Raw genomic sequence first — 55,578 nt, forward strand, 5'->3', positions numbered from 1 at the left:
GTTTGTGATCGTCGATGGCCATCCGATCCACAAGGCGAAGCTGGTCAGGGACTATGTGGAGAGCTTGGAAGGCAAGCTCAACCTGTTCTACTTGCCGCCTTACTCGCCGCAACTGAATCCGGACGAGCAGGTCTGGGCGCACGTGAAGCGCCAGGTATCAAAGCGTCTGGTGCAAAACCATGAGGAAATGAAGCGGCTAGCAATCGGCGCCTTGCGTCGAATCCAAAAGCTACCCGGGCTGGTGAAATCGTTCTTCCGCCAGCCTGAGTGCCAATATGCCTGCCAGTGACAATACTTTTGCAAAGCTTAGTAACAGACAACACCCAATAAAAACGAAATGGCTACCACAAACACGATAAAGCCGGTCGGATGCTGTGCAGGGCGAAATATCAAACAACCTACTATCAGCGCCACGAGATAGACACCGAGAACAAGCCAGCCTTGCCAAGTGCTAGGCAACCCCCAGCCCCAGCCATAACGTTTTGCTGGAAACCAGTATTTTGGAGCACTCATATTGAATCTCCCGAATGGCTCATTGCTGCATCAGTGCAGCACTGTCCCCTAACGCCGGACATAATCGGCTTCCCACATGCCTGATGAAAAGATCAGGACTCACGGGGCGAAGCAGGCTATGGCGATGTGCACTACTGAACCAACGAGCGCAGCTGGTTCGGCGTGTGCGCCACAGGCTGTGGGGACTGCTGAAACCGAAGCACGCCAAGCTTCGAGATCGCTGGTGGCCTCGGAAAGGTCGGCGACGGCCGGGGCGCGACACGGACGAAATAGCGCTCGCCCGCCTCGGTCAGGCCGACGCTGCGCGTGGTACGGTTGAACAGCCTCACTCCGAGACGCGTTTCCAACGCCCGCACCGCCTGACTCACTGTAGGTACCTTCACTTCGAGCTGGGCTGCGGCCACGGTGAAACTGCGCTTTTGCGCCACCGTCACGAACGCCACGATGCCATCGAGTTGATCGAGCTTCATTGCAAAGTTTTTGCTTAATAACCTGAAAAGGTTATCAGCATTTTTCTCTGCAAATGCACCGCCTATTATGCAGTTGTCTTTCCACCAGTCTGGAGCACGCCATGTCCCTCGATCACTACTACATCCTGGGCCGCAGCGGCCTGCGCGTCAGCCGGCTCTCGTTCGGCGCGATGACCTTCGGCACCGAATGGGGCTGGGGCTCGGACAAGACTGCCGCGCAGCTCTTGTTCGACACCTACCTCGATGCCGGCGGCAACTTCATCGACACCGCCGACGTGTACACCGGCGGCACCAGCGAGACTTGGCTGGGCGAATTCGTCGCTGCCCGTCAGGCGCGTGACAGGGTGGTGCTGGCGAGCAAGTTCACCTTCAACCTCGGTCCCGGCCAGAATGCGAACGGCGGCGGCAACGGCCGCAAGAACATCCTGCATGCCGTCGACGCATCGCTCAAACGCCTGAACACCGACTACCTCGACCTCTACTACCTGCACGCGTGGGACATGATCACGCCGGTCGAGGAAGTGATGCGCACGCTCGACGACCTAGTACGCGCCGGCAAGGTCCGTTACATCGGTTTCTCTGACGTGCCGGCCTGGTACGCGGCGCGGGCGCAAACGTTGGCCGAATGGCGCGGCTGGGAGCCGCTGACCGCGCTACAGCTGCAGTATTCGTTGGCCGAGCGCAATCTCGAACACGAGTTCACGCGCCTCGCCACCGAGCTTGGCATCGGCGTCACCGCCTGGAGCCCGCTCGCCAGCGGCCTGCTGTCCGGCAAGTACCGGGTCGATGGTGCAGGCACAGGACGGCTCGAGGCGCTGAAGGACAGCCCGAACCCGGCGTTCCGCAAGTTCACCGAACGCAACTGGGCGATCGTCGCCGAGCTGGAACGGGTGGCGAACGAGGCCGGCCAGACAATGTCGGCGGTGGCGCTCAACTGGGTTGCCAACCGGCCGGGCGTGGGCAGCGTGATCGTCGGCGCGACGCGGCCGGATCAGCTGGAGGCGAATCTGAAGGCGCTAGATTTCACGCTGCCGCTGGAGTTGACCGCGCGGCTCGATGCCGTCAGCGCGCCGGAGATCCCGTTCCCGTATTACTTCTTCAGCAACGAGATGCAGGGGATGATGTACGGCGGCGCAAACGTGGGCGACAAGCCGGCAGGCTATACCGCACCGGTACTGGTCACTGGCAATGGTGCCGGGGTGGACTGATCTGCCTTCAACGCCGCCGAGGACGACGCGGCCAAGGGGAGTTGTCAGCGAGCACTGTCCGAGTGCCCGTATCGCCGGCGCGAGCTGTGCAGCCTCCCGTTGGCCGTGGCGTCCGCAGGGCAGCCCGCGGAGCGGGCCGGCATCGTCGGGATCTCTTTTCTTTGGGGCTTTTCTTTGACGAGACCGACAAGGTCACTAACCCAACCTCCTGTTCCCTACAAATTCCACGAATTTTCTCAATGCCCGCAGCTTCCGACACCACGCGAACTCAGCGGCCGGCCTTTGCGGGCACCCGTGGCGGCGTCCGCATCCTCGCTAGCATCGTCTGACACGACGTGTCCGAGCCTGGGCTTATTGCTGTCAGCGGCAGCAGCGCGGCCAGTGGTGGGGCAAGCAGCACCAACCCCAGAGCCGAGCCGCCACGCAGCAGCAGCACGCCAGTGTTGACGCCGACATCGGGCTTGGAGAACGAGCCCTTCACATACAGCGGCGAGCGCAACGACAACACGCGCAGCCCCTTCGCCTGCGGGTGCACCGTCAGATCCATCCGCTCGGTCGCGAGGTTGATCTGGCCGCTTATCGTGATCAGCGCGTCTTCGGTGTCGATCGCGAACAGCCGCGAATCGAGCCGGCCCTGGGTCGCGACGAAATCAGCCGCCGCGCAGTGGATCTTCACCGTCTTGTCGCCGAACAGCTTATACAACACGATGTTCGCGACATTGAGCCCCGCTTCTTCGAGCAGCGTCCCACTGATCGCCCCATTGTTCATCAGCAGCTTCACCTCACCGTTCGACGACCCCAACAGCGCCGCGATCGAATTACCGGTCGCCGACAACACGGCATCGCCCTGCAGTTCGCCGAAACTGCTCTGCATCACCGCGATGGTCGGAAACAGCTGCTTCAGCTTCACATGCCGCACGCTGAGATTCATCCGCCCGGCCATCGGCGTGCGGCGGCCGTCGAGCCGCAGCGTTGAATCGAGCTCCCCGCCCGCGACGCCGAAGCGCAGCGGATCGAGCGACAGCACGCCGTCCTTCAGCGTCAAATGGGTGGAGAGGTTCTGGAGCGGCAGGCTGGCCTGCCGGATGATTCGCTGGCCGGTGAAGCGCACGTCCGCGTCGATAGACGCCCAGCGCTCGGTCCGGAATCGCTCGACCGGCAGCTTCTTGCCGGCCGGCTGCGCCGTCGTGTCGCCGCGCTGCAGCTTGCTCGCCTTGGTATCGGCGCCGATCAGCGGTGCCAGGTCGACGAAGCGCAGCTGTTTCGACACGACGTCTCCGGTCAGCAACGGGCGCGGTTGCCGCGCGGCATAGGTCAGCGAACCGCTCAGATCGCTGCCGCCGACCCTGCCGGTAAAATTTTCGTACTTGAAGACGCTGCCGGACGAGCGCAGCTGGCCGGACAGGTGTCCGTCGGTCGCGTATGGCGGGGTTGCGGGCAGCGTCAGGCCGGTGAGCGGGTAAAGATGCGCCATGCTGACGCCGGACAGCCACAGGCGCAGATCGAGCGCGGCCAGATGCATCGGATAAGTCAACGTGCCGACCGCCACGATGCGCGTATCGCCGTAACGCAGATTGGCGTGGATCGGGAACGGCCGACTCGCGTCCTGCAGTGCCAGCAAGCCGCCGAGCTTGCCGTCGCCGTCCACCGCCGTGTCTTTGTAGCTGCCCTTCACGACCAGCCCGAGTGCGTAAGGCTGTGCACCCGCCGGTGCCGGATTGGCTCGCACCGCAGCGCCGGACGGCGTCGACCGTCCCGCCTGTTGCTTCAGCACCTCGGCGAACGGGATCGGCTTGCCGAGCGTATCGACGGTTGCCTGTAGATTCGCCTGTGCCAATTCATCGGCGTAAGCGATGTGGCCCTTCGCGAATGCGATGTCGTGCAGAGCGAGCGTCCAGCCTGTCGGCTTGGCCGATGGCGGCTTGAACGTCCAGTTGTTGCGGCCGTCTCGCAGCCGTTCGAAGTCGAGCGAGGGGTTCACCAGATTGATGACCGGGATCACGATCCGCTGCTCGGTCAGCGGCCACGCTTCGACCTCGAAGTCGACCTGGTCGAGCGTCGCGAAGTCCTTGCGTTTCGCCCAGTCCGGGTTGCCGATGACAATGCGGCTGGCCGAGAAACGCGGCCACGGCACCCAGGCGCGCCAGCCCGTTTCGCCGCTAGGGCACCGCCAGCTTATCTTCAGGTCGCCGTTGATCGCAAACGGGCGAGCGATCGCCTGCGACACCTTGTCGTCGACCCAGGGGCGCACGCGGTTCCAATCGAACGTGGCGAGAACGACGACGGCTACCGCGATCAGCACGGCCAACAGCGCAATCAGCGCAACGACGGTTCGCGTAATGATTCTGCCCGTTCGGCTGTGCACCCGAGTTACTCCCTAGTACCGCCTCCCTTCGCCTTCGTGCTATCCGCCACCGGGGCGTTGCTGAAAAACTGGCCGCGCGTCGAGTAGGTGTAACGAGCCTCCGCCTGCATCATGCCGATCAGCACCATCAAGCACAGCGGCGGCAGCAGGATCGCGACCATCAGCGCCAGCCGCTCCCAACGCATGTGCATGAACACGCCGATGATCAGCCCGGCCTTCATCAACATGAACGCGACGATCAGGAACCAGCGCAAGAAGCCCTGGATGTTGAAGTAGTCGACCAGGTAGGAAAACGTGCTCAGCACGAATAGCATCCCCCATACCTTCAGGTACAGGCTAATCGGGTGCTGCTGACCGCTGGCGTGGCCGCCGGGATGGGTGTGTTGTGCCGACATCTCGCTCACCTCACCACAGATAGAACAACGCAAAAATAAACACCCACACCAGATCAACAAAGTGCCAGTACAGGCCGGCAATCTCGACGATCTGGTAGTTGCCGCTCTTCTCGTAGCGGCCCTTCAGCACCCGGTACGCGACGGTCAGGAGGTAGATCACTCCGGCGGTGACATGCAGGCCGTGAAAGCCGGTGATCATGAAGAAGCTCGCGCCGAACTGCGCCGCCCCCAGCGAGCTGCCCCAAGGCCGCACCCCTTCGCCGAGGATCAGATGGGTCCATTCGAACGCCTGCAAGCTGACGAAGGTCGCTCCAAACGCAGCGGTGGCAAGCATCAGCGCAGCGGCCTTGGCCCGATCGCGCAGGTAGGCGAAGTGCACCGCCATCGCCATCGTGCCGCTGCTGCTGATCAGGATGAAGGTCATGATGGCGATCAACAGCAGCGGCACCGACACGCCACCGATCGACAGCGCAAACACTTCGCGCGGCTTGGGCCAGACTACGGTGGTGGAGATCCGCACCGTCATGTAGCCGATCAGGAAGCAGCTGAACACGAAGGTGTCGCTGACGAGGAAGATCCACATCATCGCCTTGCCCCACGACACCTTGAACGCCCGTTGGTCCGATGACCAGTCGGCGACGAAGCCCCGCCAGCCGGAGGGCAGGCCAGAAAGGTCCTGAGCGGTGGGTTGGGAGTGCTGCTCCATGTCCGTTCACCTCTTCATGCACTGCGGGTGACGAGTCGGCCGACCTTAACTAAGCAAACCGCCGCAGATCGACCTCGCCAGCGCTGGCGTCACCGTCCCCATCACCGTGAACAGCACCAGCCATACCGCGAACAGAAAGTGCCAGTAGCGGGCGCACAGCTGCACGTACCCGCCGGCCTGCTCACTGCCGCGCCTCAGTCGGGCCATGGTCAGCGCGAGGCCGATCAGGCCACCGAGCACGTGCAGGCCGTGCAGGCCGGTGAGCAGGTAGAAGAAGCTGTTGGCCGGATTGCCCGCGACCAGATAATGCTGCTCGGCCAGCTGCTGCCATGCCCAGAGCTGGCCGGCGACGAAAGCGGCGGCACAGGCGCCGCCCGCCAGCACGAACGCGCGCACCTCGCGCCACCTCCCGCGCTGCACGCACCGGTGAGCGATGAACAACGCGGTGCTGCTCGCAGCAAGCAGCACCGTGCTCAACCACAGCTGCCACGGCAGCGGCAGCGCGCGCCAGTCGGCAAACTGCATGCGCATCAGGTAGGCGAACAGCAGCAGCGTGAACAACATCGTCACCACCGCCAGGAACACCCACAGGCCCACCTTGCCGGGACGCGAACGACCGCTCTGGCTTCGAACTCCATCCATCGGGATTACCGTGCCCATCATCCTCGCTCCTACTCGCCTTCGCCCTCACCTTCCGGCGCCAGGTTCTGCGGCACGAAGTCCCGGGCTTCCCCGGGAACGCTGTATTCATAGGCCCAGCGGTACACCACCGGCAGCGTCTCCCCCCAGTTGCCGTGCACCGGTGGGGTGTCGGGTGTTTGCCATTCCAGCGTGGTTCCTCCCCACGGGTTGCTGCTAGCCGCCCGGCCCTTGAACACGCTCCACGCCAGGTTGAACACGAACAAGAACTGGGCAACGCCGACGATCAGCGCGACAACGGTGATGAACTCGTTCAGCACCTGCGCCGAAGGCGGGATGAACTGGTAGTTCTCATAGGCGTAGTAGCGCCTCGGCATACCGAGAAAGCCCAGGTAGTGCATCGGAAAATAGATCAGGTAGGTGCCGATGAAGGTAATCCAGAAATGCAGCTGGCCGAGCGTGTCGTTCAGCATCCGCCCGGTCACCTTGGGGAACCAGTGGTAGATGCCGCCGAACACCACCAGGATCGGCGCCACCCCCATCACCATGTGGAAGTGCGCCACCACGAAATAGGTATTGGACAGCGGGATGTCGACACTGACGTTGCCGAGGAACAGCCCGGTAAGGCCGCCGATCGCGAACATGCTGATAAAGCCGATCGCGAACAGCATCGGCACCGTCAGGTGTATGTTGCCGCGCCACAGCGTCAGCACCCAGTTGTAGACCTTGATCGCGGTCGGGATCGCGATGATCAGCGTGGTCGTTGCGAAGAAGAAACCGAAGTACGGGTTCATGCCGCTGACGAACATATGGTGCGCCCACACCACCACGCTTAACACGCCGATCGCCACGATCGCCCACACCATCAACCGATAGCCGAAGATGTTCTTGCGCGCATGGGTGCTGATCAGGTCGGACACGATACCGAAAGCCGGCAACGCGACGATGTACACCTCGGGGTGGCCGAAGAACCAGAACAAGTGCTGGAACAGCAAGGGGCTGCCGCCCTTGTAACCGAGCGCCTGCCCCAGCGACATCAGCGCGGGCATGAAGAAGCTGGTGCCGAGCGTCTTGTCGAGCAGCATCATTACCCCACTGACGAACAACGCCGGAAACGCCAACAGCGCCAGAATGGTCGCCATGAAGATGCCCCACACCGTCAGCGGCAACCGCATCAGTGTCATCCCCTCGGTGCGTGCCTGCAGCACCGTGGTCACATAGTTGAGCCCGCCCATCGTCGCCGCGACGATGAAGATCAGCAGCGACACCAGCATCAGGATGATGCCGGCGCCGTCGCCGGGTGTGCCGGGCAGGATCGCCTGTGGCGGGTACAGCGTCCAGCCGGCACCGGTCGGCCCCCCGGGCGTGAAGAAACTGGCGACCAGCACCAGCACCGCGAGCAGGTAAACCCAGTAGCTGAGCATGTTCAGGAACGGGAACACCATGTCGCGCGCACCGACCATCAGCGGGATCAGGTAGTTGCCGAAGCCGCCGAGGAACAAGGCGGTGAGCAGATAGATCACCATGATCATGCCGTGCATGGTGACGAACTGGTAATAGTGAGCGGGATCGATAAAGGGAACGAGGCCCGGAAAGCCCAGCTGCAGCCGCATCAGGTTGGACAATACAAGGCCGACCAGCCCGATCACGATCGCGGTGATTGTGTACTGGATCGAGATGACCTTGTGATCCTGACTCCAGACGTAACGGGTCCAGAAGCTTTGCGGCGGGTGATGCCCGTCGCCGTGGGAGTAAGCCATGTGGCCTCCTTGGTTTGCCGCGAAGCGACGCCTTGCTTGCCTCCCCCTGATGTCCGAAAGCGGCCCTGCGCCGCGACTTGCTGTTATTTTTGAGCCACGGCGTCCTTGCCTTTGCCCAATGATTCAATATACGCAACCAGCGCCGCCAGCTGCTGATCGCTCAGGTCGAACTTGGGCATGATGGGCGGATAGCCCTTGGGCACCTTGGCGGTCGGGTTGCGGATGAAATGATGCAGATAGGCCTCGTCGACCTTGGCCGTCGTCTCGTCGCTGAAGGTTTCCGTCTTGCCGTACAGACCCTTCCAGGTCGGGCCGACCCGGGCGCTGCCATCGGTGCTGTGGCAGGCGAAGCAGCCCTGCGACTGAGCGAGCATAGCCCCCTGCTTGACCAAGGCTTCTCCCCCCATCGTCTTCGCCGACGTGGTCATCGTCTGATGGAACGTCGGCTGGCTGGCGAACCAGCGCTGGAACGCGGCCTCGTCCTCCACCACAACCATGCCGCGCATATTGTAGTGACCGACCCCACACAGCTGCGCGCACAGGATTTCGAAGCGCCCGACCTTGGTCGGGGTGAACCAGAAATGCGTGACCATGCCCGGCACCAGGTTCATCCGGGCACGGAACGGCTGCACGTAAAAGTCGTGCAGTACGTCCTTGGATCGCAGCAACACCTTGACCGGCCGCCCCAATGGCAAGTGCACTTCATTGCCCTGTACCAGCACATCGTCCTGACCGCGAGGGTCGAGCGGATTCAGGCCGAACGGATTGCCCGCGTTGATGTGCTCGACGCCGGAGCTGCCCAGTTGGCCGTCCTTGCCGGGAAAGCGGAAGCTCCACTGCCACTGCTGGCCTACCACCTCCAGGACCAGCGCATTGTCTGGCGGGTTGATCAGCTTGGCATACACGAGCAGCCCAGGTGCCAGCATGGCGACAATGCCCACCGTGGTGATCCCGATCAGCCAGCTCTCCAGTTTCTTGTTCTCGGGCTGGTATGCAGCCCGCTGGCCGCTGTGATGGCGGTAGCGGATCACCGCGTAGGCCACGAACAGATTGATGATGATGAAGACAACCCCGGTGATCACGATGGTGATGGCGAGCGTGAAATCGATCTGACCCCAGTTCGACGCCAATGGGGTCAGCCACCACGGACTCATGACGTGGAATAGGACGGCGGCAACAACGATGAGAACCAGTGCGATTGCGAGTGCCATTTGCTCGACCCTGCGTGGCCACCTACCCTCCCCACCCCATCAGGGCGGCGGGTTGACATCACCGGTCAGAGAACAGGCCGGATCACGTTGGCGAGCAAATCGGCCGCATCCGCCCCCTCAAGCGGAGCGAGGGAAAGCGCCCTGCAACGACTCGCCAAACTGGTTTCAACTTAGCACATCGCGTGTCGCGGCCGGACCGCAGGACGCGGACAATGGCAGCGTAGACCGAACGGCTTGCACCCTCGGTGACAAGCGGATTCAGCACAGCGATGGGAGGCGGTCGCGGCCGCGTTCCCAACCGCCCGGCAGCCGGTTCGGTATGCCGGGAGGCGAAGTATATAAATAGTAGAAGTACCTCGCGTGGTGGCTAACACTGTTTCAATGGAATCCGGGAGGTGCAGCATGCGCAAACGGATCTACTACCTCATCCCCGAGCTCCTCAGCGCGCAGCGGATCATGAACGACCTGTTGCTCGCCAAGATCGAAGAAAAGCACATCCACTTTCTCGCCAAGGACGGCCTGGACCTGTCCACCCTGCACCGGGCGAACCTGCTGCAAGAATCCGATATCGTGCACGGCGCCGAGTTGGGCGCGGTAGTCGGCGGGGCCACCGGTTTGTTCGCGGGTCTGGTCGGCGCCTTCGTCGTGCTGTCCGACACGGGGTTGCCATGGGGCAGCGTGGTGCTGGCCACCGGCGTGGCCGGTGTGCTGTTTGGCGCTTGGTCGTCGAGCATGATCGGCAGTTCGGCCCCCAATACCCGGCTGAAGCCGTTCCGGCGTGCGATTGAACGTGGTCAGATCCTGCTGATGGTCGACGTACCACGCTGGCGCGTCGTCGAGATCGAGAAGCTGCTACAGCGCACCCATCCCGAGGCAGTGTTGGGCGGGGTCGAACCGTCGATCCTTGCATGGCCGTAACGTGACATTGCGGACACACCCTGGCCTCTCGTGCGCCAGCCAGCAGGTCAGGGCGTATTTGTCCGGCTGCCAGCATCGCATTCAGCCTCTTCTCTCTCTAGATCACCTGTGCAGCATGCTGCCCGCAAACGACAGGGTTCTTTGCGAAATTTAGGGGAGGTCGGTTTGGACTGTAGCTTTGTCGGTCTCGCCCGACCGGCGACTTCCTTTCTTTGCTTTGCCAAAGAAAGGAAGCAAAGAAAGGCGACCCCCGATGCGCTGACCTTCGGCTTCCCTCGCGCCTGCCAAGCGTCCGGGCGCCGCCGAACTCGCACCGCGCCAACGTCGCGGCGCTCGAACATGCGGCGGCTTAAAACCCGGCCGCTTGACGATCGCTCGGCAGCGCAAAAGGGGATGGGCAGGATCATTGCAGCAAAAGTGAATTCGGACGGTTAAAAAGCCGGCAGCCAATCTATGAGCCGAATGACACGCAGCTTTTCAAACCGGGCAATGTCGTGGGCATCACCTACGGTCACCGATTTCCCTTCGACGCCGCCGAGGACGGCGCGGCCAACGGGGGTAGTCGGCGAGCACTGTTCGAGTGCCGACGTAGTCGGCTCGAGTTGCGCAGCCGCCCGTTGGCCGTGGCGCCCGCAGGGAAGCCCGCAAAGCGGGCCGGCGTCGTGGGGTCACCTTTTCTTTGGCTCCTTTCTTTTGGTGAAGCAAAAGAAAGGACCTCGCCGGTCGGGCAAGACCGACAAAACCCCAGTTCGCAGAAACGCGCCCTTTGGTCGCCCAGCCCCGAATTCCCTAGATTCCATGCAGAACCAACAATATGCACAGGAAATGCAATTCGGTAGCATGGCGCCTCTGCCATCACCAGGCCCGCCGATCGGGCTCGAGGATATGCTTGCCAACATCACCCGCCTTTTCCCGCTCTGGGCCATTCTGCTGTCGACCGTCGCCTACTTCACCCCGGCCAGCTTCACCCCCGTCCTGCCACATACCGGTCTGATGCTGGCGGTGATCATGTTCGCGATGGGGCTGACGCTGACCCCGGCCGACTTCAAGCGCGTGCTCACCCGCCCCGGCCCGGTCGCCGCCGGCATCGTGCTGCACTATCTGGTGATGCCGCTGGCCGCCTGGCTGATCGCCAAGGCCTTCCAGCTGCCGCCGGAACTCACCACCGGCATGGTGCTGGTCGGTAGCGTCGCCAGCGGTACCGCATCGAATGTGATCATCTATCTCGCCCGCGGCGACGTGGCGCTGTCAGTGACGATCTCCTCGCTGTCGACGCTGGTCGGCGTCATCGCTACCCCTCTGCTCACCCGACTGTATGTCGACGCGGCCATCGCCGTCGACATGGTCGGCATGCTCACCGGCATCCTGCAGATCGTCATCCTGCCTATCGGCCTGGGCCTGTTGGCGTTCCGGCTGTTCTCGGCCCAGGTACGCCGCATCGAGCCGTGGCTGCCGCTGGTCTCGATGATTGCGATCGTCACGCTGATCGCGGCTATCGTCGCCGGCAGCCAGGCCCACATCGCCAGTGTCGGCCTGACGGTGATCGCAGCGGTGATCCTGCACAATGGGTTGGGGCTGTTGGGAGGTTACTGGGGCGGGCGACTGCTGGGCTTCGACGAATCGGTGTGCCGCACGCTGGCGATCGAGGTCGGCATGCAGAACTCCGGCCTCGCCGCCCAGCTCGGCAAGACCTATTTCACCGTACTGACCGCCCTGCCCGGCGCGCTGTTCTCGGTGTGGCACAACATCTCGGGCTCGCTGCTGGCCGGCTACTGGCAGGGCAAGCCTGCTGGGATTGCCGACAAGGGCACGGCGCTGGCCGAACCGGCCGAGCACTGAGTCGGGCTTAGCGCCGCTAAGAGCCTGTTTACGATCTGCTGCACTCGGGTGATCCTGCGTTGAAATGACGCTCAACATGCTTATCTACTCGATAAGTACACTCCGCTTTTTCGCGCCATTTCGCCTTGGCTGACCCTTCCTTCGCGAGATCGTAAACAGGCTCTAACAAAACTCAGCGAAGCGGCCTTGGCTAGGCATGCGGCCGCAGACAGTACAAGTAGTACGGCAAGGTCGCATAACAACACCAAGGGGTTTTGTTAGCGGCGCTCGCCTTCGCCGCGATACCAGCGCGGATAGAAACGCGCCACTATCGGGCCGGTGGTATCAAGCGCATGGCAGCCGTCGAGCTGGAAAGGCTTTCGGTCCTCCGGCATCGGCAGCTGGCCCACCAGGGTCTGGTAAGCCCCGGTGGCCACCGTGCCGATCAGCTCGGTGATGTGGGTACAGCCGCGCACCCCGCCAAACAGCTCGCGCACCTTCTTGGTAAAGCCCGGCGCGATGCGCAGGCCGATCAACTGGCGATAGACCGCAGTGATAGTGTCGCAGCTGTCCTGATAAGGCATCGCATCGGTGGCGGCACAGGCATCGCGGATGGTCAGCGTGGCGTCGACGGTCAGGCGCAGCCACATCTCGTGGATGGGCAGGCCGGCAGCACGCGGCCCCGAAGCCAGCTGTACCTCATGGTCCTTCACGTCGGTGAGGTGGCCTTCGATATCCCAGAGGCCGTCGTCGCGGCGATAGCCCTGGATACGGATGTGGCGGGTGTGAAGGCGTTCACGCGGAGCGGCGGGAGCGGGCAAAGGCATGGGGCGATCCTGTTTCGGCAAAAATGATCAACCCCGTTAGTATGTCGGTTTCTGCCGTGCGGCACCAGCACGGGTGCGGCGCGGTTTCAGTTGCACTGCACCTCAGCACCGACGCCGAAATCGTAATTGCGCATCACTTTGAACACCGCAGCGCGGAAGTCCTGCACCAGTTCCGAGCGCAGTCCATTGCTCGGACAGGCCACCACATAGTCGAGGCGCAGCTCCGTCTGGAACGGCCTTAGCACTACCCCGTGCGCCTGCCAGATACTGGCCGCGAACGGCTCGACGATCGACACGCCCAGGCCGTTCGCCACCATCGCATAGCGGGTGTGCGAGGTTTGGGTCTTCACCATGAAGCGCGGGCTAACCCCGGCATCGTGCAGGCTGCCCTGCTCCGCCGCGTAGGTCTGCGCCTTGTTGGGCAGCCAGCCAATCATCATCTCGCCCTGCAGATCTTCCGGCGTCACCACATCAAGCTCGGCCAAGCGGTGGTCGGCCGGCATGGCGCACAACTGGCGCGCGCTCAGCAAGGGCTCGACCTCGATGCCGGCAATAGGCGGAAAGGCCAGGCTCAGCGCCACGTCGGCCTTCAGGTCTTGCAAGGACACCATGATCTCCGGTACGGTGTTCGAGTCGACCTTGATCGGCGCGTCCGGGTGATGTTGGAAAAACTCCTTCAGGATCAACGGCAGCACCGAGCTGGCGATCACAGGCAGACAGGCCACCGTCAGCCCCTCTGCGGCTGACTCGCGGATGTTGGCCGCTTCCTGTTTCAGCCGTTCCAGCCCCAGGAAGTTCTCCTCCACGGCATTGAAGAAGCGCACGCCGGCCACTGTCGGCTCAAGCCGCCCCTTGTTACGGTTGAACAGGCGAAAGCCCAGGTCTTCTTCCAGATCGGCAATCAGACGGCTGATGGCCGGTTGGGTCACATGCATACGCCGCGCTGCACCAACGCTGGTACCGGCGATCATCAGGCAGCGAAACGCTTCTAGCTGGCGAAATCGGATCATGTCGGACCCCTGTACGGTAGAACCTCAACATATAACACGCCTCAACAAAAAATTAAAATTCGATAAGCAAATATTATAGTAACAACATGCACTATCACGGCGGTTTAGTAAGTCGTTTGCACCACTTCGCCGAAAATGCCTCCAGCCATGCTGTCGACACTTACACGATCTGCCTGCCACAAGCCACCTTCCCACTCCCTCTCCCCTGCCGGTTTCAAGTAGGCCCGCCCCTATAACAAAACCGCATTCCACATAAAATTTTGTGAGTAGATCGGCCCAAATCCTTCTGAAATACTCGCAGCCTGATTGTCGGGCGGTCCGAATGCGTCGTTCATAAGCCGCCAGCACCGCTCCGCCAATCACGACGACGACCCGATCGCGTCGACACAAATCAGCACTGGCCAAGGGGCGGCAGACCCCGCTCCAACCGGTGACGAGAAATAGAGGGAGATTCGCTTAAATGCACAACAAGACCACGCTGCACCTGCTCGCCGCTTCGCTGACCCTGGCCTTCGCCGGCAGCGCCTTCGCCGCCAAGGTTCCGGCCGGCGTCCAGCTCGACGCCAAGCAGGAACTGATCCGCAATAACGCTTCCGAAACCGAGACGCTCGACCCGGCACTGGCCGAGTCGGTCGGCGCCAACAACATCACCCGCGACCTGTTCGAAGGCCTCACCGCCACCAACAGCGACGGCGTGGTGGTACCGGGCGTGGCCGAGAAGTGGGAACAGAAAGACCCGACTACCTGGGTGTTCCACCTGCGTAAGAACGCGGTGTGGTCGAACGGCGACCCGGTGGTCGCCGGCGACTTCGTCTACGGCTGGCAGCGCTTCGTCGATCCGAAGACCGCTTCGCCGTACGCCTCGACCTACGGCATCTTCATCCTGAACGGCCAGGAAATCACCGAGGGCAAGAAGCCGGTGACCGCACTGGGCGTGAAGGCGATCGACAAGTACACGCTGGAAGTGAAGACCCCGTACCCGGTGGCGTTCATGCCGGACCTGGTGTCCAACCTGAACCTCGGCCCGGTCAACAAGGCCGTGGTCGACAAGTTCGGCAAGGACTGGACCAAGCCGGGCAAGATGGTCAGCAACGGCGCCTTCGTGCTGAAAGACTGGCAGGTCAACAGCAAGCTGATCATGGAAAAGAACCCGAAGTACTGGGACGTCAAGAACGTGCAGCTGACCCGCGTGACCTACCTGCCGGTCGAGGATGAGAACACCGACGTGAAGCTGTTCCAGTCCGGCCAGAACGACTGGGTGTACCAGCTGCCGTCCGGCACCTACTCCAAGTACAAGCAGGAATTCCCGAAAGAGATCAAGAACGCACCGATGCTCGGCCTGCGCTACTACTCGTTCAACAACAAGGACCCGTTGCTGAAGGACGTGCGCGTGCGCAAGGCGCTGACCATGGTGATCGACCGTGACGTACTGGCGCAGAAGGTCACCGCCGACGGCCAAATGCCGTCCTACGGCGTGGTCGTGCGCGGCGTCAAGGGCGCCGATGTGACCACCTACGAGTGGTCGAAGTGGCCGATGGCCAAGCGCGTCGAAGAGGCCAAGAAGCTGCTGGCCGACGCAGGCGTGAAGCCGGGCACCAAGATCCGCTTCGCGTATAACACCAGCGAATACCATAAGAAGATGGCGATCTTCGCCGCCTCCGAGTGGAAGACCAAGCTCGGTCTAGACACCCAGATGGAGAGCATGGAATTCAAGGTGCTGCTGAAGAAGCGTCACGACGGCGACTACCAGATCGCCCGCAACGGCTGGGTGGCCGACTACAACGACGCTACCACCTTCCTGACCCTGGTGCAGTGCGGTTCGACCCAGAACGACAACTTCAACTGCAACCAAAAGGCCGAAGCGCTGATCAAGCAGGGCAACGAAACCCAAGACGTGGCCAAGCGCAAGGCACTGCTGACCCAAGCGGCCAAGCTGGTGATGGACGACTACCCGATGCTGCCGCTGTTGCAATACACGCTGCCGCGTCTGGTGAAGCCGTATGTCGGTGGCTACTCGCTGAAGAACCCGATGGACCGGTATCGCAGCAAGGACCTGTACATCGTCAAGCGCTAAGCGTATGACCGTGTAGGCAGCGTTCTCCACCGTCGCGAGCGGCGGGCAGGCAGGGCGGATAGTGCTGCGACACCGAAGTGGGCATCAGGTCCATGAGGATGTCGAGCACTGCCCGGCACTGCCTTCCCTTGCAGCAGGTGGATGACGGTGCCGGGTCGGGGGCTACCCGCCCCCACTGAGATCCAGGCGCCCGCCGGCCCAGCCGGCGGCGTGCCCGAGTTTGACGTATTGTCGGTCCGTCGTGGTGTTCGCCTGCCCTCACGAGGGGATGGGCGGTGTCGGTGCGCCTGCACCTGCGCCTGCGACCCATGCGCGAGGCCGACCGGAGTTACTCCCATGTGGTCCTATACTTTCCGCCGCGTGCTGATGACCATCCCGACGCTGTTGCTGGTCGTCACTGTCTGCTACCTGATGCTGCACGCCACCCCTGGCGGCCCGTTCGATGGTGAACGCAAGCTGTCCGCCGCGGTGCTGGCCAACCTGCAAGCCAAGTACCATCTCGACCTGCCCCTGTGGCAGCAATATCTCTACTACCTGAAGAGCCTGCTTGAAGGCGATCTGGGCGCCTCGTTCCGTTACGCCGACTGGAGCGTCAACGATCTGGTGGCCAAAGCCCTGCCGGTGTCGCTGGCGATCGGTGGCGGCTCGCTGCTGATCTCGGTCGTGATCGGCGTCGGCCTCGGCATCCTCTCCGCACTGCGCCAGAACAGCCTGGTCGACTACCTGGTGATGCTGATCGGCAACATCGGTAGCGCCTTCCCCTCCTTCGTGATCGGCCCGGTGCTGATCATGGTGTTCGCCATCTGGTTCAAGTGGCTGCCGGCCGGCGGCTGGGACGACTTCAAGTTCGCCTACATGGTGCTGCCGATGGCCTTGCTGACCTTCATCAACATCTCGACGATCGGCCGGGTAATGCGCGGCAGCCTGATCGAGGTGCTGAACAGCAACTTCATCCGCACCGCCCGCGCCAAGGGCCTGGGGCTGTCCACCATAGTGTTCCGCCACGCCCTCAAGCCGGCGCTGATGCCGGTGGTGTCGGTGATCGGCCCGCTGGCGATCTCGTCGATCACCGCCGCGGTGGTGACCGAATCGGTGTTCTCGCTGCCGGGCATCGGCAAGCTGATCGTCAACGGCGCCAGCAACCGCGACTACACGCTGGTGCTCGGCCTGGTGGTGCTGGTGACCGTGGTCGCCGTGCTGCTCAACCTGCTGGTCGACCTCGCCTACGCGCTGCTCGATCCGAAGATCCGCTACTGAGGTGAGGCCCGATTATGTTCAAAGCTAAACAAAGCACCCTGGCCGACACCCTGTCGGCCAACCTCGCGGCCGCGCCGGTCGAGGGCCGCAGCCCGTGGCGCGACGCGCGCGAGCGTTTCCTGCGCAACAAGGCCGCCGTCGCCAGCCTGGTCATCCTGGTGCTGATCACGCTCGCCTGTGTGTTCGGCCCGATGTTCCTGCCGCACACCTACTCCGACACCGACTGGGACGCGATGAGCATGGCGCCGACCGCCCAGAGCTGGCACCTGTTCGGCACCGACGAGCTCGGCCGCGACCTGCTGGTGCGCTGCCTGATCGGCGGCCGCATCTCGCTGATGGTCGGCTTCCTGGCCACCCTGTCCTCGGTCACCGTCGGCATCGTCTGGGGCGCCACCGCCGGCTTCCTTGGCGGCAAGGTCGACACGGTGATGATGCGCCTGGTGGACATGATGTACGCGGTACCGTACCTGTTGATCGCCATCCTGATGGTGACCCTGCTTGGCCGCGAGTTCTATCTGGTGGTGCTGACCATCACCGTGTTCTCGTGGATGGACATGGCGCGCGTGGTGCGCGGCCAGACGCTGTCGATCAAGTCCAAGGAGTACATCGAGGCGGCGCGCGCCATCGGCGTGTCGACCAGCAGCATCATCTTCCGCCACGTGGTACCCAACCTGCTGGGCATCGTGGTGATCTACACCACCGTCACCGTGCCGGGCGTGATTCTCACCGAATCGGTGCTGTCCTTCCTGGGCCTGGGCGTGCAAGAGCCAATGACCAGCTGGGGCGTACTGATCCAGGACGGCACCGGCGTGATGGAGAGCACTCCGTGGATCCTGCTGTTCCCGGCCGGCCTGCTGTCGGTCACCCTGTATTGCGCCAACTATATCGGCGACGGCATGCGCGACGCGCTCGACCCGAAAGATCGTTGAGGAGACCCCGATGAGTCTGTTGAAAGTACGCAACCTCGGGGTCCAGTTCCAGACCAACGACGGTATCGTCAGCGCCGTGAACGGCGTCAATTTCGAACTGGAACGCGGCCAGACCCTCGGCATCGTCGGCGAATCCGGCTCCGGCAAGAGCCAGACCGTGCTGGCACTGATGGGGCTCCTGGCCAAGAACGGCCAGACCAACGGTGAAGCGCTGTACAAGGGCCAGAACCTCTTGTCCATGTCGGCAAAGGAGCTCAACGGCATCCGCGGTGACCGCCTGTCGATGATCTTCCAGGATCCGATGACCTCGCTGAACCCCTACCTGACGGTGGAGCGGCAGATGACCGAGGTGCTGGAGCTGCACAAGGGCATGACCCGCCGCGAGGCGAAGAAGCGCGCGATCGAACTCTTGGAAGCGGTGCGCATCCCCGAAGCGGCACGGCGCATCGATATGTACCCGCACGAGTTCTCGGGCGGCATGCGCCAGCGCGTGATGATCGCGATGGCCTTGTTGTGCGAACCGGAAGTGCTGATCGCCGACGAGCCGACCACCGCACTGGACGTGACGGTGCAGGCGCAGATCCTGCAACTGTTGAAGGACCTGCAGCGCGACTTCGGCACCGCCATCGTGATGATCACCCATGACCTCGGCGTGGTCGCCGGGCTGTGCGAGAAGGTGCTGGTGATGTACGGCGGCCGCGTGATGGAACAGGGCGACGCCGACAGCCTGTTCTACCGGGCCAGCCACCCCTACACCATCGGCCTGTTGGGTGCGCTGCCGCGCCTTGACCACGATGGCAGCGAACTGGTCAGCATCCCGGGCAATCCGCCGAACATGGCGCAACCGCCCAAGGGCTGCCCATTCGCCGAACGCTGCAGCCACGTAAGCAACCGCTGCGCCACCGAGCTGCCGCCGCTGATGCCGGCCGAACACGATGGCCGCGTGCTGCGCGCCTGCCACAAGTCTGCCCACGAACTGATCGACATCCGCGAGGTGGCCCATGCCTGATCACGCCCAACAACCGCTGCTGTCGGTTCGCAACGTCAAGGTGCACTTCCAGGTGAAGAACAGCAACGCCTGGCCCTGGACCCCGAAAAAAACCCTGAAGGCCGTCGACGGCGTCAGCTTCGACCTGTATCCGGGCGAGACGCTCGGCGTGGTCGGCGAATCCGGCTGCGGCAAGTCGACACTGTCCCGCGCCATCCTCAACCTGATCCCCGCCACCGGTGGCGAGATCGTCTGGATGGGCCGGGACCTGCGCAGGGGCAGCGACCAGGATTGGCTGCACGTCCGTAAAGACATCCAGATGATCTTCCAAGACCCGCTGGCGTCGCTCAACCCGCGCATGACCGTCGCACAGATCATCGGCGAGCCGCTACGCGTGCACCGTCCCGAACTGTCGGCCGACGAAGTAATGAAGCGCGTCAAGGCGATGATGGCCAAGGTCGGCCTGCGCGAGCAGATGATCAACCGCTACCCGCACGAGTTCTCGGGTGGTCAGTGCCAACGCATCGGCATCGCCCGCGCGCTGATCCTGGAGCCGAAGCTGATCATCTGCGACGAGCCGGTGTCGGCGTTGGACGTGTCGATCCAGGCGCAGATCATCAACCTGCTGAAAGCTTTGCAGCGCGAGATGGGCCTGGCGTTGATCTTCATCGCCCACGACCTGGCGGTGGTGAAGCACATCTCCGACCGCATCCTGGTGATGTATCTGGGCCGCGAGATGGAGCTGGCAGAGAAGCAGGCGCTGTATGCCCGCCCGAGCCATCCGTACACCCGCGCGCTCTTGTCGGCAATCCCGATCCCCGACCCGCGCCTGGAAAAGAACAAGCAGATCCAGATCCTGCAAGGCGACCTGCCCAGCCCGATCAACCCGCCGTCCGGCTGCGTGTTCCGCACCCGCTGCCCGCAGGCGCAGGAACGGTGCGCGCAGGAGGTGCCGGTACTGAAGTCATTGGGAGGTGGCACGCACAGCTCGTGCCTGCTGGCCCAAGCGTAAGGAATGAACATGTTGAACAAGCCAACAACGGAATTTACCGTCACCAGTGGCCGACCGGACAAGCAGCGTACCGACTGCGTGATTGTCGGCGTGTATGAATCGGGCAAACTGAGCATCGCGGCCTGCGCACTGAACCGCGACGGCGACGGCGCGCTCTCCGAGGCGGTGAAGCGCGGCAGCTTCGACGCCAAGCTCGGCAGCACCCTGCTCTTGCCCTATGTGCCGAAACTGCCGTGCAGCCGGGTGTTGCTGGTGGGCCTCGGCAAGGAGAAGGATTTCCACGGTGCCGAGTACACGAAGGCCTGCCAAGCCGCCGGCACCGCCCTCGCCGGACTCAAGGCCACCGAGGTGGTCGCCTATCTGCCCGAGCTCTATGTGCGCGAGCGCAGCCTCGACTGGAAGGTCGAACAGGCGGTGGTGGCGTTTGCCGAAGCGCTGTACCGCTTCGAGCCGTTCAAGCGCCGCAGCGAACCTGCCCCCGGCGTGGTGAAGATCGCGCTGGGCGTGCCGGGTCGACGCGAGCTAAAGGACGGAGAGACCGGCCTGGTGCGTGGCCGCGCCACTGCCGATGGCCTGGTGCTGACCCGCGACCTCGCGAACCTGCCGGGTAATGTCTGCACCCCGTCCTATCTTGCCGACGTGGCGCAGCAGTTAGCCGAAGGCACTGCTAGCCGCGTGGAGGTGCTGGACGAGACGCAGATCGCCGAGCTCAAGATGGGCTCCTTCCTGGCGGTGGCCCAAGGTTCGGTAGAGCCGCCTCGGCTGATCGTGCTGGAGCATCGCGGCGCGGCCAACTCCGATGAAGCACCAGTGGTGCTGGTCGGCAAGGGCATCACCTTCGACGCCGGCGGCATCTCACTGAAGCCGGCCGCCGACATGGACGCGATGAAGTACGACATGGCCGGCGCCGCCGCGCTGCTCGGAGTGTTCCGCGCGGTGCAGGCGCTGATGCTACCGCTGAACCTGGTGGTGGTTATCCCGACCTGCGAAAACCTGCCCTCGGGCCAGGCACTGCGCCCGGGCGATATCGTCACCACGATGTCCGGTCAGACCATCGAGGTGCTCAACACCGACGCCGAAGGGCGGCTCTTGCTGTGCGACGCGCTGACCTACGCGTTGCGCTTCAAGCCGGCGGTGCTGATCGACGTGGCGACGCTGACCGGCGCCTGCGTGGTGGCACTCGGCCATGTGGCCAGCGGCCTGTTCTGCAACAAGCAGTCGCTGGCACGCGAGCTGATCGCCGCGGGGGACGACAGCGGCGACCGCGTCTGGCCGATGCCGCTGTTCGACGACTACCAGAAGCAGCTCGACAGCCCGTTTGCGGATCTCGCCAACATCGGCGGCAAGGCGGCCGGCAGCATCACCGCTGCCTGCTTCCTGTCGCGCTTCGTCGGCGAGACCGACTGGGCGCACCTGGACATCGCCGGCACCGCCAGCCGCAAGGAAGGCGCCACCGGCCGGCCGGTACGCATGCTGCTGCAGTATCTGCAGCACCGCGTCGAGCGTCGCAATGGTGGCACCCCCTCCCCTGCTCCGGCTCAGGACAGCGCCGCGCTGCTGTGGGAAAATGCCGACCGCTGACCGGGACGCGCCGCCTTCTGCCTGAGAAATCGCGCGGCACGACCGCTTGTCATCCGAACGAGGCCCGATCATGATCGGGCCTTTTTTTATTCCGGTGCCCCCGGTGCACTTAGCGGGGCCTTCGGCCAACGTTTCACAGACGAGCGCAACCATGACCGCCTCCCCCGACTATCAAGCCATCCTAGAGACCATCGCTGCCAAAGTGCGCCCGCTCGCCGCGCAGGGCCGGGTCGCCGACTACATTCCGGAGCTGGCCAAGGTGCCGGCCGACAAGTTCGCGATGGCGGTGCATACGCTGGATGGTCGGCGCTTTGCAGTGGGCGACGCCGACGAGCGCTTCTCCATCCAGAGTATCTCCAAGCTGTTCACGCTACTCATGGCGCTGCGGATGAAGAAGGAAACCCTGTGGCAGCGAGTGGGCCGCGAGCCGTCGGGCAACCCGTTCAACTCACTGGTACAGCTGGAGCATGAGCAAGGCATCCCGCGCAACCCGTTCATCAATGCCGGCGCCCTGGTGATCACCGACGTGCTGTGCCGCCACTTCGTGCAGGCCGACCGCGCCGTGCTGGAATTTCTGCGGCGCTTGAGCGGTGCCACCGATCTCAACTTCGACTCGGCGGTGGCCGAATCTGAGGCCGAGCACGGCTATCGCAACGCGGCGATGGCCAACTTCATCAAGAGCTTTGGTAATCTCGACAGCCCGGTCGACACGGTGCTGCAAAGCTACTTCCGCCAGTGCGCAGTGCGGATGAGCTGCCAGGAGCTCGCCACCGCCGGACTGTTACTAGCCAACCACGGTACCGTACCCGCCAGCGGCGAGGCGCTGTTGACCCCGAGCGAGGCCAAACGGATCAACGCCATCCTGTTGACCTGCGGCACCTACGACGCAGCCGGCGACTTCGCCTTCCGGGTAGGCCTGCCAGCCAAGAGTGGCGTTGGCGGCGGCATCCTGGCAATCCTGCCGGGCGAACTCGCCGTCGCGGTGTGGTCACCGGCCCTCGACGAGAACGGCAACTCGCTGGCTGGCGCGATGGCGCTGGAGCACTTCACCACGCTGACCGGCCGTTCGGTGTTCTGAATATGTAACATGTCAATAAAATAATTACACCAAAAACAACAATCCATATGATTTATTAACTGAATTATAGGAAAACCTTATAAAATTCAGGGCCTCATCCATTACCAAACTGACCCCCATGCAGGATGGCTTTACAGCGGCGCCGACTCGCTTGAGCCGGCTGACCGCAGGCTCGGTCGCCACGCTGATGACCATTGCCGCCGCAGCGATCTTTCCGTATGCCAGCGCCCAGGCACCCAAGGTGCCTGTCCTGTTCCCGGTATTCGCCACCGCCCTGGCCGTCAACAACAGCATCATCGCCTACCTGATCACGTTGCAGTTTTACCTCACCCGTCGGACCACGGTCGGCCTGTTGGGTAGCGCGTTCGGCTATTCCGCGCTGATGGCGGCAATGCAGGTTGCCACTTCGCCCGGGGTGTTCAGCGAGGTGGGCTATCTGGGCAGCCGCAGCCATGTCGGCGTATGGATGTGGATCACCCGGCTCTGCGGCTTTCCGTTGCTGATCGTGCTGGCGATGCTGCTGCTCAAACTGTCGCCCAATCACACTGTCCCCAAGCGCCACCTGAACTGGGCGCTGGGCGGCTTTGTCTTCGGACCGGCCGTCGTCACGCTGGCACTGGACCGGTTCCTCTTCATTGAAGGCACCCGGCTACCGCTGTTGATCAGCCCGTCGGGCAGCTACGCTACGCTTGCCTACGGCGGGGTCGGCTTCATGATGGTAATGGCCTGGGTCGCCGCCCTCACCAGCATTCTGTGGGTGACACGACTGCGTCACAGCTTCTATGGCTGGCTGGCCCTGGGCAGCTACTCCTACATCCTGTATCTGCTGGTGAACTTCGCTGGCGCGGCACGCTTCACCGTCGGCTGGTACACCTCGCGCTTCTTCGAGTTGTCCGCCGCGGCAATCATCCTGGGCGCCCTGCTCTACGAGGTGCTGAAGATGCAGCAGCGGCTGCGATCCTCCTACCTGCATGCCTACGAAGAATCGATCCGCGACGGGCTGACCGGCTTGTTCTCGCGTCGCTATTTCGACACCGCGCTGAGCCGCGAAGTCGCTTCGCAGCGACGCCATGGCCGCCCGTTTTCACTCTTAATGGTGGACATTGATTTCTTCAAGCAATACAACGACCGCCACGGCCACCTGGCCGGTGACCGGTGCATCCGCAAGATTGCCCGCTGCCTGGCCAGCCAGCTGCGCGAAGGCGATGTAGTGGCCCGTTTCGGCGGGGAGGAGTTTGTCGCGATCCTGCCGAATACCGACGAGGACACGGCACTCAAGATCGCCGAGCGCTTCCGTTGTGCCGTCATGGCGCTACAGTTGGCCCGGGACCGCAATGACAAGGGGAATGTGACGGTGAGTGCAGGGCTCTACACCTGCCGTAGCGAAGCGGCAATGACACCGGAACAGATGCTCGCCCAAGCAGATGCCGCGCTTTACCGGGCCAAACATGCCGGCCGCAACCGGGTCTTCACCAGCCGTGCCGACATGGTTGTTGCATAAAAATGGCTAAAATTTTCCACTCTGTCAGCCCCGATGCCATGCTATCCGACAGGTGGGGTGGAATTCGCTGCAAGTACGACTTGCCCCCGCATTTTCTTCGTCTTTACACTAACGGGGGAGGACGGCCTGACCGCCCCGGTTCCGCCATGGGCTTGCCCGGCGCTGACCGAATGACCGAAGCCCGTCCGGACCCGAAAATGGCTCGGCCACATAGTCAATCCCGACAGATCAACTAGGCTGAAGCTAGCCACTTCAGCAATATGAATCCCATGCCCATAGACACTTCTTCCGGCAGTACCCCAGAACAACCGGTATCGGAACGCATTCGCGCACGGATCCAGGCTGCGGGGGCCCGCTTTCACGCCAATGACAATATCTCCGCCTTCGTGAAAGAAGGCGAGCTCGACCTGCTTCAGGAAGAGGTTCGCAGCAAGCTGCAAGGGGTGCTGGAAAGCCTGGTCATCGATACCGATAGCGACCACAACACCCAGGACACCGCGCGCCGCGTCGCCAAAATGTACATCCAGGAAGTGTTCCGAGGCCGTTACAAGCAGATCCCGCCGGTGACCGAGTTTCCGAACATCGAGCAGCTGAATGAGCTGATGATCGTCGGCCCGATCCGGGTGCGTAGCGCCTGCTCGCATCACCTGTGCCCGATCATTGGCAAGGTGTGGGTCGGCGTAATGCCGAACGAGCACTCCAACCTGATCGGCCTGTCGAAGTATGCCCGCCTGATCGAGTGGGTGATGAGCCGCCCGCAGATTCAGGAAGAGGCCGTGTCGCAAGTGGCCGACCTCTTGATGGAGCGTCTGCAGCCGGACGGCCTCGCCATCGTGATGGAAGCCGACCACTTCTGCATGCACTGGCGCGGCGTGAAGGACACCGAATCGAAGATGATCAACAGCGTGATGCGCGGCTCGTTCCTGCGCGACGCCAACCTGCGGCGCGAGTTCCTGGCGCTGATGAAATGACCTGAAGCGGGAGGTAGCATGCTGGTACGCTTGATATACGCCAGTCGGGCCTGCAAGCCCATCGGCCACGAGCTCATCGAAGAGATCATCGCTGCCTCGTCCCGTCACAACCTCGCCAACGGCATCACCGGCATGCTCGGCTTCAGCGGGGATGTGTTCGTACAGGTATTGGAAGGTGGGCGTGAACAGGTAAACCGCCTGTTCGCCACCCTGCAGCACGACCCGCGTCACACCGGTCTGACCCTGTTGCAGTATCAGGAGATCGACTCCCGCCATTACGCCAACTGGACCATGGCCAAGGTGCGACTCGACAAGGTCAACCTGTCGCTGCTGCTGAAATATTCGACCACCCCGGCGCTTGATCCGTTCACGGTCAGCGGCAGCGCTACCGCCGCGCTGCTCGAGGAGCTGGCCGCAGCCGGCGCCTGCGCAGCCCGCGAATAAGCCCTCTCTAGCCACCCAGCGCCCTGCCTAGCTGCCTGAGCCTCAGACGGTAGGGCAGCAGCTGCGCCAGCTTCATCCACAGGGTGAAACGGCGCGGAAAGTGAATCTCGAAACGGCCGCGCTCGATGCCGTGCAAAATCGCGGTGGCCGCCTGTTCCGGCGTCTGCAGCGCCGGCATGGCGAAGGCGTTCTTGGCGGTAAGCGGCGTCTTCACGAAGCCAGGGTTGATCAAGTACACTGCCAGGCCCTTGCCGTGTAGGTCGCAGTAGAGCAGCTCAGCCAGGTTGATCAGCGCCGCCTTGGTCGGCCCGTATACGGTGGCGCCGGGCAGACCGAGATAGCCGGCCACGCTGGCGATCACCGCGATACCGCCGCGGCCTTCGGCCAGCATGGCAGGCAGCACTGTTTCCACCCCGTAATAGACGCTCGCCAGGTTCACCTCCAGCATGCGCTTCACCTCGGCCGCCTGTAGCTCCCAGCTGCGTTGCGGTCGGTATTCGGCGGCACAGAACAGTATCAGGTCCAGCCCGCCCCAGTGCTGATGCACTGTGGCATACGCGTCGGACCAGGCAGCAAGATCAGCGGCATCCAGCGGCAGCACCAGCGCCATGGCCGAACCGGCTGCCACCTCATCCAGACGCTCGGCATGGCGGGCTGACAGGGCCACGCGCGCACCCTGCGCCAGCAGCGACTGCGCCAGCGCCCGGCCGATGCCGCTGGAGGCGCCGATGATCCAGACCCGGCAGCCCCGCCAGTCGTGGCGCGGAGGGTTGTAGGGAAGCAGCATGATCAATCTTTCTGCCGCTTGCGGAAGAACAGCGTCACATTGCCGAGCTCGAAGCCGAGCTTGCTCATGCGGGTGCGGTTGACCAGCGTGTCGGCATCGATCAGGTACATCCAGTCGTCCATCGCCACCTCGTACTCGCTGCCGTCCACCGGCAGGCGCAGCGTGTACTGCCAGTGCAACGCATTGCCGGCGCCCTCGCCGCGCGCCACGCCGACCACGTCGCCGGCGGTGCCCTGCCAGCGCCCATCAGGCTGCTTCACCAGGATCCAGACGCGCCGCTGCGTGCTGCCGTCGCTGTAACGGAAGCTCTCGTCGAGAATCAGCCGTCCGTCGTCCAGCCGACCTTTCACCACCACCCGGAAGCGCTTCACCACCTCGCCGCTGCGCTTCTGGAACATCCCCCAGGCGTCGGTAGTGCCAACAAAGTAGCTGGCCGGATCGAAGGCCGGCTGCTCGTTACGGTAGTGACTGACGTCAGGCGATACACAGGCTCCAAGCAGCATACTCACCCCAAGCAACACAGCAGAACGCTTCATGATCTCCTCCTGAAGGCGGCGGCTAAGATGCGGCAGCCACAGGCCTCTCCAGCCAGCCGCCCCGCAGGGTCACGAGCGCCAGCAGTTTGATCAGACAGGGCAGACCTGCATACACCAGCGCCAGAGCCAGGCCGGCTTCCCCGGCATGGCCGGGCCGGTACCCCAGCTGAGCGAGCAACGGCAGCGCCAAGCCGGACAGGGCCAATGCCAGCTTGCCGAGCAAGCTCCACAGACCGAAATAGCCGGCCGGTGCCTGCTCTGCCGGAATCAGCCGTGCCAGCAGCACCGGCGGCAATGCCAGGTCCGCCCCCAGCGCCAAGCCAGCCAACACGCACACGGCGAGGTAGGCCCATGCCTCGCCCGGCCCCAGCGTGACGGCCGAGGCGAAGGCGACCACCGCCGCCAGCATGCCCCAGCGCCAGGCGCTAGCCACGCCGAGCCAGCCCGCCAAGCGGGTCCAGGCCGGCAAGCCGGCCGCACCGGCCAGGAAATAGGCGGCCAGGAAGCCGCCGGCCCACTGAGGGGCGCCGATGCGATCGTCGATGAAGAACAGCGCCAGCGTCGCCGGAATCGACACCGACAGCGCATTGAGAAAATACGGCAGCAGCAGACGGCGAAACGCCGGATTGGCCAGTGGCGCGCGCCAGTTGGAGCGGGCCGGCTCGCCGCGCTCGCACCACACCGGCGCGGCGGCAAACAGCGCGGCCAGCGCCACGCCCAGCAGCAGAGCAAAACCCAGCACGAATCCGCCCAGGCCGCGTTCGGCCAAGGCTGCCGGCTGATGTAGCAGCCAGGCCGGCACCACGCTGGCGACCACCACACCGACCAGCCCCGCGCCTTCGCGCCACGCGGCGGCGGCGACCCGCTGGCGTTCGGCCAACCTAGCCCCCCAGGCGAGATAGGCGATGTTGAGCACACTGTGCGCCAGATAGCAGCCCGCCAGCATTAGCGCGAACCAGACCGCCAGTGCGGTCGCGCCGCCTAGCGGAGGCCGCCACAGCCCGTAGAAGGCCAGCGCGAGCAGCAGCGCCGCACCCCACAGCAGGCGGCGTAGCTGACCCCGCTGGTACAGCGCATCTATCAGCCGGCCCAGCCACGGATCCTGCACCGTGTCGAACAGCCGCGCGGCAAACAGCACCATGCCGGTCAGCCCCAGCGGCAGGCCGAGCCGCGCGGCGTAGAAGGTCGGCGCCTGCACGTACACCGGCAGGGCCACCATCGCCAGCGGCAAGCCAAGCAGGCCGTAGGCAAACAGTGCTTTCACGGCGCACCCCCGGTCAATTGCGCACGCAATCCGGTGTCGCGGGTATTGGGTGCCAGCCAGATGGCGAAAAAAGCCCGCGCGAACTCGGTGTCGCGCACCACCGCGAGCAAGCGGTCACGGCTGTAGAAGCGGCAACCCTGGCCCGGCAGGAACACGCCGACCAGCTGATCGCCCGGCTCCACGTCGATGAAAGCCAGCGTCATCAACTCGCGCCAGCGCGCCAGCTTGCCCTCGCTCAGCGCGTTGCCGAACAGCCGGCGCAGCTCGTCGATGCTGCTGTCGACGAAGCGTTCGCGGCTGATCGAGCGGTGGTAGGTCAGTTCCAGCGCGAACGGCGCATTGTGGTCGAAGGGCAGCCGGGTGCTCCACAGCCGCGCGGTGTAGATGTCGAAGCCCAGGTAGCGGAACTCGCCCTGGCCCACCAGGCGCGACCCCGGCACATCGCTGCCCCACAGGGTGTCGGCGCCTGCCGGCATGGCCAGGCTCAGCAGCGCAGCTAACAACAATGGTCTGAGCATGGCTTACTCCTTGCGCAGCAGGAACTGGCTCACTCCAGTGCGGCCGGCATCGAAGCCGACCTCGCAGTAGCAGAGGTAGAGCAGCCAGGTCCGTATGAAGGCTTCGTCGAAACCCAGCGCCCGCACTGCCTCGCGCTGCGCCTCGAAGGCGGCCCGCCAGCGCCGCAGCGTTTCGGCATAGTCGGTGCCGAAGTCGGCCCGGTCACGCAGCACTAGCCTTTGGCGGGAGGCGGCGGACTGGAAGCGTTCGCGGCTGGGGAGCATGCCGCCGGGGAAGATGAACTGCTGGATGAAGTCGCTGCCGTGCCGATAGCGCTCGAACAGCACCTCGTCTATGGTGATGCTCTGCACCAGCGCCTGGCCTCCTGGCCTCAGGCAGCGGCGCAGCGTCTTGAAGTAGCCCGGCCAGTAACGCTCGCCCACTGCCTCGAACATCTCGACCGACACGATGGCGTCGTATTCGCCGTGCAGGTCGCGGTAGTCACACAGAGTCAGCGTCGCCAGCGACTGGCCAGCCAGCCGGCGACTGGCGAAGGCCATCTGCGAGGGTGACAGCGTCACACCGTGCACCGCGATGCCCTGCCGGCAGGCCTGTTCGGCAAAGCCGCCCCAGCCGCAGCCGATCTCGAGCACACGCATGCCCGGCTGCAAACCCAGCACCTCAATGATGCGCTGATTCTTGGCCCGCTGCGCCGCCGTCAGACTCTGGCCGAAGTCGCCGCCGAACCAGGCGCAGGAGTAGCTCCAGCTTTCGTCGAGCCAAAGCCGGTAGAAGTCGTTGCCCAGATCGTAGTGAGCATGGATGTTGCGGCGGCTGCCCGCCCGGCTGTTCGTCCGCAACCAGTGCCGCAGCCAGTACCAGACGCCGGCCAGCACCCCGCCATGCAGCGCACGCCCCATCGCCGCCTCGTTCTGCAGCACCAGACTCAACAGCGCCACCAGGTCAGGGGTATCGAGCCAGCCATCGCGCCAGGCCTCCGCGAAGCCGATGTCGCCGCCGCGCAGGATCGCGGCACAAGCCCGCCAGTCGTAGAGCTGCAGCTCCGCCCGCACCGGGTGGTGCAGGTCGCCGAACAGCAGCCGGCTGCCGTCCGGCGCGATCAGGCGCAGGTGGCCGTGACGCAGTCGCCCAAGCAGACGGAGGAAAACGCGGGCTGCGGCCGGCGCCGCACCGGTTGGCCGGACAAGGGTGTGGGTGCTGGTCATGGCAGTACCTCCGGACCATGGCTGAGAGAGTGTTCCGGCGCGGCCGGCTTGCGGTGAAACGGCACGCGCTTGAGCCAGAGGCGCAGCGCCTGCCAGTGGATGCGCACGATCACCGCCAGCGCCTGCCACGGTTGGCCGAACAGGGCATTGCGCAGACTGGCCGGCGTCCACGGTTGCAGCCGCCCGCCAATCGAGGTGCGCAGCAGCAGTCCGGCCTCGTCTTCGTAGTCGATGCCGACAAAGCTTTTCCCGGGCCGGTCGACGAAGCGGAAGCGATAGCCGCCGACCACCTCGCAGAACGGCGACACGTGCAGTCGCTTGCGGCAGCCCAGTTTGGTGCCAGGCCCGATCGGCCCGCCGTCGGCGGTGCTGAGCAGGTAGCGGTGGTGTTCGCCGAAGGTGTTGTTGACCTCGGCCAGTACCGCGCGCAGCGTCCCGCCGGCATCGTGGCAGTACCAGAAGCTGACCGGGTTGAACACGTAGCCGAACAGGCGCGGAAAGGTCTGCAGCCACACTTCGCCGTCGGCCGGCAACCCGGCGTCGGACAGCACCCCGCGTATCCACGTCAGCAGATCGGAACCGTCGCGCGGGCCATAGTCGCGCAGCCGAAGCGACATCGGCCGGCGGCGGTCGATGCCGAACCAGCGATTCTCCAGACTGGCCAGTTCGGCCAGGTTGAGGCGCAGGCAGAACACCGGGTAGGTGAAGCGGTGCGCGACCGGGCGCAGGCGCGCGTGCATCACCCGTCCGATCAGCAGATAACCGGCCGCCATCTCAGCACCTCGCCCAATGCGGCGCCAGGCCGAAGTCATCGGCGACCCGCAGCGCCGATTTCAGCCCGTCCTCGTGGAAGCCGTAGCCGGTCCAGGCGCCGGCAAACCAGGTCCGTCGCCGTCCCTGCAGGCCCGGCAGACGCTGCTGAGCGGCGATGGCCGCCTGGTCGAACAGCGGATGGTGGTAGTCGAAGCGGGCGAGCTCCTGGCGAGGATCGGGCATCGTGAAGGGGTTGAGGGTCACGATCACTGGCCTGGCGAAGGGCAACGGCTGCAGCTTGTTGATCAGGTAGCTGACGCAGGTCGGCCGGGCGCCGTCGCGCTGCGCCCCGCCCAGATAGTTCCAGGCCGACCACACCTTGCGGCGGCGTGGCAGCAGATGCGGGTCGGTGTGCAGCACGGCCACGTTGGGCTGGTAGCGCACCGCGCCGAGCAGCGACATCTCGTCGGCGTCGGCATCGGCCAGCAGCCGCAGCGTCTCGGGCGCGTGGGTGGCCAGCACCACCGCGTCGTAGCGTTCGCGCCCGCCGGTGCCGAACACCTCCACGCCCTGCTCGTCGCGCCGCACCTGCCAGACCCGGTAATCCAGCTTCACCAGCGCCAACCGCGCGGCCAGCCGCTGCACGTAATTGCGCCCGCCTCCCAGCACGGTGCGCCACTGCGGCCGGTTGCGGATCTGCAGCAGGCCGTGGTTGAGACAGAAGCGCAGGAAGGTCTGGGCCGGGAAGCGCAGGATGTCGTTGGTGGCGCTCGACCAGATCGCCGCCGCCATCGGCAGCAAGTAGGCGTCCCGGAAGGCCGTGCCATAGCCGCCGCCGTCCAGCAGCTGCCCCAGTGTGACGCCACTGCGGCTCACCTCGGCCAGATGGCGTTCGGCAGCGGTATTGAAGCGCAGGATGTCGCGCAGCATGCCGAGAAAACGCGGCGACAGCAGGTGGCGGCGCTGCGCGAACAAGGTATCGAAGTCGGTGCCGGCCCACTCGCTGGCACCGTTGTCCAGCGACACGGCAAACGACATGTCACTGGGATAGACGTCCACGCCGAGCTCGGCGAACAGCGCAATCAGATTGGGATAGGTGCAATCGTTGAACACCAGAAAACCGGTGTCGACCGGGTGGGTCTGACCATCCAGCGTCACATCCACCGTGTTGGTATGGCCGCCCAGGTAGCGGTTGGCCTCGTACAGCGTCACTTCGTGACGGCGGCTCAGAAAGTAGGCACTGGCCAGCCCGGCGATACCCGCACCGATTACGGCGATACGTTGGCGGTGCTCCGTGCTCTGCTTCACGTCGACTCCTCGCTGACCCTGGGTGGATTTGCCGCTTGGCGGTGCTTTGGACGATGCTAAGATGAAGCGTAGAACTAGGTTGGAAAAAAATCTACCGATCAGTAAAAGGTGGTACCGATGAGTATCTTGAGCAAACTCAGCTTCAAGGATCAGGCTTTCCAGCTGCGCGAAAGCGCGGTGCTGGATGCCACCACCCGGCTTCTGGCCAGCAAGGGCTTCGATCTGATGACGATGGACGATGTCGCCAACGAGGTGGGCATCTCCAAGCCCAGCCTGTACAAGCACTTCAAGTCCAAGGAAGAGCTGGTCAGCGAGGTGATGATCCGCCTGCTCGATGCCACGCTCGACTACCTGGCCGCCCAGCCGGCCGAGCTGTCACCGCTGGACCGGCTGCGCGACCTGCTCGAATCAGCGATGCGGGTGCGGCTGGCCGGTGGCCTGCCCTTCCTGCCGTCCACCAGCCCGCAGGTGCGCGAGATGCTGACGCGCAACCTGCGCTATGTGCCGCGGGTGCTGAAGCTGAACAAGACGCTGGAGATGATCGTCGAAGAGGCCAAGCAGGCCGGCGAGCTGCGACGCGACCTGCCCAACGACGTGATCCTGTTCAGCTACTACGCGCGTAGCTGCGACCCGGCGGTGGAATACCTGCGCCTCTACGGCAAACTCGACGACGACGCCATCGTCGCCCACATGCTGAGCGTGTGTTTCGACGGGCTGGGCGGCCGGGCCGAGCTGGCGCGGAGCCAGCCGTGAGCCTCGATCCCTTGCTCGCGCCGTTCCTGAAGCGGCAACATGTGCTGGTACTGGATGGCGCGCTCGCCTCCGAGTTGGAACGGCGCGGTGCCGACTTGGCCGACCCGCTCTGGTCGGCGCGGTTGCTGATCGAGCAACCGGCGCTGATTCGTGACGTTCATCGCGACTATTTTCGCGCCGGTGCCGATGTGGCGACCAGCGCCAGCTATCAGGCGAGTTTCGCCGGCTTTGCCCGGCGAGGGCTGTCGGATGAAGAAGCCGAGGCGCTACTGCACTTGTCGGTGACGCTGGCCCGCGAGGCGCGCGACGACTTCTGGGCCGACCCGGCCAACCGGGAAGGCCGGTTGCGACCGCTGGTGGCGGCCTCGGTTGGCCCCTATGGGGCGACACTGGCCGACGGCTCGGAATACCGGGGCCATTACGGCCTGAGCGAAACAGCGCTGATGGATTTTCACCGCCCGCGCCTCGCTGCCCTTCTGGCGGCCGGACCAGATCTGCTGGCCTGTGAGACGCTGCCCTGCCCGAGCGAGGCACGCGCGCTGGCGCGGTTGTTGACCGAGGAATTTCCCGACGTCCGCGCCTGGCTGAGCTTCTCCTGCTGCGACGAACACCATGTCAGCGAAGGTCAGCCGCTGGCCGACTGTCTGGCCGAACTCGACGACTGCACTCAACTGATCGCGGTCGGCGTCAACTGCACCGCCCCCCGGCACATCCCGCCACTGCTACAGGACGCACGCCAGGCCACTCGCAAGCCGTTGCTGGTCTACCCCAACTCCGGCGAGGACTACGACACCGTGCACAAATGCTGGCACGGCACCCACGACGCTACCGCATTTGCCGACAACGCGCGCGGCTGGGCCGCAGCCGGAGCACGGTTGATCGGCGGTTGCTGCCGCACCGGCCCGACCGACATCCACGCCATCGCTGCCTGGGCAAGGGCCCCGCACCGGCTCGGGGCTTGACCGCTCTCAGTGCGGCGGCAGCGGCAGCCGGCTGGTCTGCTTGATCGCCTCCAGCGTCACCGTCGATTTCACGCTGCGCACCAGCGGCAGGCTCATCAGCTTGTTCATCACGAAGCGCGACAGCGACGGCAGGTCCGGCACCACGATGCGCAGCAGGTAATCGGCCTCGCCGGCTGCCGCATAGCAGTCCAGCACCTCGGGCAGCTCGGCAATTGCCTCGGCAAATTCGCGCAGCGAGCTTTCCATATGCTTTTCAAGGCTGACGTTGGCAAATGCCACCACCGACAGACCGAGCCGCTCGGCGCGCAGCGACACATGGTAGCCCTCGATCACGCCGGATTCCTCCAGCCGCTGAATACGCCGGCCGATCTGCGATGGTGACAGCGGCACTTCCTGCGACAGTTTCTGATGCGTGGCGCGCGCATCGCGCTGCAGCGCCTCCAGAATCAGACAATCGAAGCGATCCAAATCGACATTGCTCATTTCACGCACCAATACCCACTCTAATGCGGGAAGTATGCAAAATAGCGCAGCCACAGGCAAATTTTGCGGCCCTGCCGCGCGCGTGGCTGCGTACACTGATAGTTCCAACCCTAGCCGGATTTGTCGTGCCATGAACGCCCCCAGCGAGTTTGTCGCTCCCGATATCACCGCCCGCAAAAACACTGGCCTCGAGCATGCCGCCGACTTCACGCTGCCACAGCCGCTCGAACGCTACAGCGCCGAAGATCATGCCACCTGGGCAACGCTGTACCGTCGCCAGTGCGCCTTGCTGCCGGGCCGGGTCTGTGATGAATTCCTGGATGGCCTCGCCGCGCTCGATGTCGACGCCGACCGGGTGCCTAATTTCGAACGGCTCAACGAAAAGCTCGTCGCGGCGACCGGCTGGCGCCTGATCGCGGTGCCGGGACTGATTCCGGACGAGGTGTTCTTCGAGCACCTGGCCAACCGCCGCTTCCCGGTCACCTGGTGGATTCGCGAGCCGCATCAGCTCGACTACCTGCAGGAGCCGGACGTATTCCACGACCTGTTCGGCCATGTGCCGCTGCTGATGAACCCGGTGTTCGCCGACTACCTGCAGGCCTACGGCCAGGGCGGGATGAAAGCCAAGGCGCTCGGCGCGCTGCCGATGCTGGCTCGGCTCTACTGGTACACCGTCGAGTTCGGCCTGATCGTCACCCCGAACGGCCTTCGCATCTACGGCGCCGGCATCGTGTCGAGCCAGTCCGAGTCGGTGTATTGTCTGGAGAGCGCCAGCCCGAACCGGATCGGTTTCGATCTGGAGCGGATCATGCGTACCCGCTACCGCATCGACACCTTCCAGAAGAGTTACTTCGTGATCGACAGCTTCGCCCAGCTGTTCGATGCCACCGCGCCGGACTTCACGCCGATCTACACTGCCCTCAAATCACAGGAAACGATAGGCGCCGGCGACATCGTGCCCGAAGACAGGGTGCTGCAGGTGGGCGACCGCGAGGGATGGTCGGACAGTGCCGATGCCTGAGAGCCGATCCACCCTCTGTCCCTCTGGGCCGAAGCCATAAGAAAGCCCGGCTCAGCGCCGGGTTTCACCCCCTTGGTTTTCGCCCCTAGTGCGTGCTTTTCAACGCCGAGACCGCCGAAAACTCGTTGATCACCCGCACCACCTGGTTGGTGCTTTCACGAATCTTGCCGATCGCCTCGCCCGCATCGTTGGCCAGCACTACGCCCTGCTCGGCCTGCTTCAGCATCGATGTCATGCTGTCGATCGCGGTGTGGGTACCTTCGCGGATCTTGTCGATCATGCCGGCGATTTCGGTGGTCGAGCTGCTGGTGCGCTCGGCCAGCTTGCGCACCTCGTCGGCCACCACGGCGAAGCCCCGCCCCTGCTCGCCGGCTCGTGCCGCCTCTATCGCCGCGTTCAGCGCCAGCAGGTTGGTCTGGTCGGCAATATCGTGAATGGTGTTGACGATCGAAGTGATCTGGGATGACTGCGCGCCCAATTCCTCGATCATGCTCGCCGACTGACGCGCACTGTCGGCGATACGGCGCATCTCGGCGGCGGCCGTTTCGATCACCGACGCGCCCTGGGCCGAGATGGTCTCGGTGCTCTCCGAGATCTTGTACGCTTGCTTGGCATTTTCGACGTCCTTGTTGACGCTTATCACATGCGCGGAGATGTCCATGGCGAACTTCACCACCTTGTAAACCTTGCCGTCCTCGTTGAACACCGGGTTGTACGAGGCCTCGAGCCACAGGGGGCGGCCACTGCGATGCATCCGCTGAAACTGCCCGGACACGAACTCGCCACGGTTTAGCTTGTTCCAGAACTCGACGTACTCATGTGAACTGGCATAGCCAGGCTCACAGAACAGACGGTGATGCTTGCCCTGAATCTCACTCAGCGAGAAACCCACCGTGTTCAGGAAATTGTCGTTAGCAGTGATGACGGTGCCGTCGAGATTGAACTCGATCGTCGCCATGGCGCGGCTAATCGCATTGATCTTGCTGTGATGCTCGTGCGCCTCATGGACTGTCTTGGTCACGTCGGAGGCGAACTTGACGACCTTCACGACACGACCATCACGACCGATCACCGGATTGTAAGAGGCCTCCAGCCACAAGACATGGCCCGAACGATTCACGCGCTTGAACTCCCCCGCGACAAACTCGCCGCGTCCAAGCTTGGCCCAGAACTCGCCATAGGCTACCGAGCGGGTGTACTGCTCTTCGCAGAAGATCCGGTGATGCTTGCCCTGGACCTCCTGCAGCGTGTACCCCACCGTGTTCAGGAAGTTGTCGTTGGCAGTAAGAATAGTGCCATCCGGCTTGAACTCGATCACCGCCATCGAGCGGTTGATCGCAGCCAGCATCGCATCCTGCTCGACGATTCTGTCGGCCTGAACTGAAAGCTCGCGCTTTAGCTTGTTGTTGAACATTGGCGTATCCTTCTGACATTAACTGGTCTGACATGGCATGGTTTATTTATTTTTTAGCTACCCGCCTTGTTTTTTAAATCTAGTCGAACCGTTTGGAAACCTACACAAAAAAAGTAGATTAAATACCACTTTGACATTGGCTAATGTCTTAAAGACGCAACGCCATCATGGTGACGCTGTTGTTGCCACAAGGCTCTCGCCTGCCCTTGCCCACTCCCATCGTCTTGCCAATGAAAAGACCAAATCAATAATTGACTACGTAGACCCAGGGTAACGAGACTGCTGGCTTTATGTAGCCTAGCCTTATTCATCGAAGGTTCCCTAATACCAAACATCCCCATATTTTCTGATGTTATTAATTTTAAATGTCAATTAAATATCTTCATTTACATTGAAAAATGAAGCTATTAGCTGGAATGCCGCCCAGCCTGGCGGCAAACAAAAAAAACGGCTCCACCAAAACGGTAGGAGCCGCGCAAGGCCTGATGCACTGGATGGGATTCAGCGCCGGCGACGCGCCATCCACGCCTCCACGAGTGAGAACAGCACCGACACCAGCGCCGAGGTGAGCACCACCATCGTCGCCATCGCGGCGGCGGCGGCGGTGTTACCGGTATCGTCGATGGTGATGATCGCCACCGCCGACACGCTGCTGTCCGGCGAGTACAGGAAGATCAGCGCCGACACCGTGGTCATGCCGGCGATGAAGAAGTAGCGCGCCACGTCGACCAGCGCCGGCAGGCAGATCGGCAGCGTCACCCGACGCAGCGTCACCCAGAACGGCACCTTCAGCGAGGCGGCCACCGCCTCGAACTCGTTGTCGAGCTGCTTGAGCGCAGTCGCGGCGGTCAGGTGGGCGGTGGTGTAGTAGTGCGCCACCGTGCACACCACCATCAGCGCAAGGCTGCCGTACAGGCCGTTCAGCGGGTTGGCCGGGTGGTTGAAGAAGAACACGTAACCGAGCCCCAGCACCAGGCCCGGCACCGCCATCGGCAGCATCGCGAAGAAGCGCAGCACCTGGCGGCCGACGCCGGCCACCTTGAGCTTTTCCACCCAGTAGGCGCCCAGAAACACCAGCGGGGTGCCGAGCAGCGCGGTGGCGGTGGCCAGCTTCAGGCTGTTGAAGTACACCGCCCAGCCACCGTCGATCTGGCTGAAGTCGTAGTGATCCAGCGTCAGCTTGAGGTTGTACGGCCAGTAGCCAATGAACGAGGCGACGATGCCGACGCCGAGCAGCGCCAACAGCAGCACCGACACGCCCGACAGCAGGCCAAACGCCGCCACGTCGCGCAGCGGATCGCGGCCCGGGGTGTACTGCACCGCCCGCGCCGTGATCGCCGCCTGCTGGCGCCGCGCAGTGCGACGCTCCAGCACGAAGGCCAGCACCGCCGGCAACAGCAGCATCAGGCCGACCACCGCGCCACGTTCGAAGTTCTGCTGGCCGATCACCTGCTTGTACGCTTCCACTGCCAGCACGTTGTAGTTGCCGCCCACTACCTTGGGTACGCCGAAGTCGGTGATGACCAGAGTGAATACCACCAGGCCCGCCGACAGCAGGCCGTAGCGCGCGCCCGGCAAGGTGATGGTGAAGAACTGCCGCCAGGCACTGGCGCCCATGCTGCGCGCCGCCTCGAATAGCCGCGCATCGGCGCTGGCAAGCGCGGTCACCAGGATCAGCAGCGCGTGCGGGAAGGTGTAGAACAGCTCGCCGAGCACGATGCCCCAGAAGCCGTAGATGCTGCCGCCATCCAGCCAGCTTTTCAGCATGCCCTGGTTGCCAAACAGATAAACGATGGAAATCGCCGGCATCAGCGATGGGGCCAAGAGCGGCGTCAGCGCAATCTGGCGGAACACCGCGCGGCCGACCACCCGGCTGCGCATCAGCGCCCAGGCAAAGCCGAAAGCCAGCGGCAGCACGATGGTGGTCACCGTCAGCGACACCACGAAGCTGTTCAGCGTGGCCTGCATCAGGCCGGGCGAATCGAGCACCTCGCCGAAATGGCCAAAGCCGAGACGGCCGTCGCCCTGCAACAGCGCGCGGCCGAGGATGGCCAGCAGCGGCAGGCCCAACAGCAGCGCCAACAGCGCCACCCACAGCCACACCAGGCCTTGCGCCGTCCGGGTTTCGCCGTCGGCAGCCTGGCCTAACGCGCCCAGCCGCGCCAGTAGGGGGCGTCGTACCACGCTGCTCATGCGCGCTCCTCCGGATAGGCCACCAGCAGTTCGGCCGGCAGCTCGATCGGCACGATCTCGCCCGGCACCAGCGGTTGGCGGTTGAGCATGGACGGGCACACCTCCGCGATCAGCATCACCCCAGGCATGCCTTCGGGCAACAGCTGCAGGCGGGTCATCGCGCCGGCGAAGCTGACATCGGCGATGCGCGCCAGCAGCGTGTTCGGTGCCGCTTCCCAGCGCGGCTTGACCAGGATGTCCTCGGGGCGGACGAACAGGGTGCACGCCTCGCCGGCCGGCACGCCGGCCAGCTTCAGGGTGTGAGCCCCCACCGTCACGCTGTAGGCATCGGCGCGGCGTGCCGGCAGCCAGTTGGCCTCGCCGACAAACTCGGCGACGAAGCGGCTGGCCGGACGGCGGTAGATCTCGGCCGGCGTGCCGACCTGTTCGATGCGGCCGTTGTTCATCACCACCACCCGGTCGGCAATTGCCAGCGCCTCGGCCTGGTCGTGGGTCACCATCAAGGTGGTGACGCCGAGCTTCTTCTGCAAACGCTTCAGTTCGTCGCGCAGCTTGTCGCGCACCCGCGCATCCAGCGCCGACAAGGGCTCGTCGAGCAGCAAGAGGCCCGGCGAGGTGGCGAGCGCGCGCGCCAGCGCGACGCGCTGCTGCTGGCCGCCGGACAGCTGCGATGGGTATTTGTCCTCGCTGCCGGGCAGGCCGACCATGTCCAAGAGCTCGCGGACCCGCTCGCGATGACGGGCGCGCTCGCGGCGCGGGGTCAGACCGTAGGCGATGTTGTCGGCCACGGTCAGGTTGGGGAACAGCGCATAGCTCTGGAACACGATGCCATAATCGCGCTTGGCCGGTGGCAGCCGGGTGATGTCGCGATCCTGCAGGGTGATGCGGCCGTCGTCGGGCAGGTCGAGGCCCGCGATCTGGCGCAACAGCGTGGTCTTGCCACATCCGGACGGGCCGAGCAGGCAGACGAACTCGCCATGGCGCAGCGCCAGTGATACGCCGTCGAGGGCGGTGAACGCGCCGTAGCGACGGGTCAGCCCGTGCACGGCAAGATAGGGGGAAGCAGTGAGTATGGTATCGGCGGGTTTCATCGGGCTCTCCGGAAGCTCACCAAAGCCGGCCAGGCGGCCGGCTTCAGTCAACGTCCGCGTAACGGGACGATCAGGCAAGAGGAGCTCCCGTCAGCTCTTCGGTGCAGCCTTGCTTTCGTAACGCTTGCTCCACTCCTTCAGGATGGAATCGCGCTCCTGGGCGGCCCACGAGAAGTTGTTCTTCACCAGACGCTTGGAGTAGTCGGCCGGAATGAACGGGTTCTGCTTGGCCACGCCCGGCATGGCCAGCACGGCGTAGTTCTTGTCGTACTGCTCCATCGCCTCGCGGCTGGCTGCGAAGTCGGCCAGCTTCTTGGCGGCGTCCAGGTTCTTGGTGCCCTTCATGATGGCAGTGGCTTCCAGATCCCAGCCCAGGCCTTCTTTCGGGAAGATCAGGTCAATCGGGGCGCCCTTCTCTTTCAGCTGTGCGCCGCGGTATTCGAACGAGATGCCGATCGGGTACTCACCCGAAGCGGCCATGGTGCACGGCTTGGAGCCCGAGTGCAGGTACTGGGCGATGTTGCCGTGCAGGCGGTCCATGTAGTCCCAGCCCTTCTTCTCGCCGAACATCTGCAGCCAGGCCGATACGTCGAGGAAGCCGGTGCCGCTCGAAGCCGGGTGCGGCATCACGATCTGGCCCTTGTAGATCGGCTTGGTCAGGTCTTCCCAGCTGGTCGGCTTCGGCAGGCCCTTCTTGGCCGCTTCTACTGTGTTGAAACAGACGGTGGCAGCCCAAACGTCCATGCCCACCCACTTCGGCGGGTTAGCCGAGTCGCGGAAGTGCGGGGTGATCTGGCCCAGACCCTTCGGCGCGTACGGCTGCAGCATGTTCTGGTTCGCGAGCACCTGCAGGCTGGTGGCGGCCAGGCCCCACACCACATCGGCCTGCGGGTTGTTCTTCTCGGACAGCAGCTTGGCGGTGATCACGCCGGTCGATTCGCGCACCCAGCGGATCTTGATGTCCGGGTTGGCCTTGGCGAACGCTTCTTCATACGGCTTGATCTGGTCCGCTTCCAGGGCAGTGTAGACGGTCAGCGTGCTGGCGGCAGTGGCGCTCAGCGAAACGAGGGCCACGGCGGTCGCGGCGAACAGGGACTTGAGCTGCATGGTTACACTCCAAAAGGTTAGACGTATAGATGAATTTGTCTACGTAACTGCACACAACAAAGCTGAGTAACGCCGCTACCTTAAATCTCGCTCGTTACAGCCCAGTGACGGCATCGTGACAATTCGATTCGAATAAGCGTCGCCAATCCAATCTAGGGTGTGTCAGCGACTCTCCAACCCCGGCCGCGCCACCGACCTCTCAGTGCGGAACCGTTTCTCCGCGCAGCCAAGCAAGCAACGTCTCGCCCGCTTCCGCCAGCTCCCCATCATTCAGCAGCACCCGTGCATTCGTCGGCGGGCTGAATGCGCCGGCTTCGGCCAACCTCTGGTGTATCTGCTCCTCGCTTTCTCGACCGCGTGCTGCCAGCCGCTGCGCCAGCACCTCGGAACTGGCACCGATCCACAGCGGGATCAATCCGGGGAAGCGTCGCTCGGCTAAAGGCAGTGCAGAACGCGAGCCGTTCACCACCACATCCAGACCCCGCGCCAGCCACTGCTCCACCTCGATGCCGATACCGTAGGACAAGTCGTTGCGATGCCATGTCAGTACGAACAGGCCGGCTCGCTCGCGCAGGGCAAACTCGTCGGGGCGCAGCGCCACATGGTTCTCGCCGCCGGCATCGGCCGGTCGGGTGATATAGCGGTGTGCAAACAGCACGCACGCCTCGGCACCTAGCCGCTCGCGCGCGTAGTTGATCACCGAGTCCTTGCCGGCGCCGGACGGGCCGAGCACATACCAGAGACGTCCGCGTTTAGTGGTCATGGCGTTGCACCTCCCCGTCGAAGCCGATGTGGGCGACGCAGTGGAACGGCGCGCCAGGCGCCGGCTCGACGAACAGCGCGATCGCGTCGATCTCGGCAGTTAGCGCACCACCGGCGAAGTGTGTCTCCGCCAACGTGGCGAGCCGCTCGGCCTCGGCCGGGTCGGCCAACCGGTCGCTCAGCGTCAGGTGGAAGCGGTAATACTCGAACACGTAGGGATAGCCCCAGCGCGCCAGCAGCGCCCGCTCGCGTGCGGTCAGGCTGGCGGCCCGGCGCGCTTGGGCGGCGGCGTCCGGCAACTGGGCCAGTGGCGCAAGGCCGACCATGCAGGCGGCAGCCAGTTCGGCCAGGCTTGCGGTGCCGTCCGCAGGGCGCAGCGCCAGGAAGCCGGCCAAGGTCTCGATGCGCAGCGGTACGGTGAACGGCGCGAAGCGTTGCGCCAGTGCCTGCGTCGTGGCGATCAGTTCGGCCTCGCCGATCTCCGGCACCGGCGCGAATGGCGCCTTCAGCGTGGCATGCCAGCCGTAGCAGGCAGGCGCGGCGGTGAGCTGGCTAAAACGTTCGGCCGACAGGCTGTCCATGATCGGCCGAGCCACCGCCTGGCCGCTCACCGCATCGCGGCCAAGCCAAGCGGCGCCGCGCTCTGCCAAGTCACTGCCCGGACGCGGCGCGTAATAGAGCGCGTAGCGCATCACTCGCCCTCCTCTTCCATCACCAGCTGCACCAGGTCGCCGTTGAAACGGGTGACGCCGTACTGCACCGGGACGCCCTGGGCGTCGACGTTCAGCGACTTCACGTGCAGCACCGGGCGGTTCTTCGGCAGATGCAGGTAATCGACCGTCTCGGCATCGGGCAGCCGCGCGCTGACCTTGGTGAAGCGTCGGGTGTAGTCGGCTACGCCGAAGTGCGCCAGCGTGCGTGTCACCGAATGCAACTCGGCGTACACAGCCGGCAGCCCCGGGAAGCGCGCAGCTGGGAAGAACAAGGTCGCGGTGTCGACGATGCGACCGTCGACGCGGCTGACGGTCTTAATGCGGTACAGCTCGCTGCCCGGTGCCACGTCGAGCAGTTCGGCCAGCTCGGCGTTGGCCGGCACCGTGTCGCTCGCCATGAGCTCAATGTCGGAGCGCAGGTTCTGGCGCGCCATGTTCTGCGAGAAGCGAGTGCGCTTGCTGATCGCGTAGTCGATGGCGTTTTCCTGCACGAAGGTGCCGCGCCCCTGCTCGACGCGTAGCAGGCCGCGTTCGACCAGCGCCGACACCGCGCGGCGGATGGTGTGGCGGTTCACCGCGAAGCGTTCGGCCAGCTGCAGTTCGGTGGGGATGCGTTCGCCGGTCGGCATCGCGCCACTGGCGATGTCTTCTGCCAGGGCGCCTTCGATCTGGCGCCATACGGCGATGCCCGAGCCACGTTCGATCATGGAATCTCCTTCTTTATGGATGCGGTGCGAACGGCTTGCACCAAGCCTAGACGTCTAGGCTCGACATTGAACCGTCACAAATATTTCACCGGATTGTGCTGTTAAAACCGTGTTGCTGGCTATTATCATTCAGTCGTCTATACGTTTATATGAATTTTTTCTGAGAATCTGTTTACGATCTTGCGAACGAAGGGTCAGCCAAGGCGAAATGACGCGAAAACGCGGAGTGGACATGAAGTCCATGAGCAGTTTGAGCGGCATTTCAACGCAGGATCACCCGAGTGCAGCAGATCGTGAACAGGTTCGGATAACGACGCGACGGTAACCATGACCTCAATCACGATCCCGCAACGTCAGCACTGGATGCGCATCCTGGCGCTGACCCCGCCCGAGCGGCTGGCCGAGGCGCTGGCCCCGGCCCTGTCCGCCCATCCCGGACACCACTGGCTGCGCCGCCCCGAAACCGGCCTAGTCATGCTTCGCGGCCGCGCCGGCGGTACCGGCGCCCAGTTCAACCTCGGCGAGGCCAGCGTCACCCGTGCCTCGGTGTCGCTGGCGGGCCAGATCGGCCACGCTTGGGTACGCGGCTCCAACGCCCGCCACGCCGAACTGGCCGCGCTGGCCGACGCACTCTTGCAATGCCCGGCCCACCATGCCGACCTGATGGCCGGCGTGATCGCGCCGCTGGAGGCCGAGTTGGTCGAACGCCGCGCCACGGTCAGCCGCGCCGCCGCGGCGAGCAAGGTCGAGTTCTTTACGATGGTCCGGGGGGAATGATGTTACTGCCGCAATTTGACAAGCCGGTGCACGACGCCCAACGCACCTTCCGCATCGTCCTCTCCGCCTTGGCCGAACCGCTCGCGCCGCTTGCATTGCCGGTGCTGCCGCCAGCCCCACAGGGCCTGTTGCCCGGCACCGCCGCCGTGCTGCTGACCCTGCTCGACCAGGAAGTGAGCCTGTTTTCGGCCAACCTGCCCGCCGACACCAACGACTGGCTGCGCTTTCACACCGGCGTGCGCCTTGCCGACACCGTCGCCGACGGCGACTTCGTGTTGGTACGCGACGGCGAGACCGTGCCGCAGCTCGCCTCCCTCAAGGCCGGCGAGGCCGCCTACCCGGACCGCTCGGCGACCGTGATCATCGAGACCGCCCGCTTCGGCACCGACCAGGTCGAGGGCTGCGGCCCCGGTTTCGCCGCGCCGCGCCGCTTCGGCGCCAGCGCGCTCTCCGCCGCCTTCTGGGCCGACTGGTGGATCAACCACGCGCGCTTCCCGCTCGGCGTCGACCTGCTGCTGGTCAGCGCCGACGCGGTGGCCGGTCTGCCACGGACTACCCAAGTGACGGAGATCTAATCATGTATGTAGCCGTCAAAGGCGGGGAAACCGCCATCCTGAATTCCTACGAGCTGCTCGCCGCCGACCGCCGCGGCGATCAGGACACCCCCGAGCTGACCCTCGCCCAGATCAAGGGGCAGATGCGCCTGGCGCTGGCGCGGGTGATGCAGGAAGGCTCGCTGTACGACGAGGACCTGGCCGCGCTGGCGTTGAAACAGGCGTCCGGCGATGTGACCGAAGCGGTGTTCCTGCTGCGCGCCTTCCGCACCACGCTGCCGCGCCTGGGCTACAGCCTGCCGCTCGACACCGCCGCAATGCGGGTGCGCCGCCGCGTGTCCGGCACCTTCAAGGATGTGCCAGGCGGCCAGGTGCTCGGCCCGACCCCGGACTACACCCAGCGCCTGCTCGACTTCGGCCTGACCGGCAGCGACAGCGCGCCGAGCCCGACCTTGGCCGAACAGCCGCTGCCGGAGCGCCTGCCCTGCGTGCTCGACGTGCTGGGCAGCGAGGGGCTGATCGAGCCGGAACGCCCGGCCGACGGCGACCCGGCCCCGAAGGACCTGACCCGCGAGCCGCTGATGTTCCCGGCCGACCGCGCCACCCGCCTGCAGAACCTGGCGCGCGGCGACGAGGGCTACCTGCTCGGCCTCGCCTACTCCACCCAGCGCGGCTACGCCGAGAGCCACCCCTTCGCCGGCGAGATCCGCATGGGCGAAGTGGCGGTGACGGTGTGCCCGGAAGAGCTCGGTTTCGAGATCGAGATCGGCGAAGTGACGCTGACCGAATGCCAGATGATCAACCAGTTCGCCGGCAGCCGCACCGCGCCGCCACAGTTCACCCGCGGCTACGGCCTGTCGTTCGGCGAGGGCGAGCGCAAGGCGATGGCGATGGCGCTGGTCGACCGCAGCCTGCGCGCCGCCGAGCTGGGCGAAGACGTCCACGCCCCGGCGCAGCAGCAGGAATTCGTCCTGTACCACACCGACAACGTCGAAGCGTCCGGCTTCGTGCAGCACCTGAAACTGCCGCACTACGTGGACTTCCAGGCCGAACTGTCGCTGATCCGCACCCTGCGCAAGCAATTCGACGCCCAGCAAGGGGACGAGGCATGAACATCGAATACAACTACGGCTTCCTCGATGAAAACACCAAGCGCATGCTGCGCCGTGGCCTGCTCAAGGCGGTCGCCATCCCCGGCTACCAAGTACCGTTCGGCAGCCGTGAAATGCCGCTGCCCTACGGCTGGGGCACCGGGGGCATCCAGGTCACCGCCAGCATCATCGGCGAGGCCGACACCCTGAAAGTGATCGACCAGGGCGCCGACGACACCACCAACGCGGTCAACATCCGCCGCTTCTTCGGCCGCGTCGCCCAGGTGCAGACCACCGAGAAGACCGGCGAGGCGACGGTGATCCAGACCCGCCACCGCATCCCGGAAACCGCGCTGCAGGCCGGCCAGGTGGTGGTGTTCCAGGTGCCGGAACCGGAGCCGCTGCGCACGCTGGAGTCGAGCGAGGTGGAAACCCGCCAGCTGCACGCCCACCAGGAATACGGCCTGATGCACGTGAAGCTGTACGAGGACATCGCCCGCTACGGCCACATCGCCACCAGCTACGACTACCCGGTGATGGTGAACGGCCGATATCTCACCTCGCCGTCGCCGATCCCGAAGTTCGACAACCCGAAGCTGCACCAGAGCCCGGCGCTGCTGCTATTCGGCGCCGGCCGAGAGAAGCGCCTGTACGCGATCCCGCCCTATACCGACGTGGAAAGCCTGGCCTTCGACGACCACCCGTTCGACGTGCAGACCTGGGACAGCCACTGCGCGCTGTGCGGCTCGACCGAGTCCTACCTCGACGAAATCATCACCGACGACGCCGGCAGCCGGATGTTCGTCTGCTCCGACACCGATTACTGCGCCACGCACCAGCAGGAGGCGAAGCAATGACCCCGATTCTTTCCGTCCGTCAGGTCGCCAAACGCTACGGCCAACGTTACGGCTGCCGCGAAGTCAGCTTCGACCTCTACCCCGGCGAAGTGCTGTGCATCGTCGGCGAATCCGGCTCGGGCAAGTCGACGCTGCTGTCGACGCTGGCCGGCAAGCTGGCCGCCGACGAGGGCGAGGTCACCTTCCGTGACGTCAACGGCACCGAGCACGACCTGCTCACCTTGGCCGAAGCCGACCGCCGCCGCCTGGCGCGCACCGAATGGGGCTTCGTCACCCAGCACGCCCGCGACGGCCTGCGCATGAACGTGTCGGCCGGCGCCAACGTCAGCGAACGGCTGATGGCGCTGGGCCAGCGTCACTACGGCGAGCTGCGCGCCACCGCCGGCGAATGGCTGGAAAAGGTCGAGATCAGCGCCGAGCGCCTGGACGATCGCCCGAGCCAGTTCTCCGGCGGCATGCAGCAGCGCCTGCAGATCGCCCGCAACCTAGTGACCAAGCCACGCCTGGTGTTCATGGACGAGCCGACCGGCGGCCTCGACGTGTCGGTACAGGCGCGCTTCCTCGACCTGCTCCGACGACTGGTTCACGAGACCGGTATCGCTGTCATCATGGTGACGCACGATCTGGGCGTGGCGCGACTGCTGGCACACCGCACGCTGGTGATGCAGCAGGGCCGCGTGGTCGAGGCCGGGCTGACTGATCAGATTCTCGATGACCCGCAGCACCCGTATACGCAGCTGCTGGTCTCCTCGATCCTGCAAGCCTAATTCCAGTGCGCCTCCGATCCGATAGCCGCACAGCAAAGTGTGATCAGACATGCAGCGGCGGCCGCTCCTTGCCGTACGGCCTGTACTGTCTGCGTCGCGGCCACCTTGCTTTCGCGCTCTCGGGCCGGATGCTTGCTGGAATCGATGGTCAAGAAAACAGATTATTGGATTAGTGATGACGACCCTACTGATCGACGCTCAGAACGTGAGCAAGACTTTCGTGCTGCACCAGCAGGACGGCCTGGCGCTGCCGGTACTCGACGACGTGTCGCTGCAAGTCGCCGCCGGCGAGTGCGTGGCGCTGGTCGGCCCGTCCGGTGCCGGCAAGAGCACCTTTTTGAAGGCGCTGTACGCCAACTACCTGGTGCAGGCCGGCACCATCGGCATCTTCCACCGTGGAGCCTGGGTCAACATGGCCACCGCACTGCCGCACCAGATCGTCGAGGTGCGCCGCCACACCCTCGGCTACGTCAGCCAGTTCCTGCGGGTGATCCCGCGCGTGTCGGCGCTCGACATCGTCGCCGAGCCCTTGGTCGAATGGGGGGAAAGCCAGGAGGCCGCCCGCGTGGTCGCCGGCGAATGGCTGGCGCGCCTGAACATCTCCGAGCGGCTGTGGAGCCTGCCGCCGGCCACCTTCTCCGGCGGCGAGCAGCAGCGCGTCAACATCGCCCGTGGCATGATCGCCCCACGCCCTATCCTGCTGCTCGACGAGCCGACCGCCTCGCTCGACGCCGCCAACCGCGCGGTGGTGATTGCGCTGATGCAGGAAGCCAAGGCGCGCGGCGCCGCGCTGGTGGGCATCTTCCATGACGAAGCCACCCGCGACACCATCGCCGACCGACTGTTTACCGTGCCGCTGGCACGCCGACTCGACACCGCCAAGGAACTGACCGCATGAACCTGACCCTGACCAATGCCCGCATCGTGCTGCCGGACGGCGTGATCGAACGCGGCACCGTCACCGTCGAAAACGGCCTGATCGCCGACATCACCGACACCGTTTCGGCCAAGCCCGATGCCGTCGACTGCCAGGGTGGCGACCTGATCCCGGGCTTGGTCGAGATCCACACCGACAATCTGGAAAAGCACCTGATGCCGCGCAACGGCGTGCTGTGGCCGGTGCTGCCGGCGGTGATCACCCACGACGCGCAATGCGTGGCGGCCGGCATCACCACCGTATTCGACGCATTGGCAGTGGGCGACCTGGAGCAAGACAGCGTGCGCCTCGACACCTTGCACACCTCCTTCGAGGCGATCAACCGCGGCAACGAGGCCGGCGTGTTCCGCGCCGACCACCTGTTCCACCTGCGCTGCGAACTGGCCTACCCGGAACTGCTGCGCGAGCTGCAGCCGCTGATCGATCACCCGGCGGTGAAACTGATATCGGTGATGGACCACACCCCGGGCCAGCGCCAGTACCGCGACCTGGAGCAGTACAAGAAGTACTACGCCAAGAAGAAGGTCGCCTGGAGCGACGACACCTTCCTCGACGCGGTGGAAGACCGCCGCCAGCTGCAGGCCACCTACTCCGACCGCCACAAGCAGGCGGTGGTGGAACTGGCGCGCGCCCGCGGCATCGCACTGGCCAGCCACGACGATACCGAGATCGTCCACATCACCGAGGCGGTGAAGGACGGCGTGGCGATCTCGGAATTCCCGACCACGCTGGAAGCGGCCGACGCCGCCCGCCAGGCCGGCCTGTTGACCGTGATGGGCGCGCCCAACGTGGTACGCGGCGGTTCGCACTCCGGCAACGTGGCCGCGCTGGAGCTGGCCCGTGTCGGCCTGCTCGACATCCTGTCGTCCGACTACGTACCGGCCAGCCTGCTGCACGCCGCCTACCTGCTGGAACGCCAGGCCGGTTGGTCGCTCGATAAGGCGATCGCCACCGTCACCGCCAACCCAGCGCGTGCGGTGAAGCTGGACGATCGCGGCACCATCGCGCTGGGCCGCCGCGCTGACCTGGTACTGGTCAAGGGCAACGGCGAAGTGCCGCTGGTGCAACAGGTCTGGAAAACCGGCGTGCGGGTGTTCTGATGCAAGCGGCCGAACAGACCCTGACCGCAGTGCGCGGCCTGCTCGAAACCTACGGCCCGCGCCACTACGGCGAGGCGGTCACCCAGCTCGACCACGCAGTGCAAGGCGCGGTGCTGGCTCGCGAGGCCGGCGACGACGAGGAGATCATCCTCGCCGCCTTCCTGCACGATGTCGGCCACCTGCTGGAGCACGATGGGGTGGAGACCATGGGCGACTACGGCGTAATGGCGCACGACAAGCTCGGCGCCGACTGGCTGCGCGCGCACGGTTTCAGCGAGCGGGTGGCGCAATTGGTGGCGCTGCACGTGCCGGCCAAGCGCTACTTGTGCGCGATCGATGCGGGTTACTACGCCGAGCTGTCCGAGGCGAGCAAGATCACGCTGGGCTATCAGGGCGGGCCGATGAACGCGAACGAGGTCGCCGCCTTCGCCGCCCTGCCCGACTGCGAGGCAGCGCTGCGGGTGCGCCGGCTCGACGAGGCCGCCAAGGACGGCGGCTGGAGCCTTGCCGACGTGGAGTGGATCTGGCCGATGATGGCAGCGCATCTGGCCCGCTGAACCGCACTGTCGCCAACAGAAAGCCCAGGTGCGCTGCTGCGCACCTGGGCTTTGTTCTTCTCTACCCTAGCCGAAACGCGATCGTCCCCCGGCCGGCCCGACTTACAGCGCGAGCGAAGCGATAGCCACCTTGGCGATGCGGGCGTCCAGTTCCGGGGTCAGGCCGGAGATGCCCACCGCGCCAACCACCTGGCCGTCCACCAGCACCGGCACACCGCCTTCCAGCATGGCATGCAGCACCGGCGCCGACAGGAAGGCGGTGCGGCCACTATTGATCATGTCTTCGAAGGCCTTCGACTCGCGGCGGCCCAGCGCGGCGGAGCGTGCCTTCTCGGTGGCGATGTGGGCGGACAGCGGTGCGCAATTGTCCATGCGCGACAGGCCCAGCGGATGGCCGCCGTCATCGACCACGGCGACCGAGATGTTCCAGTTGTTGGCGGCGGCCTCGGCACGGGCAGCCTGCAGCAGTTGCTCGACTTCGACCAGGGTCAGCACAGCTTTGTGTTGCATGTCTCTATTCCTAATTGTGATGAATGATGACGGGTTCGCGCCCAGGACCGTTCGGCGCTCTTGTTGTTATGGCAGGCGGCGGTGCCCACCAGCGTGTGTCCTTGACCACCATAACCATTCACCGCAATTTCGGAAAGCATTTCCGAATAAACGATTGGATCCATTCCAACCAATACCGCCCTACCTCAACCTTGCAACGGCCCATCCTTTTCAGAACTAGCCAACTACCATCCAACCACCAATTTGGAATCGACCGCCAAAAACGCCAACAGCGACCCGAAGGTCGCTGTCTGTGAACAGGAGGATGAAAGACCGAACTGTCGACGTTGCGGCCGTATTGCTTCGGTCGGGAAGCTAGGCTACCAAGGTTCCGCGCAACGCTCGGCCAACTGGCGAGCGTCATCCAGATCGTTCAACCGGGCTCGGATACGTTGACGCTTTTGCAAATGAACCGGATCCAGTTTTGGCTTCACAAGGATATAGAGCATCTTGTCGCGGCTTTCCACAACGCGCTGCCCCCGGAAACGTGCCGACGTACCTTTCAAGATCATCATGCCGCCTGCCTCCCTAATGGGGTGGTAAGAACCTTCAAATCATCTTGAAATCAGCTTACTCGCCCCTTGTTACAGGGTATAGACCAAGGGGCGGCATTGTTTGATCCGAGGCGCCGACTGGCCCTACCTGAGCAGCCAACTGTCGTTTTTTTGTTCAAAACACTGCCCAAAGTCATACCAGCACTCGACATCGGCACAGCCATCACACTCTGTGGGTTTGTACAGGACACTGACGAGCCCGATTAATCATTCATAGCACGATAAAATAGAAACAAATACATCCAGCCCTCAGCCGACCTATTCCCTGACCCGTGCAGGGAGCCATGGCTGCAATCGATGCCGTCTGGCTAGCGGTCGCCCTGATGACGTTGCCTTGACGAGGCATGCTGCACAACGGCCCGGCCTGCCTCTTAGAGCCTGTTTACGATCTCGCGAACGAAGGGTCAGCCAAGGCGAAATGGCGCGAAAAAGCGGAGTGTACTTATCGAGTAGATAAGCATGTTGAGCGTCATTTCAACGCAGGATCACCCGAGTGCAGCAGATCGTAAACAGACTCTTACGGCTTGCCCAGCCGACACTGCGTCGTTACCGGCACGGCGAACGTTTTGCCGCCCTGCTGTCGGGATTGGCACTGCTACAGGTGTCCCTCTACCGGATCAATCTAGCCAAATGCGCCGAGCCCCAGTGACGCTTCGTCGTTGTGCGGCAGCGCGCTACAGGTGCTCTCACGGCCAAACCCCAGGGCTTTGTCGCGACCATCCTTCCACACCGCGCTGGACGTGCTGTTCTGCCTGGTGCTGCGGCACTGCCGGCTGGGCTGGCCATACCTGTTGCTCAATGCGCAGATAATCACCTCCACCCCGGAGATGGGCGGTCACTATCTGATCGATCCGCAGACCGAGGCGATGCTGCCGATGGCGCCGTTCTTCTCCCGCCACCAGACAGCCCCGAGCAAGCAGGCCGAACCGGCCGCAGGCGATGTGGGTTAGAGCCTCTACCCACTCCCAACGTTGCTACGCTGCCTTGCCATACAACTTGTACTGTCTATGGCAGCGTGCCTAGCCGGGCCGCCACGCTGGATTGTAGCTTTGCAGAAACTTCGCTTTGTCAGCGGCTCTTAGTCCCAGATGGGGCCCACGCCAGACAACCCCGCCCCACGAGAAACGCGCCGATTCGTCGTTGAACCGGGCCCCGTGCCCCATCGCGGCCTTCACGTTGCCACGCAAGATGAATACGAACTCATCGAGGTCGACCGGATTGTTAGTAGTGTCGACATACGGTCGCGCCTTGACGACGGCTTGCCCGACCGCATCGTGGGACATCCTCCCTCGCCGGTAGCGAGCCGGCCGAGCGAGGCCCGCTTGGCCTGAACCAGTTGGGTGAGCGCCATGAACGGTGGATTCGGCTCGCCAGCGGTGTAGCGCCGAAACGACAGTCTGCTGACTCCGACAAGCGGCGGATCAGCAACCTGCCCCGTTTTGGCCGACCGCTACAGGACACCTAGCACGACCCGAACACGTCGCACGCCGAGGAAGATGACAGAGGCAAAACAACCTCGGCCCTAACGCCCCTTGGCAGCCCAGCCGCCATCGCCAATAACGAAATTCGATCGTCAATCAACCGGAAAACATTTCATGACAATCCTGGCTCTGGGTCTGCTGCTGTTTCTTGGCGTGCACTCGATCCGCATCGTCGCCGATCCGTGGCGTGAAGCGCAGATCGCCAGCCTGGGCCGCAACGTCTGGCGCGGCGGCTTTTCTCTCCTCTCCGCCGTCGGGTTCGGGCTGATCATCTGGGGATTCGCTCTAGCGCGCGGCCAGGGGTCGCAACTGTGGCTGCCGCAGCCGTGGGCGCGCCACATCACCATCCTGCTGACATTGCCGGCCTTCGTGCTCTTGGTGGCAGCCGACCTGCGCGGCAGCCGGCTGCGCGCCGCAGTGCGACACCCGATGCTACTGGGCGTGCTGCTGTGGGCGCTGGCCCATCTGGCTTCCAACGGCAAACCCGCTGACCTGCTGCTGTTTGGCGGCTTCCTCGCGTGGGCGGCGGTTGACCTGTGGTCGGTGCGGCGACGCGACCGGCTGGCCGGCACGCCACCACCCGAGGTAAAGCCGGGGCGGGATTTCAAGGTGCTACTGGTCGGTGTTGCAGCTTGGCTGGTATTCGGCCTGTGGTTGCACGGCTGGCTGATTGGGGTGCGGCCGTTTGGCTGATCAGGACGATAAGCAGGCTCAACCGAAGCGCACCGCGTAGACCGGCGGCAGGTGCGTCGATAGGCATTGCCACTGATCGCCTCCGTTTTCGGACAGCCACAATCCACCGGTAGTTGACCCCATCGCCAGCCTCTGGCCGGTATCATCCACGGCCAGCCCATGCCGATACACCAGATCGTAGACAGGCGGGGGCGGCAGGCCGGCGTCCAGCGCATCGAAGCTCTGCCCGCCGTCGCGGGTACGGTGCACGATGAAGCGTCCGCCCACCGGAATGCGACACTCGTCCTTCACTGCCGGCACGAACCAGGCGGTATCGGGTTCGTGCGGATGCACTGCCACCGCGAAGCCGAAGCTGGAGGTCGGCGCCACCACGTCCTGCCACAGCGCACCACCGTCGGAGGAACGGAAAATGCCGTTGTGGTGCTGTACCCACAGCGCGTCGGGCTGGCCGACGCATTGCGCCAGCCGGTGCGGGTCCTGGATGTTGGGATCGTCGCGCCGTTCCGGCGGCATGTAGTCGGCGTGCATGCCAGTGCTGGTACAGGTCCAGCTCGCGCCATCGTCGCGGCTCTGCCAGACGCCGCCGCAGGACACCGCCACCGTGACATGGCGACTGTCGCGCGGGTCGACGCACACCGAGTGGATACCCGGGTAGTCGTAACCGCCACCGAACCAGCCAAGCCGCTCCGGCCTGTCCCACAGCGGCCGGTTCAACGACCAGCTGTCACCGCCGTCATCGGAGCAGAACAGCCCGCCGGGGATGGTACCGGCCCACAGGCGGCCAGGTTGGTCGGCGCCACCCGCCTCCAGCGACCAGAGCTGCTGCAGCGACCACGGTGCCACTGGCGGGTTGCCCGGCTCCGCTTCGGGCAGCGATTCCGGCTGCGGCGGGTAGACCGGCACCGCGCATTCGCTCCAATCGGCCTCGCCAGCGCGGCGACGCCATAGTTTCACGCCGAAATGGCCTAGGTTGAGCGCGGCATACAGCGTGCCGTCGCGCGGGTCGGTCAGCACCATGCTGACCGGTTCGCCGACAAACTCGGGAGGACTGAGCGACCATCCACTCTGAGCGGAGAGGGTGAACAGGCCCTTGCGAGTGGCGACGAGCAGGCGGTCACGCATACGACTCTCCTGGGATTGGGTGCAGCAACCGGAAACGATGCGGCCCCCGGCCGGGCTGGCGGGGCTGCGCAGTCAGCTCAACCGCCGGTCAGTGCCTGCACCACGTAGATCTCGCTACTTGGTGCAACCGGGTCGCTGAGCCGCTGCCGGTCGTGCACCGCCTTGCCGTCGACGAATACGCTCAGGTGGTGGCGCAGCCGGCCCTGATCGTCGAACAGATAGCCGCGCAGCTCCGGTTGCAGCGTCAGCACCGCCTCCAGCACTGCGGCGACGCTGGCGCCGGCCACTTCGCGCGCCGGGCTTTCAACATATCGCTGGATGGCGGGGGCAAACACGATATGGGCCATGGCGTTAGGGATGGTGCGACTCGGCCAGTGCGCTGGTCTTCGCAGCCATGATGAAATCGTTCTCGTGCAGCCCCTTGATCTTCTTGGTCTGCCACGACACGGTCGCCCATCCCCAGCCGAACGAGATGTCCGGGTGATGGCCCTGCGTCTCGGCCAGTTCGCCGACTGCCACCACAAAGTCGAACGCCTCGCGGAAGTTCTTGAACAGGAAGCTGCGCTCCAGCCGCTTGCCCGAGCCGGCCAACAGCCAGCCGGGGGCCTGAGCGAGCAGCGCTTCGGCTTCGTCCTTACCCAGCGGCGGGATGCCGCCCTGGCAGGGAGTACATTTCCTGCTTGTCAGATCGTCGCTCATTGCACCTCCTCCCCTTTTTGCGCGCGCGTCACGGTACGTTATAGTCCGCCCCCGCTCGCCTGGTGTTAATTAGAGTCGCTAATAAAACCCTCCCGGCGTTGTTACGCTGTCTTGTCATAGGACTTGTACTGCCTATGGCAGCGCCCCTAGCGGGAGCGCTACCCTGCGACTCTTAACCGTCCTCGCTAGGGGCGGTCAGCGGAATGCGCGTCTCGTACTTGGCGCAGTGCATCGCGAAGTTGCTCTTGAACTGGCGAACATTGTGGTCGCTGGTGAACAGCCGGCGGGTGAAGGCGTGGTAGGACTCCATCGAGGCGGCAACGACGATCAGCATGAAGTCGGCCTCGCCGGCGATCTCATAACAAGCAGTCACCTCCACCTCGGCCTGCATCAGCCGCTCGAACTGGCGCAGCAGCGCATCGTTCTGCACCGCCAGCTCCACCGAGACGAACACGGTCAGCGGCCGGCCCACCTTGGCGCGGTCGACCAGCACCACCTCCTTCAGCAGCACCCCGCTGGCGCGCAGCTGGGTGATGCGGCGCTGGCAGGTGGCCACCGACAGGTGCACCCGTTCTGCCAACTCACGC

Annotated in this window: 58 protein-coding genes (1 of these 58 only partly in view); 27 read left to right on the forward strand and 31 right to left on the reverse strand. The window is 64.3% G+C overall.

All coding sequences use genetic code 11. The features are described 5' to 3' along the window. A partial coding sequence (locus QU481_RS09985) for a transposase (RefSeq protein WP_289828758.1) occupies positions 1-289 on the forward strand: 289 nt, incomplete at its 5' end. A 17-nt stretch (positions 290-306) separates the two neighbouring features. Here the strand turns inward: QU481_RS09985 and QU481_RS09990 are convergent. Further along, a complete protein-coding gene (locus QU481_RS09990) occupies positions 307-513 on the reverse strand; it encodes a hypothetical protein (RefSeq protein ID WP_289829818.1) in 207 nt (68 codons plus the stop codon). Between the two features lie 131 nt (positions 514-644). Continuing rightward, on the reverse strand, positions 645-983 hold the full coding sequence (locus QU481_RS09995; RefSeq protein ID WP_289829819.1) for a LysR family transcriptional regulator: 339 nt from the start codon (positions 981-983) through the stop codon (positions 645-647). A gap of 101 nt (positions 984-1,084) precedes the next feature. On the opposite strand from QU481_RS09995, the gene QU481_RS10000 reads away from it, so the two are divergent. Further along, positions 1,085-2,191 (forward strand): aldo/keto reductase, encoded by a 1,107-nt coding sequence (locus QU481_RS10000; RefSeq protein ID WP_289829820.1) that lies wholly within the window; start codon positions 1,085-1,087, stop codon positions 2,189-2,191. Positions 2,192-2,459: 268 nt separating this feature from the next. Here QU481_RS10000 and QU481_RS10005 read toward each other — a convergent pair whose 3' ends face one another. The 6 genes from QU481_RS10005 to QU481_RS10030 form a co-directional block, all read right to left on the reverse strand. After that, positions 2,460-4,556: an AsmA family protein gene (locus QU481_RS10005; RefSeq protein ID WP_289829821.1), complete on the reverse strand. Its 2,097-nt coding sequence runs from the start codon at positions 4,554-4,556 to the stop codon at positions 2,460-2,462. A gap of 5 nt (positions 4,557-4,561) precedes the next feature. Beyond that, positions 4,562-4,951 (reverse strand): cytochrome C oxidase subunit IV family protein, encoded by a 390-nt coding sequence (locus QU481_RS10010; RefSeq protein WP_289829822.1) that lies wholly within the window; start codon positions 4,949-4,951, stop codon positions 4,562-4,564. Between the two features lie 10 nt (positions 4,952-4,961). After that, entirely contained in the window at positions 4,962-5,657 is a 696-nt protein-coding gene (locus QU481_RS10015; protein ID WP_289829823.1) for a heme-copper oxidase subunit III family protein, read from the reverse strand. A 45-nt stretch (positions 5,658-5,702) separates the two neighbouring features. Next, the gene (locus QU481_RS10020) at positions 5,703-6,320 is read right to left on the reverse strand and encodes a cytochrome c oxidase subunit 3 (RefSeq protein WP_289829824.1); all 618 of its coding nucleotides are present in this window, start codon (positions 6,318-6,320) and stop codon (positions 5,703-5,705) included. Between the two features lie 8 nt (positions 6,321-6,328). Then, positions 6,329-8,056: a cytochrome c oxidase subunit I gene (ctaD, locus tag QU481_RS10025; protein WP_289829825.1), complete on the reverse strand. Its 1,728-nt coding sequence runs from the start codon at positions 8,054-8,056 to the stop codon at positions 6,329-6,331. Between the two features lie 83 nt (positions 8,057-8,139). Then, positions 8,140-9,267 (reverse strand): cytochrome c oxidase subunit II, encoded by a 1,128-nt coding sequence (locus QU481_RS10030; protein ID WP_289829826.1) that lies wholly within the window; start codon positions 9,265-9,267, stop codon positions 8,140-8,142. Between the two features lie 402 nt (positions 9,268-9,669). On the opposite strand from QU481_RS10030, the gene QU481_RS10035 reads away from it, so the two are divergent. Together QU481_RS10035 and panS are read left to right on the forward strand one after the other, a co-directional pair. Then, positions 9,670-10,185, forward strand: coding sequence for a DUF1269 domain-containing protein (locus QU481_RS10035; RefSeq protein ID WP_289829827.1), 516 nt, complete (start codon positions 9,670-9,672; stop codon positions 10,183-10,185). Between the two features lie 885 nt (positions 10,186-11,070). After that, positions 11,071-12,024, forward strand: a complete 954-nt coding sequence (gene panS / locus QU481_RS10040; protein ID WP_289829828.1) for a ketopantoate/pantoate/pantothenate transporter PanS — start codon at positions 11,071-11,073, stop codon at positions 12,022-12,024. A 257-nt stretch (positions 12,025-12,281) separates the two neighbouring features. Here panS and QU481_RS10045 read toward each other — a convergent pair whose 3' ends face one another. Together QU481_RS10045 and QU481_RS10050 are read right to left on the reverse strand one after the other, a co-directional pair. Continuing rightward, positions 12,282-12,830, reverse strand: a complete 549-nt coding sequence (locus QU481_RS10045; RefSeq protein ID WP_289829829.1) for a DUF2889 domain-containing protein — start codon at positions 12,828-12,830, stop codon at positions 12,282-12,284. An 86-nt stretch (positions 12,831-12,916) separates the two neighbouring features. Next, entirely contained in the window at positions 12,917-13,840 is a 924-nt protein-coding gene (locus QU481_RS10050) for a LysR substrate-binding domain-containing protein (RefSeq protein WP_289829830.1), read from the reverse strand. A gap of 460 nt (positions 13,841-14,300) precedes the next feature. Between QU481_RS10050 and QU481_RS10055 the strand changes: the two genes are divergently transcribed. From QU481_RS10055 to QU481_RS10100, 10 genes are all read left to right on the forward strand, one after another. Beyond that, entirely contained in the window at positions 14,301-15,914 is a 1,614-nt protein-coding gene (locus QU481_RS10055) for a peptide ABC transporter substrate-binding protein (protein WP_289829831.1), read from the forward strand. 336 nt (positions 15,915-16,250) lie between these two features. Beyond that, a complete protein-coding gene (oppB, locus tag QU481_RS10060) occupies positions 16,251-17,171 on the forward strand; it encodes an oligopeptide ABC transporter permease OppB (protein ID WP_289829832.1) in 921 nt (306 codons plus the stop codon). A gap of 11 nt (positions 17,172-17,182) precedes the next feature. Next, a complete protein-coding gene (locus tag QU481_RS10065; RefSeq protein WP_435381952.1) occupies positions 17,183-18,100 on the forward strand; it encodes an ABC transporter permease subunit in 918 nt (305 codons plus the stop codon). A gap of 10 nt (positions 18,101-18,110) precedes the next feature. After that, complete coding sequence (locus QU481_RS10070) at positions 18,111-19,109, forward strand: ABC transporter ATP-binding protein (protein ID WP_289829834.1); 999 nt, start codon at positions 18,111-18,113, stop codon at positions 19,107-19,109. Continuing rightward, a complete protein-coding gene (oppF, locus tag QU481_RS10075) occupies positions 19,102-20,100 on the forward strand; it encodes a murein tripeptide/oligopeptide ABC transporter ATP binding protein OppF (RefSeq protein WP_289829835.1) in 999 nt (332 codons plus the stop codon). The genes QU481_RS10070 and oppF overlap by 8 nt, the downstream gene beginning before the upstream one ends. A 9-nt stretch (positions 20,101-20,109) precedes the next feature. Continuing rightward, on the forward strand, positions 20,110-21,681 hold the full coding sequence (locus tag QU481_RS10080; RefSeq protein WP_289829836.1) for a leucyl aminopeptidase: 1,572 nt from the start codon (positions 20,110-20,112) through the stop codon (positions 21,679-21,681). A 151-nt stretch (positions 21,682-21,832) separates the two neighbouring features. Then, positions 21,833-22,759 carry a glutaminase gene (locus QU481_RS10085; RefSeq protein ID WP_289829837.1) on the forward strand — a complete coding sequence of 309 codons (927 nt, stop codon included), beginning with the start codon at positions 21,833-21,835 and terminating at the stop codon, positions 22,757-22,759. A gap of 118 nt (positions 22,760-22,877) precedes the next feature. Next, the gene (locus tag QU481_RS10090; protein ID WP_289829838.1) at positions 22,878-24,260 is read left to right on the forward strand and encodes a sensor domain-containing diguanylate cyclase; all 1,383 of its coding nucleotides are present in this window, start codon (positions 22,878-22,880) and stop codon (positions 24,258-24,260) included. Positions 24,261-24,529: 269 nt separating this feature from the next. Continuing rightward, positions 24,530-25,231 (forward strand): GTP cyclohydrolase I, encoded by a 702-nt coding sequence (gene folE / locus QU481_RS10095; RefSeq protein ID WP_289829839.1) that lies wholly within the window; start codon positions 24,530-24,532, stop codon positions 25,229-25,231. 18 nt (positions 25,232-25,249) lie between these two features. Beyond that, a complete protein-coding gene (locus tag QU481_RS10100) occupies positions 25,250-25,675 on the forward strand; it encodes a BLUF domain-containing protein (RefSeq protein ID WP_289829840.1) in 426 nt (141 codons plus the stop codon). A 7-nt stretch (positions 25,676-25,682) separates the two neighbouring features. Here the strand turns inward: QU481_RS10100 and QU481_RS10105 are convergent, their stop codons facing one another. The 7 genes from QU481_RS10105 to QU481_RS10135 are packed head-to-tail and all read right to left on the reverse strand — an operon-like array spanning position 25,683 to position 32,047. Further along, positions 25,683-26,462 carry an SDR family NAD(P)-dependent oxidoreductase gene (locus QU481_RS10105; protein WP_289829841.1) on the reverse strand — a complete coding sequence of 260 codons (780 nt, stop codon included), beginning with the start codon at positions 26,460-26,462 and terminating at the stop codon, positions 25,683-25,685. Positions 26,463-26,464: 2 nt separating this feature from the next. Then, positions 26,465-26,998, reverse strand: coding sequence for a DUF3833 domain-containing protein (locus QU481_RS10110; RefSeq protein ID WP_289829843.1), 534 nt, complete (start codon positions 26,996-26,998; stop codon positions 26,465-26,467). 22 nt (positions 26,999-27,020) lie between these two features. After that, positions 27,021-28,262 (reverse strand): MFS transporter, encoded by a 1,242-nt coding sequence (locus tag QU481_RS10115; protein ID WP_289829844.1) that lies wholly within the window; start codon positions 28,260-28,262, stop codon positions 27,021-27,023. Beyond that, positions 28,259-28,780, reverse strand: coding sequence for a chalcone isomerase family protein (locus QU481_RS10120; RefSeq protein WP_289829845.1), 522 nt, complete (start codon positions 28,778-28,780; stop codon positions 28,259-28,261). Before QU481_RS10120 ends, QU481_RS10115 begins: the two co-directional genes overlap by 4 nt. Positions 28,781-28,783: 3 nt before the next feature. Next, the gene (locus QU481_RS10125) at positions 28,784-29,986 is read right to left on the reverse strand and encodes an SAM-dependent methyltransferase (RefSeq protein ID WP_289829846.1); all 1,203 of its coding nucleotides are present in this window, start codon (positions 29,984-29,986) and stop codon (positions 28,784-28,786) included. Next, the gene (locus tag QU481_RS10130; RefSeq protein WP_289829847.1) at positions 29,983-30,759 is read right to left on the reverse strand and encodes a DUF1365 domain-containing protein; all 777 of its coding nucleotides are present in this window, start codon (positions 30,757-30,759) and stop codon (positions 29,983-29,985) included. Before QU481_RS10130 ends, QU481_RS10125 begins: the two co-directional genes overlap by 4 nt. A gap of 1 nt (position 30,760) precedes the next feature. Then, positions 30,761-32,047 (reverse strand): NAD(P)/FAD-dependent oxidoreductase, encoded by a 1,287-nt coding sequence (locus QU481_RS10135; RefSeq protein WP_289829849.1) that lies wholly within the window; start codon positions 32,045-32,047, stop codon positions 30,761-30,763. Between the two features lie 117 nt (positions 32,048-32,164). Between QU481_RS10135 and QU481_RS10140 the strand changes: the two genes are divergently transcribed. Together QU481_RS10140 and mmuM are read left to right on the forward strand one after the other, a co-directional pair. Continuing rightward, complete coding sequence (locus tag QU481_RS10140; protein WP_289829851.1) at positions 32,165-32,800, forward strand: TetR/AcrR family transcriptional regulator; 636 nt, start codon at positions 32,165-32,167, stop codon at positions 32,798-32,800. Further along, complete coding sequence (gene mmuM, locus QU481_RS10145; RefSeq protein WP_289829852.1) at positions 32,797-33,762, forward strand: homocysteine S-methyltransferase; 966 nt, start codon at positions 32,797-32,799, stop codon at positions 33,760-33,762. Before QU481_RS10140 ends, mmuM begins: the two co-directional genes overlap by 4 nt. A gap of 6 nt (positions 33,763-33,768) precedes the next feature. On the opposite strand, the gene QU481_RS10150 is transcribed toward mmuM, so the two are convergent. Next, the gene (locus QU481_RS10150) at positions 33,769-34,245 is read right to left on the reverse strand and encodes an Lrp/AsnC family transcriptional regulator (RefSeq protein ID WP_289829853.1); all 477 of its coding nucleotides are present in this window, start codon (positions 34,243-34,245) and stop codon (positions 33,769-33,771) included. A gap of 130 nt (positions 34,246-34,375) precedes the next feature. Here QU481_RS10150 and phhA point away from each other — a divergent pair, with 130 nt between their 5' ends. Beyond that, positions 34,376-35,266: a phenylalanine 4-monooxygenase gene (gene phhA, locus QU481_RS10155; protein WP_289829854.1), complete on the forward strand. Its 891-nt coding sequence runs from the start codon at positions 34,376-34,378 to the stop codon at positions 35,264-35,266. An 85-nt stretch (positions 35,267-35,351) separates the two neighbouring features. Here the strand turns inward: phhA and QU481_RS10160 are convergent, their stop codons facing one another. The 7 genes from QU481_RS10160 to phnF form a co-directional block, all read right to left on the reverse strand. Beyond that, complete coding sequence (locus tag QU481_RS10160; protein WP_289829855.1) at positions 35,352-36,680, reverse strand: methyl-accepting chemotaxis protein; 1,329 nt, start codon at positions 36,678-36,680, stop codon at positions 35,352-35,354. 501 nt (positions 36,681-37,181) lie between these two features. Further along, positions 37,182-38,873 (reverse strand): putative 2-aminoethylphosphonate ABC transporter permease subunit, encoded by a 1,692-nt coding sequence (locus QU481_RS10165; RefSeq protein ID WP_289829856.1) that lies wholly within the window; start codon positions 38,871-38,873, stop codon positions 37,182-37,184. Further along, positions 38,870-39,964 carry a putative 2-aminoethylphosphonate ABC transporter ATP-binding protein gene (locus QU481_RS10170; RefSeq protein WP_289829857.1) on the reverse strand — a complete coding sequence of 365 codons (1,095 nt, stop codon included), beginning with the start codon at positions 39,962-39,964 and terminating at the stop codon, positions 38,870-38,872. The genes QU481_RS10165 and QU481_RS10170 overlap by 4 nt, the downstream gene beginning before the upstream one ends. A 90-nt stretch (positions 39,965-40,054) precedes the next feature. Then, the gene (locus tag QU481_RS10175) at positions 40,055-41,071 is read right to left on the reverse strand and encodes a putative 2-aminoethylphosphonate ABC transporter substrate-binding protein (RefSeq protein WP_289829858.1); all 1,017 of its coding nucleotides are present in this window, start codon (positions 41,069-41,071) and stop codon (positions 40,055-40,057) included. A 199-nt stretch (positions 41,072-41,270) separates the two neighbouring features. After that, positions 41,271-41,834, reverse strand: a complete 564-nt coding sequence (gene phnN, locus QU481_RS10180) for a phosphonate metabolism protein/1,5-bisphosphokinase (PRPP-forming) PhnN (RefSeq protein WP_289829859.1) — start codon at positions 41,832-41,834, stop codon at positions 41,271-41,273. Continuing rightward, entirely contained in the window at positions 41,824-42,525 is a 702-nt protein-coding gene (locus QU481_RS10185; protein ID WP_289829860.1) for a DUF1045 domain-containing protein, read from the reverse strand. The genes phnN and QU481_RS10185 overlap by 11 nt, the downstream gene beginning before the upstream one ends. Beyond that, positions 42,525-43,253: a phosphonate metabolism transcriptional regulator PhnF gene (gene phnF, locus QU481_RS10190; RefSeq protein ID WP_289829861.1), complete on the reverse strand. Its 729-nt coding sequence runs from the start codon at positions 43,251-43,253 to the stop codon at positions 42,525-42,527. The genes QU481_RS10185 and phnF overlap by 1 nt, the downstream gene beginning before the upstream one ends. A gap of 327 nt (positions 43,254-43,580) precedes the next feature. Between phnF and phnG the strand changes: the two genes are divergently transcribed. The 8 genes from phnG to QU481_RS10230 all read left to right on the forward strand — a co-directional run bounded on the left by phnG (position 43,581) and on the right by QU481_RS10230 (position 49,893). Continuing rightward, a complete protein-coding gene (gene phnG / locus QU481_RS10195; RefSeq protein WP_289829862.1) occupies positions 43,581-44,030 on the forward strand; it encodes a phosphonate C-P lyase system protein PhnG in 450 nt (149 codons plus the stop codon). Further along, positions 44,027-44,605 (forward strand): phosphonate C-P lyase system protein PhnH, encoded by a 579-nt coding sequence (gene phnH, locus QU481_RS10200; RefSeq protein ID WP_289829863.1) that lies wholly within the window; start codon positions 44,027-44,029, stop codon positions 44,603-44,605. The genes phnG and phnH overlap by 4 nt, the downstream gene beginning before the upstream one ends. A 2-nt stretch (positions 44,606-44,607) precedes the next feature. Beyond that, positions 44,608-45,696 (forward strand): carbon-phosphorus lyase complex subunit, encoded by a 1,089-nt coding sequence (locus QU481_RS10205; RefSeq protein WP_289829864.1) that lies wholly within the window; start codon positions 44,608-44,610, stop codon positions 45,694-45,696. Beyond that, positions 45,693-46,532 (forward strand): alpha-D-ribose 1-methylphosphonate 5-phosphate C-P-lyase PhnJ, encoded by an 840-nt coding sequence (locus QU481_RS10210; RefSeq protein WP_289829865.1) that lies wholly within the window; start codon positions 45,693-45,695, stop codon positions 46,530-46,532. The genes QU481_RS10205 and QU481_RS10210 overlap by 4 nt, the downstream gene beginning before the upstream one ends. Then, the gene (phnK, locus tag QU481_RS10215; protein WP_289829866.1) at positions 46,529-47,299 is read left to right on the forward strand and encodes a phosphonate C-P lyase system protein PhnK; all 771 of its coding nucleotides are present in this window, start codon (positions 46,529-46,531) and stop codon (positions 47,297-47,299) included. Before QU481_RS10210 ends, phnK begins: the two co-directional genes overlap by 4 nt. A 175-nt stretch (positions 47,300-47,474) precedes the next feature. Next, complete coding sequence (phnL, locus tag QU481_RS10220; protein ID WP_289829868.1) at positions 47,475-48,197, forward strand: phosphonate C-P lyase system protein PhnL; 723 nt, start codon at positions 47,475-47,477, stop codon at positions 48,195-48,197. Further along, positions 48,194-49,336: an alpha-D-ribose 1-methylphosphonate 5-triphosphate diphosphatase gene (locus QU481_RS10225; RefSeq protein ID WP_289829869.1), complete on the forward strand. Its 1,143-nt coding sequence runs from the start codon at positions 48,194-48,196 to the stop codon at positions 49,334-49,336. The genes phnL and QU481_RS10225 overlap by 4 nt, the downstream gene beginning before the upstream one ends. Then, on the forward strand, positions 49,336-49,893 hold the full coding sequence (locus QU481_RS10230) for a phosphonate degradation HD-domain oxygenase (protein WP_289829871.1): 558 nt from the start codon (positions 49,336-49,338) through the stop codon (positions 49,891-49,893). The genes QU481_RS10225 and QU481_RS10230 overlap by 1 nt, the downstream gene beginning before the upstream one ends. 102 nt (positions 49,894-49,995) lie before the next feature. On the opposite strand, the gene QU481_RS10235 is transcribed toward QU481_RS10230, so the two are convergent. Together QU481_RS10235 and QU481_RS10240 are read right to left on the reverse strand one after the other, a co-directional pair. Then, complete coding sequence (locus QU481_RS10235; RefSeq protein WP_289829872.1) at positions 49,996-50,403, reverse strand: heme-binding protein; 408 nt, start codon at positions 50,401-50,403, stop codon at positions 49,996-49,998. Between the two features lie 359 nt (positions 50,404-50,762). Then, the gene (locus tag QU481_RS10240; protein ID WP_289829873.1) at positions 50,763-50,957 is read right to left on the reverse strand and encodes a hypothetical protein; all 195 of its coding nucleotides are present in this window, start codon (positions 50,955-50,957) and stop codon (positions 50,763-50,765) included. A gap of 746 nt (positions 50,958-51,703) precedes the next feature. On the opposite strand from QU481_RS10240, the gene QU481_RS10245 reads away from it, so the two are divergent. After that, positions 51,704-51,946: a phosphatase PAP2 family protein gene (locus tag QU481_RS10245; RefSeq protein ID WP_289829875.1), complete on the forward strand. Its 243-nt coding sequence runs from the start codon at positions 51,704-51,706 to the stop codon at positions 51,944-51,946. 645 nt (positions 51,947-52,591) lie between these two features. After that, positions 52,592-53,170, forward strand: a complete 579-nt coding sequence (locus QU481_RS10255) for an NnrU family protein (protein WP_289829876.1) — start codon at positions 52,592-52,594, stop codon at positions 53,168-53,170. 18 nt (positions 53,171-53,188) lie between these two features. Here the strand turns inward: QU481_RS10255 and QU481_RS10260 are convergent, their stop codons facing one another. The 4 genes from QU481_RS10260 to QU481_RS10275 all read right to left on the reverse strand — a co-directional run. After that, on the reverse strand, positions 53,189-54,292 hold the full coding sequence (locus tag QU481_RS10260) for a WD40/YVTN/BNR-like repeat-containing protein (RefSeq protein ID WP_289829877.1): 1,104 nt from the start codon (positions 54,290-54,292) through the stop codon (positions 53,189-53,191). Between the two features lie 77 nt (positions 54,293-54,369). After that, positions 54,370-54,627 (reverse strand): MoaD/ThiS family protein, encoded by a 258-nt coding sequence (locus tag QU481_RS10265; protein ID WP_289829879.1) that lies wholly within the window; start codon positions 54,625-54,627, stop codon positions 54,370-54,372. A gap of 16 nt (positions 54,628-54,643) precedes the next feature. Beyond that, a complete protein-coding gene (locus QU481_RS10270; protein ID WP_289829880.1) occupies positions 54,644-54,991 on the reverse strand; it encodes a 4a-hydroxytetrahydrobiopterin dehydratase in 348 nt (115 codons plus the stop codon). A gap of 172 nt (positions 54,992-55,163) precedes the next feature. Then, positions 55,164-55,578, reverse strand: partial view of an Lrp/AsnC family transcriptional regulator gene (locus QU481_RS10275; protein WP_289829881.1) — the 3' portion only. Its footprint extends 74 nt past the window's final position; the window shows 415 of its 489 coding nt (coding positions 75-489); the start codon falls outside the window, past its right edge; its stop codon occupies positions 55,164-55,166.

The organism is Crenobacter oryzisoli (genome assembly GCF_030385785.1).
In the GTDB taxonomy this organism is placed as follows: domain Bacteria; phylum Pseudomonadota; class Gammaproteobacteria; order Burkholderiales; family Chromobacteriaceae; genus Crenobacter_A; species Crenobacter_A oryzisoli.

Excerpts from the sequence above, each read along its gene's own strand:
- folE (WP_289829839.1), top strand. The coding sequence starts at position 24,530 with ATGCCCATAGACACTTCTTCCGGCAGTACCCCAGAACAACCGGTATCG.
- QU481_RS10080 (WP_289829836.1), top strand. The coding sequence starts at position 20,110 with ATGTTGAACAAGCCAACAACGGAATTTACCGTCACCAGTGGCCGACCG.
- QU481_RS10100 (WP_289829840.1), top strand. The coding sequence starts at position 25,250 with ATGCTGGTACGCTTGATATACGCCAGTCGGGCCTGCAAGCCCATCGGC.
- QU481_RS10050 (WP_289829830.1), bottom strand. The coding sequence starts at position 13,840 with ATGATCCGATTTCGCCAGCTAGAAGCGTTTCGCTGCCTGATGATCGCC.
- phnH (WP_289829863.1), top strand. The coding sequence starts at position 44,027 with ATGATGTTACTGCCGCAATTTGACAAGCCGGTGCACGACGCCCAACGC.
- phhA (WP_289829854.1), top strand. The coding sequence starts at position 34,376 with ATGAACGCCCCCAGCGAGTTTGTCGCTCCCGATATCACCGCCCGCAAA.
- QU481_RS10090 (WP_289829838.1), top strand. The coding sequence starts at position 22,878 with ATGCAGGATGGCTTTACAGCGGCGCCGACTCGCTTGAGCCGGCTGACC.
- QU481_RS10260 (WP_289829877.1), bottom strand. The coding sequence starts at position 54,292 with ATGCGTGACCGCCTGCTCGTCGCCACTCGCAAGGGCCTGTTCACCCTC.
- QU481_RS10270 (WP_289829880.1), bottom strand. The coding sequence starts at position 54,991 with ATGAGCGACGATCTGACAAGCAGGAAATGTACTCCCTGCCAGGGCGGC.
- QU481_RS10130 (WP_289829847.1), bottom strand. The coding sequence starts at position 30,759 with ATGGCGGCCGGTTATCTGCTGATCGGACGGGTGATGCACGCGCGCCTG.
- phnN (WP_289829859.1), bottom strand. The coding sequence starts at position 41,834 with ATGACCACTAAACGCGGACGTCTCTGGTATGTGCTCGGCCCGTCCGGC.
- QU481_RS10010 (WP_289829822.1), bottom strand. The coding sequence starts at position 4,951 with ATGTCGGCACAACACACCCATCCCGGCGGCCACGCCAGCGGTCAGCAG.
- QU481_RS10035 (WP_289829827.1), top strand. The coding sequence starts at position 9,670 with ATGCGCAAACGGATCTACTACCTCATCCCCGAGCTCCTCAGCGCGCAG.
- panS (WP_289829828.1), top strand. The coding sequence starts at position 11,071 with ATGCTTGCCAACATCACCCGCCTTTTCCCGCTCTGGGCCATTCTGCTG.
- QU481_RS10105 (WP_289829841.1), bottom strand. The coding sequence starts at position 26,462 with ATGCTGCTTCCCTACAACCCTCCGCGCCACGACTGGCGGGGCTGCCGG.
- QU481_RS10160 (WP_289829855.1), bottom strand. The coding sequence starts at position 36,680 with ATGTTCAACAACAAGCTAAAGCGCGAGCTTTCAGTTCAGGCCGACAGA.
- QU481_RS10175 (WP_289829858.1), bottom strand. The coding sequence starts at position 41,071 with ATGCAGCTCAAGTCCCTGTTCGCCGCGACCGCCGTGGCCCTCGTTTCG.
- QU481_RS10125 (WP_289829846.1), bottom strand. The coding sequence starts at position 29,986 with ATGACCAGCACCCACACCCTTGTCCGGCCAACCGGTGCGGCGCCGGCC.
- oppF (WP_289829835.1), top strand. The coding sequence starts at position 19,102 with ATGCCTGATCACGCCCAACAACCGCTGCTGTCGGTTCGCAACGTCAAG.
- QU481_RS10225 (WP_289829869.1), top strand. The coding sequence starts at position 48,194 with ATGAACCTGACCCTGACCAATGCCCGCATCGTGCTGCCGGACGGCGTG.
- QU481_RS09990 (WP_289829818.1), bottom strand. The coding sequence starts at position 513 with ATGAGTGCTCCAAAATACTGGTTTCCAGCAAAACGTTATGGCTGGGGC.
- QU481_RS10070 (WP_289829834.1), top strand. The coding sequence starts at position 18,111 with ATGAGTCTGTTGAAAGTACGCAACCTCGGGGTCCAGTTCCAGACCAAC.
- ctaD (WP_289829825.1), bottom strand. The coding sequence starts at position 8,056 with ATGGCTTACTCCCACGGCGACGGGCATCACCCGCCGCAAAGCTTCTGG.
- QU481_RS10030 (WP_289829826.1), bottom strand. The coding sequence starts at position 9,267 with ATGGCACTCGCAATCGCACTGGTTCTCATCGTTGTTGCCGCCGTCCTA.
- QU481_RS10165 (WP_289829856.1), bottom strand. The coding sequence starts at position 38,873 with ATGAGCAGCGTGGTACGACGCCCCCTACTGGCGCGGCTGGGCGCGTTA.
- QU481_RS10185 (WP_289829860.1), bottom strand. The coding sequence starts at position 42,525 with ATGCGCTACGCGCTCTATTACGCGCCGCGTCCGGGCAGTGACTTGGCA.
- phnK (WP_289829866.1), top strand. The coding sequence starts at position 46,529 with ATGACCCCGATTCTTTCCGTCCGTCAGGTCGCCAAACGCTACGGCCAA.
- QU481_RS10230 (WP_289829871.1), top strand. The coding sequence starts at position 49,336 with ATGCAAGCGGCCGAACAGACCCTGACCGCAGTGCGCGGCCTGCTCGAA.
- QU481_RS10210 (WP_289829865.1), top strand. The coding sequence starts at position 45,693 with ATGAACATCGAATACAACTACGGCTTCCTCGATGAAAACACCAAGCGC.
- QU481_RS10015 (WP_289829823.1), bottom strand. The coding sequence starts at position 5,657 with ATGGAGCAGCACTCCCAACCCACCGCTCAGGACCTTTCTGGCCTGCCC.
- phnL (WP_289829868.1), top strand. The coding sequence starts at position 47,475 with ATGACGACCCTACTGATCGACGCTCAGAACGTGAGCAAGACTTTCGTG.
- QU481_RS10085 (WP_289829837.1), top strand. The coding sequence starts at position 21,833 with ATGACCGCCTCCCCCGACTATCAAGCCATCCTAGAGACCATCGCTGCC.
- QU481_RS10240 (WP_289829873.1), bottom strand. The coding sequence starts at position 50,957 with ATGATGATCTTGAAAGGTACGTCGGCACGTTTCCGGGGGCAGCGCGTT.
- QU481_RS10205 (WP_289829864.1), top strand. The coding sequence starts at position 44,608 with ATGTATGTAGCCGTCAAAGGCGGGGAAACCGCCATCCTGAATTCCTAC.
- QU481_RS09995 (WP_289829819.1), bottom strand. The coding sequence starts at position 983 with ATGAAGCTCGATCAACTCGATGGCATCGTGGCGTTCGTGACGGTGGCG.
- QU481_RS10140 (WP_289829851.1), top strand. The coding sequence starts at position 32,165 with ATGAGTATCTTGAGCAAACTCAGCTTCAAGGATCAGGCTTTCCAGCTG.
- QU481_RS10110 (WP_289829843.1), bottom strand. The coding sequence starts at position 26,998 with ATGAAGCGTTCTGCTGTGTTGCTTGGGGTGAGTATGCTGCTTGGAGCC.
- QU481_RS10170 (WP_289829857.1), bottom strand. The coding sequence starts at position 39,964 with ATGAAACCCGCCGATACCATACTCACTGCTTCCCCCTATCTTGCCGTG.
- QU481_RS10235 (WP_289829872.1), bottom strand. The coding sequence starts at position 50,403 with ATGCAACACAAAGCTGTGCTGACCCTGGTCGAAGTCGAGCAACTGCTG.
- QU481_RS10055 (WP_289829831.1), top strand. The coding sequence starts at position 14,301 with ATGCACAACAAGACCACGCTGCACCTGCTCGCCGCTTCGCTGACCCTG.
- oppB (WP_289829832.1), top strand. The coding sequence starts at position 16,251 with ATGTGGTCCTATACTTTCCGCCGCGTGCTGATGACCATCCCGACGCTG.
- QU481_RS10150 (WP_289829853.1), bottom strand. The coding sequence starts at position 34,245 with ATGAGCAATGTCGATTTGGATCGCTTCGATTGTCTGATTCTGGAGGCG.
- QU481_RS10000 (WP_289829820.1), top strand. The coding sequence starts at position 1,085 with ATGTCCCTCGATCACTACTACATCCTGGGCCGCAGCGGCCTGCGCGTC.
- QU481_RS10120 (WP_289829845.1), bottom strand. The coding sequence starts at position 28,780 with ATGCTCAGACCATTGTTGTTAGCTGCGCTGCTGAGCCTGGCCATGCCG.
- QU481_RS10045 (WP_289829829.1), bottom strand. The coding sequence starts at position 12,830 with ATGCCTTTGCCCGCTCCCGCCGCTCCGCGTGAACGCCTTCACACCCGC.
- phnF (WP_289829861.1), bottom strand. The coding sequence starts at position 43,253 with ATGATCGAACGTGGCTCGGGCATCGCCGTATGGCGCCAGATCGAAGGC.
- QU481_RS10020 (WP_289829824.1), bottom strand. The coding sequence starts at position 6,320 with ATGATGGGCACGGTAATCCCGATGGATGGAGTTCGAAGCCAGAGCGGT.
- QU481_RS10255 (WP_289829876.1), top strand. The coding sequence starts at position 52,592 with ATGACAATCCTGGCTCTGGGTCTGCTGCTGTTTCTTGGCGTGCACTCG.
- phnG (WP_289829862.1), top strand. The coding sequence starts at position 43,581 with ATGACCTCAATCACGATCCCGCAACGTCAGCACTGGATGCGCATCCTG.